53 protein-coding genes (1 of these 53 cut by a window edge) are annotated in these 57,016 nt (G+C 63.0%); 32 read left to right on the top strand and 21 right to left on the bottom strand.

What is annotated here, in order from left to right; genetic code table 11:
- From BLS48_RS09280 to BLS48_RS09260, 5 genes are all read right to left on the bottom strand, one after another.
- A protein-coding gene (locus BLS48_RS09280) for an ABC transporter permease (protein ID WP_091577025.1) crosses the window boundary here: on the bottom strand, nt 1-175 show its start. It extends 632 nt beyond the left edge of the window; the window shows 175 of its 807 coding nt (coding positions 1-175); the start codon lies at nt 173-175; the stop codon falls past the left edge of the window.
- Nucleotides 175-1,008, bottom strand: coding sequence for an ABC transporter permease (locus tag BLS48_RS09275; protein WP_091577024.1), 834 nt, complete (start codon nt 1,006-1,008; stop codon nt 175-177). Before BLS48_RS09275 ends, BLS48_RS09280 begins: the two co-directional genes overlap by 1 nt.
- A 25-nt stretch (nt 1,009-1,033) precedes the next feature.
- Nucleotides 1,034-2,149, bottom strand: coding sequence for an ABC transporter substrate-binding protein (locus BLS48_RS09270; protein ID WP_091577022.1), 1,116 nt, complete (start codon nt 2,147-2,149; stop codon nt 1,034-1,036).
- A gap of 69 nt (nt 2,150-2,218) precedes the next feature.
- Nucleotides 2,219-3,313 (bottom strand): ABC transporter ATP-binding protein, encoded by a 1,095-nt coding sequence (locus BLS48_RS09265; protein WP_091577021.1) that lies wholly within the window; start codon nt 3,311-3,313, stop codon nt 2,219-2,221.
- A 159-nt stretch (nt 3,314-3,472) separates the two neighbouring features.
- Nucleotides 3,473-4,369: a LysR substrate-binding domain-containing protein gene (locus BLS48_RS09260; RefSeq protein WP_091577019.1), complete on the bottom strand. Its 897-nt coding sequence runs from the start codon at nt 4,367-4,369 to the stop codon at nt 3,473-3,475.
- 75 nt (nt 4,370-4,444) lie between these two features.
- Here BLS48_RS09260 and BLS48_RS09255 point away from each other — a divergent pair, with 75 nt between their 5' ends.
- The 14 genes from BLS48_RS09255 to BLS48_RS09190 all read left to right on the top strand — a co-directional run bounded on the left by BLS48_RS09255 (nt 4,445) and on the right by BLS48_RS09190 (nt 19,327).
- Entirely contained in the window at nt 4,445-6,034 is a 1,590-nt protein-coding gene (locus BLS48_RS09255) for an amidohydrolase (RefSeq protein WP_167365011.1), read from the top strand.
- A 43-nt stretch (nt 6,035-6,077) separates the two neighbouring features.
- The gene (locus BLS48_RS09250; RefSeq protein ID WP_091577018.1) at nt 6,078-7,010 is read left to right on the top strand and encodes a dimethylarginine dimethylaminohydrolase family protein; all 933 of its coding nucleotides are present in this window, start codon (nt 6,078-6,080) and stop codon (nt 7,008-7,010) included.
- A gap of 159 nt (nt 7,011-7,169) precedes the next feature.
- Complete coding sequence (locus tag BLS48_RS09245; RefSeq protein ID WP_091577017.1) at nt 7,170-7,784, top strand: cupin domain-containing protein; 615 nt, start codon at nt 7,170-7,172, stop codon at nt 7,782-7,784.
- Between the two features lie 140 nt (nt 7,785-7,924).
- On the top strand, nt 7,925-8,866 hold the full coding sequence (locus BLS48_RS09240) for an ABC transporter substrate-binding protein (protein ID WP_091577015.1): 942 nt from the start codon (nt 7,925-7,927) through the stop codon (nt 8,864-8,866).
- 93 nt (nt 8,867-8,959) lie between these two features.
- A complete protein-coding gene (locus BLS48_RS09235) occupies nt 8,960-9,760 on the top strand; it encodes an ATP-binding cassette domain-containing protein (protein WP_425284667.1) in 801 nt (266 codons plus the stop codon).
- Nucleotides 9,757-10,776 carry an ABC transporter permease gene (locus tag BLS48_RS09230; protein WP_091577013.1) on the top strand — a complete coding sequence of 340 codons (1,020 nt, stop codon included), beginning with the start codon at nt 9,757-9,759 and terminating at the stop codon, nt 10,774-10,776. The genes BLS48_RS09235 and BLS48_RS09230 overlap by 4 nt, the downstream gene beginning before the upstream one ends.
- 1 nt (nt 10,777) lies before the next feature.
- Nucleotides 10,778-11,866, top strand: a complete 1,089-nt coding sequence (locus tag BLS48_RS09225) for a phosphotriesterase family protein (RefSeq protein ID WP_091577012.1) — start codon at nt 10,778-10,780, stop codon at nt 11,864-11,866.
- A 32-nt stretch (nt 11,867-11,898) separates the two neighbouring features.
- Entirely contained in the window at nt 11,899-12,669 is a 771-nt protein-coding gene (locus tag BLS48_RS09220; RefSeq protein WP_091577010.1) for a glutamine amidotransferase, read from the top strand.
- 2 nt (nt 12,670-12,671) lie between these two features.
- A complete protein-coding gene (locus BLS48_RS09215) occupies nt 12,672-13,583 on the top strand; it encodes a ribokinase (RefSeq protein ID WP_091577008.1) in 912 nt (303 codons plus the stop codon).
- The gene (locus BLS48_RS09210) at nt 13,580-14,428 is read left to right on the top strand and encodes a BtpA/SgcQ family protein (RefSeq protein WP_091577007.1); all 849 of its coding nucleotides are present in this window, start codon (nt 13,580-13,582) and stop codon (nt 14,426-14,428) included. The genes BLS48_RS09215 and BLS48_RS09210 overlap by 4 nt, the downstream gene beginning before the upstream one ends.
- Nucleotides 14,425-15,669 (top strand): Zn-dependent hydrolase, encoded by a 1,245-nt coding sequence (locus BLS48_RS09205; protein ID WP_091577005.1) that lies wholly within the window; start codon nt 14,425-14,427, stop codon nt 15,667-15,669. Before BLS48_RS09210 ends, BLS48_RS09205 begins: the two co-directional genes overlap by 4 nt.
- Nucleotides 15,670-15,917: 248 nt before the next feature.
- Nucleotides 15,918-18,071, top strand: coding sequence for a transglycosylase domain-containing protein (locus BLS48_RS09200; protein ID WP_091577003.1), 2,154 nt, complete (start codon nt 15,918-15,920; stop codon nt 18,069-18,071).
- 109 nt (nt 18,072-18,180) lie between these two features.
- Nucleotides 18,181-18,765 (top strand): DUF1214 domain-containing protein, encoded by a 585-nt coding sequence (locus BLS48_RS09195; protein WP_091577547.1) that lies wholly within the window; start codon nt 18,181-18,183, stop codon nt 18,763-18,765.
- On the top strand, nt 18,758-19,327 hold the full coding sequence (locus BLS48_RS09190) for a DUF1254 domain-containing protein (RefSeq protein WP_091577002.1): 570 nt from the start codon (nt 18,758-18,760) through the stop codon (nt 19,325-19,327). The genes BLS48_RS09195 and BLS48_RS09190 overlap by 8 nt, the downstream gene beginning before the upstream one ends.
- A 97-nt stretch (nt 19,328-19,424) precedes the next feature.
- On the opposite strand, the gene BLS48_RS09185 is transcribed toward BLS48_RS09190, so the two are convergent.
- Nucleotides 19,425-19,613 carry a hypothetical protein gene (locus BLS48_RS09185; RefSeq protein ID WP_091577000.1) on the bottom strand — a complete coding sequence of 63 codons (189 nt, stop codon included), beginning with the start codon at nt 19,611-19,613 and terminating at the stop codon, nt 19,425-19,427.
- Between the two features lie 189 nt (nt 19,614-19,802).
- Here BLS48_RS09185 and BLS48_RS09180 point away from each other — a divergent pair, with 189 nt between their 5' ends.
- Nucleotides 19,803-20,834, top strand: coding sequence for a DUF2336 domain-containing protein (locus BLS48_RS09180; protein ID WP_091576998.1), 1,032 nt, complete (start codon nt 19,803-19,805; stop codon nt 20,832-20,834).
- Here BLS48_RS09180 and BLS48_RS09175 read toward each other — a convergent pair.
- The 3 genes from BLS48_RS09175 to BLS48_RS09165 form a co-directional block, all read right to left on the bottom strand.
- Complete coding sequence (locus tag BLS48_RS09175) at nt 20,812-21,159, bottom strand: DUF1491 family protein (RefSeq protein WP_091576997.1); 348 nt, start codon at nt 21,157-21,159, stop codon at nt 20,812-20,814. The genes BLS48_RS09180 and BLS48_RS09175 overlap by 23 nt on opposite strands.
- Before the next feature lie 71 nt (nt 21,160-21,230).
- A complete protein-coding gene (locus BLS48_RS09170) occupies nt 21,231-22,037 on the bottom strand; it encodes a peptidoglycan-binding domain-containing protein (protein WP_091576995.1) in 807 nt (268 codons plus the stop codon).
- Nucleotides 22,012-23,745 (bottom strand): PAS domain-containing sensor histidine kinase, encoded by a 1,734-nt coding sequence (locus BLS48_RS09165; RefSeq protein WP_091577546.1) that lies wholly within the window; start codon nt 23,743-23,745, stop codon nt 22,012-22,014. The genes BLS48_RS09170 and BLS48_RS09165 overlap by 26 nt, the downstream gene beginning before the upstream one ends.
- Before the next feature lie 533 nt (nt 23,746-24,278).
- Here BLS48_RS09165 and BLS48_RS09160 point away from each other — a divergent pair.
- Together BLS48_RS09160 and BLS48_RS09155 are read left to right on the top strand one after the other, a co-directional pair.
- Nucleotides 24,279-24,632, top strand: coding sequence for a DUF5330 domain-containing protein (locus tag BLS48_RS09160; protein ID WP_091576993.1), 354 nt, complete (start codon nt 24,279-24,281; stop codon nt 24,630-24,632).
- A 100-nt stretch (nt 24,633-24,732) separates the two neighbouring features.
- A complete protein-coding gene (locus BLS48_RS09155) occupies nt 24,733-25,161 on the top strand; it encodes a SufE family protein (protein ID WP_091576992.1) in 429 nt (142 codons plus the stop codon).
- A gap of 104 nt (nt 25,162-25,265) precedes the next feature.
- Here the strand turns inward: BLS48_RS09155 and BLS48_RS09150 are convergent, their stop codons facing one another.
- The gene (locus BLS48_RS09150) at nt 25,266-25,691 is read right to left on the bottom strand and encodes a Ros/MucR family transcriptional regulator (RefSeq protein WP_091576990.1); all 426 of its coding nucleotides are present in this window, start codon (nt 25,689-25,691) and stop codon (nt 25,266-25,268) included.
- A gap of 430 nt (nt 25,692-26,121) precedes the next feature.
- Nucleotides 26,122-26,490 carry an SH3 domain-containing protein gene (locus BLS48_RS09145; protein WP_091577544.1) on the bottom strand — a complete coding sequence of 123 codons (369 nt, stop codon included), beginning with the start codon at nt 26,488-26,490 and terminating at the stop codon, nt 26,122-26,124.
- A gap of 116 nt (nt 26,491-26,606) precedes the next feature.
- Between BLS48_RS09145 and BLS48_RS09140 the strand changes: the two genes are divergently transcribed.
- Nucleotides 26,607-28,733 (top strand): S9 family peptidase, encoded by a 2,127-nt coding sequence (locus BLS48_RS09140; protein WP_091576989.1) that lies wholly within the window; start codon nt 26,607-26,609, stop codon nt 28,731-28,733.
- Between the two features lie 94 nt (nt 28,734-28,827).
- Nucleotides 28,828-29,217 carry an SET domain-containing protein gene (locus BLS48_RS09135; protein WP_091576987.1) on the top strand — a complete coding sequence of 130 codons (390 nt, stop codon included), beginning with the start codon at nt 28,828-28,830 and terminating at the stop codon, nt 29,215-29,217.
- 7 nt (nt 29,218-29,224) lie between these two features.
- Here BLS48_RS09135 and BLS48_RS09130 read toward each other — a convergent pair whose 3' ends face one another.
- From BLS48_RS09130 to BLS48_RS09115, 4 genes are all read right to left on the bottom strand, one after another.
- Complete coding sequence (locus BLS48_RS09130; protein WP_091576986.1) at nt 29,225-30,175, bottom strand: cytochrome c; 951 nt, start codon at nt 30,173-30,175, stop codon at nt 29,225-29,227.
- Nucleotides 30,176-30,184: 9 nt separating this feature from the next.
- The gene (locus BLS48_RS09125; RefSeq protein WP_091576984.1) at nt 30,185-30,622 is read right to left on the bottom strand and encodes a c-type cytochrome; all 438 of its coding nucleotides are present in this window, start codon (nt 30,620-30,622) and stop codon (nt 30,185-30,187) included.
- 158 nt (nt 30,623-30,780) lie between these two features.
- Nucleotides 30,781-31,383: a superoxide dismutase gene (locus BLS48_RS09120; RefSeq protein WP_091576982.1), complete on the bottom strand. Its 603-nt coding sequence runs from the start codon at nt 31,381-31,383 to the stop codon at nt 30,781-30,783.
- A 175-nt stretch (nt 31,384-31,558) separates the two neighbouring features.
- Nucleotides 31,559-32,437: a branched-chain amino acid aminotransferase gene (locus BLS48_RS09115; RefSeq protein ID WP_091576981.1), complete on the bottom strand. Its 879-nt coding sequence runs from the start codon at nt 32,435-32,437 to the stop codon at nt 31,559-31,561.
- Between the two features lie 156 nt (nt 32,438-32,593).
- Here BLS48_RS09115 and BLS48_RS09110 point away from each other — a divergent pair, with 156 nt between their 5' ends.
- The 4 genes from BLS48_RS09110 (at nt 32,594) to BLS48_RS09095 (ending at nt 36,789) form a co-directional block, all read left to right on the top strand.
- Nucleotides 32,594-33,256 (top strand): haloacid dehalogenase type II, encoded by a 663-nt coding sequence (locus tag BLS48_RS09110; RefSeq protein WP_091576979.1) that lies wholly within the window; start codon nt 32,594-32,596, stop codon nt 33,254-33,256.
- A gap of 174 nt (nt 33,257-33,430) precedes the next feature.
- Nucleotides 33,431-34,255, top strand: a complete 825-nt coding sequence (locus BLS48_RS09105; protein WP_091576978.1) for a L,D-transpeptidase — start codon at nt 33,431-33,433, stop codon at nt 34,253-34,255.
- A gap of 246 nt (nt 34,256-34,501) precedes the next feature.
- Nucleotides 34,502-35,584: an alpha/beta fold hydrolase gene (locus BLS48_RS09100; protein ID WP_091576976.1), complete on the top strand. Its 1,083-nt coding sequence runs from the start codon at nt 34,502-34,504 to the stop codon at nt 35,582-35,584.
- A gap of 155 nt (nt 35,585-35,739) precedes the next feature.
- Nucleotides 35,740-36,789 carry a class I SAM-dependent methyltransferase gene (locus BLS48_RS09095; RefSeq protein ID WP_091576974.1) on the top strand — a complete coding sequence of 350 codons (1,050 nt, stop codon included), beginning with the start codon at nt 35,740-35,742 and terminating at the stop codon, nt 36,787-36,789.
- A 188-nt stretch (nt 36,790-36,977) separates the two neighbouring features.
- On the opposite strand, the gene BLS48_RS09090 is transcribed toward BLS48_RS09095, so the two are convergent.
- Nucleotides 36,978-38,525, bottom strand: a complete 1,548-nt coding sequence (locus BLS48_RS09090; RefSeq protein ID WP_091576973.1) for a helicase HerA-like C-terminal domain-containing protein — start codon at nt 38,523-38,525, stop codon at nt 36,978-36,980.
- Between the two features lie 321 nt (nt 38,526-38,846).
- Here BLS48_RS09090 and BLS48_RS09085 point away from each other — a divergent pair, with 321 nt between their 5' ends.
- The 3 genes from BLS48_RS09085 (at nt 38,847) to BLS48_RS09075 (ending at nt 42,697) form a co-directional block, all read left to right on the top strand.
- Nucleotides 38,847-40,289 (top strand): methylmalonyl-CoA mutase subunit beta, encoded by a 1,443-nt coding sequence (locus BLS48_RS09085; protein WP_091576971.1) that lies wholly within the window; start codon nt 38,847-38,849, stop codon nt 40,287-40,289.
- Nucleotides 40,286-42,406, top strand: a complete 2,121-nt coding sequence (gene scpA, locus BLS48_RS09080) for a methylmalonyl-CoA mutase (protein WP_091576970.1) — start codon at nt 40,286-40,288, stop codon at nt 42,404-42,406. The genes BLS48_RS09085 and scpA overlap by 4 nt, the downstream gene beginning before the upstream one ends.
- 66 nt (nt 42,407-42,472) lie before the next feature.
- Entirely contained in the window at nt 42,473-42,697 is a 225-nt protein-coding gene (locus tag BLS48_RS09075) for an AbrB/MazE/SpoVT family DNA-binding domain-containing protein (protein ID WP_091576968.1), read from the top strand.
- Between the two features lie 16 nt (nt 42,698-42,713).
- Here BLS48_RS09075 and greA read toward each other — a convergent pair whose 3' ends face one another.
- Nucleotides 42,714-43,187, bottom strand: coding sequence for a transcription elongation factor GreA (greA, locus tag BLS48_RS09070; RefSeq protein ID WP_091576966.1), 474 nt, complete (start codon nt 43,185-43,187; stop codon nt 42,714-42,716).
- Nucleotides 43,188-43,308: 121 nt separating this feature from the next.
- Between greA and BLS48_RS09065 the strand changes: the two genes are divergently transcribed.
- Entirely contained in the window at nt 43,309-44,685 is a 1,377-nt protein-coding gene (locus BLS48_RS09065; protein ID WP_091576965.1) for a TIGR03808 family TAT-translocated repetitive protein, read from the top strand.
- Between the two features lie 12 nt (nt 44,686-44,697).
- Here BLS48_RS09065 and BLS48_RS09060 read toward each other — a convergent pair whose 3' ends face one another.
- Together BLS48_RS09060 and BLS48_RS09055 are read right to left on the bottom strand one after the other, a co-directional pair.
- Nucleotides 44,698-45,702 carry an asparaginase gene (locus tag BLS48_RS09060; protein WP_091576963.1) on the bottom strand — a complete coding sequence of 335 codons (1,005 nt, stop codon included), beginning with the start codon at nt 45,700-45,702 and terminating at the stop codon, nt 44,698-44,700.
- A 25-nt stretch (nt 45,703-45,727) separates the two neighbouring features.
- Nucleotides 45,728-46,894 (bottom strand): acetyl-CoA acetyltransferase, encoded by a 1,167-nt coding sequence (locus tag BLS48_RS09055; RefSeq protein ID WP_091577543.1) that lies wholly within the window; start codon nt 46,892-46,894, stop codon nt 45,728-45,730.
- A 199-nt stretch (nt 46,895-47,093) separates the two neighbouring features.
- On the opposite strand from BLS48_RS09055, the gene betI reads away from it, so the two are divergent.
- The 5 genes from betI to betB are packed head-to-tail and all read left to right on the top strand — an operon-like array spanning nt 47,094 to nt 53,372.
- Nucleotides 47,094-47,684, top strand: a complete 591-nt coding sequence (betI, locus tag BLS48_RS09050; RefSeq protein ID WP_091576961.1) for a choline-binding transcriptional repressor BetI — start codon at nt 47,094-47,096, stop codon at nt 47,682-47,684.
- The gene (betC, locus tag BLS48_RS09045; RefSeq protein WP_167365009.1) at nt 47,681-49,210 is read left to right on the top strand and encodes a choline-sulfatase; all 1,530 of its coding nucleotides are present in this window, start codon (nt 47,681-47,683) and stop codon (nt 49,208-49,210) included. Before betI ends, betC begins: the two co-directional genes overlap by 4 nt.
- Nucleotides 49,210-50,211, top strand: coding sequence for a threonine/serine dehydratase family protein (locus tag BLS48_RS09040; protein WP_091576958.1), 1,002 nt, complete (start codon nt 49,210-49,212; stop codon nt 50,209-50,211). The genes betC and BLS48_RS09040 overlap by 1 nt, the downstream gene beginning before the upstream one ends.
- The gene (gene betA, locus BLS48_RS09035) at nt 50,204-51,856 is read left to right on the top strand and encodes a choline dehydrogenase (RefSeq protein WP_091576956.1); all 1,653 of its coding nucleotides are present in this window, start codon (nt 50,204-50,206) and stop codon (nt 51,854-51,856) included. Before BLS48_RS09040 ends, betA begins: the two co-directional genes overlap by 8 nt.
- A gap of 52 nt (nt 51,857-51,908) precedes the next feature.
- A complete protein-coding gene (gene betB, locus BLS48_RS09030) occupies nt 51,909-53,372 on the top strand; it encodes a betaine-aldehyde dehydrogenase (protein WP_091576955.1) in 1,464 nt (487 codons plus the stop codon).
- A 6-nt stretch (nt 53,373-53,378) separates the two neighbouring features.
- Here betB and BLS48_RS09025 read toward each other — a convergent pair whose 3' ends face one another.
- Nucleotides 53,379-55,619, bottom strand: coding sequence for a mannose-1-phosphate guanylyltransferase/mannose-6-phosphate isomerase (locus tag BLS48_RS09025; protein ID WP_091577541.1), 2,241 nt, complete (start codon nt 55,617-55,619; stop codon nt 53,379-53,381).
- Between the two features lie 20 nt (nt 55,620-55,639).
- Nucleotides 55,640-57,016 (bottom strand): phosphomannomutase/phosphoglucomutase (locus tag BLS48_RS09020; protein ID WP_143019403.1); only part of this gene is annotated, 1,377 nt, incomplete at its 5' end.

Raw genomic sequence — 57,016 nt, 5'->3', positions numbered from 1 at the left:
GCGGATCCTCGATCAGTGCCCGGTAATGCCGCAGCGATAGTTCTCCCGATGGCATCGCCAGCATGCGGCTCGGCGTCAGCGACACCGGGATGACGGCGAGCAGCGGCATCAGCAGAAATAATGCCACCAAGGCGGCGATGACCAACGAGGCGGGACCGGGGCGATAGGTCGGCATCAGATCAACTGCTTCGGTCTGACAAAGCGGAACATGATCGCCATCAGCGCGCCGACGAACAGCACCAGCACGACGCTGATCGCCGCGCCCAGACCCCAGTCCGGGCTCTGGAAAATCCTGAGATAGATCAGCTCGGCGATCATCACGCTGCGGCCGCCGCCGAGGATCGCCGGCGTGACGAAGAAGCCAAGCGAGAAGACGAACACGATCATCGCGGAGCCGATGATGCCCGATCGCGTCATCGGCACGAACACCGACCAGAAAGTGCGCATGCGGCTGGAGCCGAGGCCGCGCGCGGCCAGAAGCACACGGTCGTCGAGGCTGCGCATGGCCGATGCCAGCGGGAAGACGGCGAACGGAATGAGGAAATGCGTCATGCCGACGATGACGCCGAATTCGTTGCGCACCAGCGCCAGCGGTTCCGAGATGAAGCCGATCGCTTGCAGCCATGTGTTGATCAGGCCGCGATTGGACAACAGCGCCACCCAGCCGAAGGCGCGGGTCAGCACCGAAATCCAGAACGGCACCAGGATGCAAAATTCGGCGACAAGCCTCTGCGCCGGGGTTCCGCGCACCCAGACGACGGTTATGGCGTAGGCGGCTGCCACAGAAACCAGTGTGACGATGGCAGCGATGCGTAGGGTGCGGATGAACACCGACTGCACCAGCTCATCGGTCAGTAACGCGTTGTACTGGCCAAGCCCCGGCGTCGGCAGCGTAAAGCTCCATTTGACGACGCCGAGGAAAGGCCAGGCATAGGCCAGCACAAGAAACAGGAGCAGCGGCGCCATCAACAGCGCCGCGCCCATCCTGTCGGAGAGATATGCTCTCATTTGGACCCGATTATCCCGGCCTTGGTCAGGCGGAGATGATCTTGGTGTACTCGTCGAGCGCGGCCCCGTAGTTCTTGGCGTACCAGTCCATGTCGAGCGCGATCTGCTTCTTCATGTTCTCGGGGTCAACCGGGTTGATGCGCTTCTTGTCGGCGGGGATCAGCGCATCGGCGGCCGGGTTGGCCGGGCCCTGGCCGAGCTTGTCGAACATGACGAGCTGCTTTTGCGGATCCTGGGCGCTGGCGATGAACTTCATCGCCGCGTCCTTGCCGCCCGGGTTGCCCTTGAGCACGGCGAGCGCGCCGGGCGAGATCAGGCCTTGGTCCCAGATGAACTTGATCTTGCCGCCCGAGTCCTGCTCGATCAGCGAGGCGCGGGTCGACCAGACGATGGCCATCGAAGCCTCGCCGTTGAGCAGAACGCTCTGGCTCTCTGCGCCGCCGCCCCAATAGGCGACGACGTTTTCCTTGAAGGCGGCGATCTTGTCATGCGCGCGCTTGAGATCGAGCGGATAGAGCGAAGCCGGCGCGATGCCGTCGGCCAGAAGAGCAGCTTCCCAGCTCGACACACCCCATTTGTAGAGCGAGCGCTTGCCGGGGAATTTCTTCACGTCGAAGAAATCGGCCATGCCGGTCGGTGCGTCTTTGCCGTATTTCTCGGAATCATAGGCGATGACGTAGGAGAAGAAATAGGTCGAGGCGGCATAGTCCCAGCCGAAGCCCGGCCGCATCTTCGTCTTGTCGACGATCTTGTAGTCGATCGGCTCGAGCATGCCTTGCGCGCCCAGCGTGATGGCCGAGAACGGATCGACGTCGACGAGGTCCCAGGTCGGCGCGCCGCTCTTGAACTGCGCGGCGATGGCGCCCTCGGTCGGGCCCGAACCGTCCATCTTGACGACGATGCCGGTGTCCTTGGTGAAGGCCTGGCCATAGGCGGCGTCATAGGCGGTGATGGCGTCGCCGCCCCAGTTGACCAGCACCAGTTCCTTCGCCGCGGCAACGGCTCCGGTCGAGCGTAGCAGCAGCGGCGTGCCGGCGAGCACCAGTGCCGCCAGTTGCGCGAATTGCCGGCGCGAGATCTCGCCGCGACCTGCCCTGGCGGACAGGCTCTCGATGGCTTGTTTCTTGGTGTCGTGTGTCATGTCAGTTCCCCTTTTTTGTCATTGATCGTACCGGAAAGCGGTGGCGCGAATGTCTCGCCACACCGTTCGTCATCGTCCTCCATCCGGAAGGAGGAAACCTTTTTCCGCTGGCCAGGTCAGCCAGACGGAATTGCCCTTGCTGAGCGCGGCGGCGGCAACCTCGTTCGGCACCGACACCGTGACCTTGGCGCCATGGCGCGTCGTCAGGTCGAGGCGTGTTGCCGCGCCAAGATAGGTCGAGTTGGTGGCTGTCGCGGCAATCCCGTTCTCGCCCGCTGCCGCCTCGCTGGCGATCGACATGTATTCGGGTCGGATAGCCAGGATGGCGTTGCTGCCGATGCCGTTGGCGCTGCCGCGCAGGCTGACGGTGCGGTCTTCGCACAGACCGGTGGCGCCGTCGTCGGCGCTGCGTATCCCCTTGAGCGGCAGCATGTTGATCTCGCCGAGGAACTCGGCGACGAACCGGTTGGCCGGCCGATCATAGACCTCGTCGGGGGCGCCGACTTGCAGCAATTCGCCATGATTGAAGATTGCGACGCGCGACGACAGTGCCAAGGCCTCGCTCTGGTCGTGGGTGACGAAGACGAAGGTGGTGCCGGTCTCCTGATGCAGCCGCTTCATCTCAGCCTGCATCTGGCCGCGCAAACCCTTGTCGAGCGCCGAAAACGGCTCGTCGAGCAACAGCACGCCCGGTTCGAACACCAGCGCGCGGGCGAGTGCGACGCGTTGCTGCTGGCCACCTGAAAGTTGCGCCGGAAGTTTCTTCTCGTGGCCGTTCAGCCCGACGCGCTCGATCATCTCGCCGACACGGCGCTTGATGTCGGCCGCGGATTTCTTGCGTACCTTGAGCGGAAAGGCGATGTTGGCTTCGACGCTCATATGCGGGAACAGCGCATAACCCTGGAACACCATGCCGGCTGCACGCTGTTCGGCCGGACGCTCGGTGATGTCTATGCCATCGCTGAACAGGCGGCCGTCGCTCGGCTGCACGAAGCCGGCGAGGATCATCAGGAAGGTGGTCTTGCCCGAGCCGGAGGGCCCGAGCAGGGTTAGAAACTCGCCGCGGCCGATATCGAGCGACAGATTGTCCAGCGCTCGGAACGAGCCGAAGCTCTTGCCGATCCCGATTGCCTTTATCTCTGCGGCCCGGCCGGGTTGCTGCATCCTGCCTCTTCCTCAGTCCTGAGTGAAATCGTAGGCAGGGTGGAGGCTCACCGCAACCGAATAGTTTTCGCCTCATCGGCAAATTTGATTCACGTCTGGCGGTTTTTTGGGTGCACCGTTGGAGTGGCTGATTTCCCTTTCGCTGGCGAGATCGGCAGCTCAATACGTCGCTAGCCTGTTCTCCAACAGCTTTGCCCTTAGCCAGTCGCTGAAGGCATTGAGCACGGGATGGCTGGCCTTGGCATGCTCGAAGACCAGGAAATAGGAGCGTGGCGAGGGGACCGAAGTTTCAAACGGCTTGACCAGCCGACCCTCGCTCAGCGCCCGGCGACCGGTCAGCTCGTCGCCCATGGCAATACCCTGTCCGGCGACCGCCGCCGAAAAGACGAGGTTCATGTCGGAAAAGAAGATGCCGCCTTCGGTATCGGGATTCTCCACCTTTGACAGCGCCAGCCAGCGCGCCCAGTCCTCGGTGTCGCCGAGATGGAGCAGATTGGCGCGCAACACGTCGGCGGGTTTGGAAAATCCACCCACCTTATTGAGCAGTGTCGGGCTGCAGAGCGGCGTGAAGGAGACTTCGCAGAGCAGCTCCACCGCCCTGTTCGGCCAGTTGCCAACGCCAAAGGCGATGAAGGCGTCGGCTTCCGGATTGCTGACATCGTCGAGGCGGCGAGGCGTCAAGATCGAGAGCGCCACGTCCCGATACATTTGCTGGAACTCACCGATATGGCTGCACAGGAACATCGAGGCGAAGCCCGGTGGGCAGGAAATGGCGAAGGAACCACCGACGCCGGCACCGCTATTTTGCGCTCCCGCGTCGCCGAGCACGGTAAGCGCCTTCCTGACGTCGGCTGCGTAGCGCTGGCCGCGCGGCGTCAGCGCCACCCCTTTTCCAATGCGCTGCAGGAGATCGAAGCCGAGATCGCGCTCCAACAGCCGCAACTGGTGGCTCACCGCGCTGCGGGTGAGGTGCAGTTCGTCGGCGGCGCGCCAGACACTGCCATGGCGGGCGAAACTGTCGAGGGCGCGCAGCGCCTGCGTCGAAGGAATTCTCAAGAGGTGAACCGAATTTGCACGAACCGGGAAAACATATCACTTTTTGGCGAAGCGCTTCACTGCTTTCTTTGAGAGATGGACAAACCGGTGACGACATCGGCGCAAGCGACCGCACTTGCCTGCCTCGACGGCATCCAGCCGCTGCTGTCGGCGTGGACGCGCACCATTTTCGATTTCGGCGAGACTGCATGGCGCGAGTATCAATCCGCTGCCTGGTATGTGGAGCGATTGAAGCGCGAGGGCTTTGCCGTCGAGGAAGGCTCCGGCGGCATGCCGACCGCGTTCTGCGCCCACTGGACGAATGGCGCCGGGCCGACCATCGGCATGTATGCCGAATATGACGCGGTGCCCGGCAACTGCCAGGACGCGGTGACCGTGAAGCAGCCTCGGCCCGGCCTTGGTTTTGAAGCGGGCGGCCACACCGATCCGCATTCGGGATTGGGCATGGCGAGCCTCGGCGGCCTGCTCGCCACAAAGGCGGCGATGCAGCGGCATGGCATTGCAGGCACCCTGCGCTTCACCGGCGAGCCGGCCGAGAAGGTGCGCGGCTCAAAGCCGATCCATGCCGCCAAGGGTTATTATGACGGCCTTGCCGGCATGATCTCCTTCCACCCGTTCTACATGCTGCCGCTCTGCAACACGGCGCGCTGGGACACGCATTGCGGTGCGGCCTACGCGATGATCTACCGCTTCATCTGCGACGAGCCCGAGAATTGGGCAAGCGCGGCAGGCGACGGCGCACCGATCCCGCAGGCGCATTCGGCGGTCAGGGCGCCCGGTGCCAACGACGCGCTTATGATGATGTACATGGCCTCCAAGGCGCTGCGCGATTCCATGCTGCCGCACCAGGGCGGCTGGTCGATCAGCGAGGCGATCCTGACCGCTGGGCAGGCAACCGCCGACAATCTGCCGGCGGGTCTGGCCGAGATCCAGTACATGATCCGCGTGCCGACACTCGCCATGGCCGAACAGGTCACCGCCGTCCTCGACCGCAATGCGCAGGCGGCTGCCAGCATGAGTGGCTGCCGCACCGAGCGGCATTGGGTGTCGAAGTCGCGGCCCGGGCTCGCCAACCACGCCATGGCCGAGATCGCCTATGGAGCGCTTTCAACGGTCGGGCCGCCGCATTGGGACGAAGCCGCCATGGCGATCGCCCGCGAAATCCAGGTCAATGCCGGCGGCACGGCGACCGAAAACCCGTTCATCGACGAGCTGGAGCGGCTGATCGAACCAAAGGAAGCGGAAGCGATCCTGCGCCGCGACCTGCCGCCGTCGCAGGTCAATTCGACCTCCGACGACTATACCGATATGAGCTGGCATACACCGACGGCGCGTTTCTATGTTGCGCGCCCGGCGCTGCGTTCGGCAAGTGGCGTCCCCTACCCGGCCTGGGTGATGAATGCACTGGGCGGCATTTCGGCAACGATCGATCCGATGGTCCTTTGCGCCGCGAAGACGGTCGCGCTGGCGGCACTTCGCCTGCTCGAGGACAAGACCGCCCGCGATGCGGCAATGGACGAGTTCGTCACCCGCACAGGCGGCGGTGTCGGCGGCGCGAACTGGATCGCGCCGCTCTGCGACTACGAGCCGCCGATCAACTTCCGCTGGCCGGAATATGTCACCACCGCGCGCGGGCGCGACTGGTGGATCCCCAGCAATCAATGATCAAGCAATCAATCACCCCAAGCCGCGCCATCAGGAGAAACCCATGACCGTTCATGACCGCATTGTCGCAGAACCGTTTTCGCTGCAGCGCCGCAACCCGGCCGGCGGCACCAAGCCGCTGACCGCCTGGGGCTTTGCCAACGAGACCGATGTCTTGACCGACGTGCTGCTCGGCTCGCCCAATTTCCTGCGTCATCTGTCGACCAGTTCGCTTTCGCGCAAGCATCTGCGCGAGGCGCCCTGCAACGTCCAGATCGCGCAGGCGCAGCACAAGGATCTGGTCGCCGCCTACGAGCATTTCGGCGTCAACATCCATTGGCATGAGCCGACGCCGGAATTGCCGATGCAGGTCTACTCGCGCGATTCCAGCGTCATGACGCCGTATGGCGCCATCATCACCGCGATGGCCAACTGGTGGCGGCGCGGCGAGAATTACGCGGCGATCCGCACCTATGAGAAGCTAGGCATCCCGATCTACGACATGGTCACGGCCGGCACCTTCGAGGGCGGCGACTTCAACGTCATCGAGGACGGCGTCGTGCTGATCGGCTGCGGCGGCGCCCGCACCCAGGAAGAAGGCGCCCGCCAGGTGCAGGCCTGGTTCGACAAGGAGGGCTGGGAAACCCGCATCGCCTTTATCGACGAATATTACGTCCATATCGACCTGATGGTGGTGCCAATCGCCGAAAAGCTGACCGCCGTCTGCCTCGCCTGCACGGAGCCCGGCATCGTCGACTGGCTGAAGGGCAAAGGCCATGAGATCATCGATGTGCCGTTCCAGGACACGATGGCGCTCGGCTGCAACTTCATGTCGCTCGGCAAGGACCGGGTGATCGCGCCGACCTCCAGCCAGTCGCTGATCGGTCAGCTCAAGGCGCGCGGTTTCGAGGTCGCGGCCGTCGACATGAGCGAAATCTCCAAGACCGGCGGCGGCATCCACTGCATGGCGCAGGCGCTGAAGCGCGAACCGGCGTGAGGGGCTGCCGCTCTCGCGAGTGTTGAAAAGGCGGGCGCGGCGCCCCGAACTGGGTCCGTGGTTCCGATCCGACGCGTTGTCCGATTTTCATGAGGATGGACAACGCCCAGGATCGGTTTTACGAGTCAGCCCAGCCAGCGGAGATGTTCGCGCCCACCAATGAACAAGATCGATACCCACAACAGCAAGGGCGACGAGCGCTCGACCGCCACGAGCCTCTTGCGGCTCGGCACAAGGTTGAAGCTCTCCCGGCAGACGCGAGGCCTGACCCTGAAGGCGCTCGCCGCCGCTGCCAACTGCTCTGAAAGCCTGCTTTCCAAGGTCGAGAACGGCAAGGTCTCGCCTTCGCTTCCGATGCTTCATCGGCTTGTCGAGGTGCTCGGAACCAATATCGGCTGGATGTTCGAGGAGGCCGATGGCGAGGAAGGCATCGTCTTTCGGGCTGGAGCGCGGCCGCTGATCGCGCTCGATCCGCTGCGGCGCGGCGAAGGCATTTCGCTCGAGCGTGTCATCCCTTATTCGCCGGGCCATCTCCTGCAGTGCAATATCCACCATATCGAGGCGGGCGGTGAAAGCGCTGGTCCGATCCGGCATGCGGGCGAGGAGGTCGGCTATCTCCTGGAAGGCGCCATCGAACTGATGGTGGGTGAGAAGACGTTTCGTCTGTCCGCTGGCGATTCCTTCGTTTTCAACTCCGAACTGCCGCACTGGTACCGCAATGTCGGCGACGAACGCGCCAGCATTTTCTGGGTGAATACGCCGGCAACATTCTGATCTGGCCAGCCCCCGTTTCCTCTCGTTGACGCGAATTCAAGTCACTTGACAAGAAATCAAGTATCTTGAATTATACCCTTGCGCTCAGCGCCAGGTGAGCCCGATCAAGGGCCTTTTCCGCAAAACCAAGGGGAACCGGAATGCGTCTTACCAAGATCCTTTCAGGCTGCGCCGCAGCCATCGCCATGACCCTCGCGCTCGGCTCTGCCTCCGCCATGGCCGAGACCTACGCGCTCGTCACCATCAACCAGCAGGCTCTGTTCTTCAACCAGATCAATGACGGTGCGACGGCCGCGGCAAAGGCTGCCGGCGTCGACCTCGTCATCTTCAACGCCAACAACGTGCCGAGCGCGCAGAACGACGCGATCGAGAACTACATCACCCAGAAGGTCGACGGCATCATACTCGTCGCCATCGATGTCAACGGTGTGAAGCCGGCGATCACGGCGGCCAAGGCCGCCGGCATTCCGGTCATCGCCATCGATGCGCAGATCCCCAATGGCGACAACGTCGCTTTCGTCGGTGTCGACAACACCAAGGCCGGCGAGGATATCGGCAAGTTCTACGCCGAATACGTCAAGACCAAGATGAACGGAACCGCCAAGATCGGCGTCGTCGGCGCACTCAATTCTTTCATCCAGAACCAGCGCCTCGACGGCTTCAAGAAGGCCGTTACCGACAGCGGCCAGAAGGTCACTTTCCTCGATACGGTCGATGGCCAGAACGTGCAGGACGTCGCCCTGTCCGCCTCCGAAAACCTGATGACCGCCAATGCCGACATGACGACGCTTTACGCGACCGGCGAGCCGGCTCTGCTCGGCGCGGTTTCCGCCGTCACCAGCCAGGGCCGCACTGGCGACGTCAAGGTGTTCGGCTGGGACCTGACCAAATCGGCGGTGCAAGGTCTCGAGGAAGGCTGGGTGATCGCCGTCGTCCAGCAGGATCCGGCCGGTGAAGGCAAGGCCGCCATCGAAGCCTTCGGCAAGCTCAAGAAGGGCGAGAAGATCGATCCGATCATCAATGTTCCGATCACCATCGTGACCAAGGAAAATGTCGGCCAGTTCAAGGACATGTTCAAGTAATATCCTCCCCAGACCGCCGGGCCGCGCATTGACCTGATGGTCGCCTGCGCGGCCCGGCGACCGATTGAACAAGTCGCCTAGAGAACTGGAACCATGATGAGCGATGGCGAGACCTACCGCGTCAGGATGACCGGTATTTCCAAACGATACGGCCCTATCCAGACGTTGGACGATGTTTCGCTGAACCTGAAGCCCGGCGAGGTGCTTGGCCTGGTCGGCGACAATGGCGCCGGCAAATCCACCCTGAGCAAGGTTCTATCCGGTGCGGTCATTCCGGATTCCGGGACCATCGAGATCGACGGCAAGGCCGTTTCCTTTTCGTCGCCGGCGGATGCCCGCGCCGCACGGGTGGAGATGGTCTACCAGGACCTTTCGCTCTGCGACACGGTGGATGTGGCGGGCAATCTCTTCCTCGGCCGCGAACCACGCCGCCACGTTCTTGGCGTCCCCTTTCTCGACAACAAGCGCATGCATGACGAGACGCGTAATATGCTCGACCGGCTCGGCATCGTAATCGCCGACACCAGGCTCAAGGTCGAAAACCTATCCGGCGGACAGCGCCAGTCCATCGCCATCGGCCGCGCCGCCTCCTTCGATCCGTCGGTGCTGATCATGGACGAACCGACGGCGGCGCTTGCGGTGGCGGAAGTCGAGGCGGTCCTCGAGCTTATCCGCGCCGTCAGCGCTCGTGGCGTCAGCGTCATCCTCATCACGCACCGGCTGCAGGACCTGTTCCTGGTCTGCGACCGCATCCAGGTCATGTACGAAGGCCGCAACGTGGCCGAACGCAGGATCGGCGACACCAGCATCGAGGAGGTCGTCAACCTGATCGTCGGCCGAAAATTCAACGCGCGTTCGGCGCGCGCCAGCCGCGATGAGGGGGTACAGCCATGAACGTCACCTCACCGTCGGCCGATATGGGCGCATCGTCGTCCAGACGCGCCCGCAAGGGCAGTTGGAAGGATGTGGCGATAGCCAATGGCAGCGTTGTCTCCATTGCGCTGTTCTTCATTGTCGTCTGCGTGGTCTTCTCACTGATCACCGGCTCCTTCCTGACAACACCCAATCTGCTCAACATCGTGCGCCAGTCGGCGCCGCTGCTGATCGTCGCGGCAGCCATGACCTTCGTCATCACCACCGGCGGCATCGATCTCTCGGTCGGCTCCGTGCTGGCGCTCACGGCGACACTGTCGGCCGTCCTGCTGCAGGCTGGCCTGCCGTGGCCGCTGGTCGTCATCGCCATGCTGGCGCTCGGGGCCGCGATCGGCGCATTGCAGGGCTTCTTCATCGCCTATGAGCGCATACCGGCCTTCATCGTCACGCTTGCCGGTCTTTCCGTCATCCGCGGCGTGGCGCTGCTGATCACCGGCGGCTATTCGATCCCGGTGGAACCGACGAGCTTCTTCGTCAACATCGGCAGGGCCTGGTTCCTCGGTGTGCCGGTACCGGCGCTGCTCGCCCTTGCCGTCCTGATCGTCGCCTATCTCGCTTTCAACCAGACGCCGTTCGGCCGTTATGTGACCGGCATCGGTGCCAATGCCGAGGCCGTGCGCCGCGCCGGTGTCGATACGCGCTTCATGACGCTCTTCGTCTATATCCTGTCGGGCATGGCGGCTGCGTCGGCCGGCATCATTCTCGCGGCCCGGCTCGGTTCCGGCTCATCCAATGCCGGCCAGGGCTTCGAACTCGATGTCATCGCCGCCGTGGTGCTTGGCGGCACCAGCCTGTTCGGCGGCCGCGGCACGATCATCGGCACCGTGCTCGGCGCGTTGACCGTCGCGGTCATCGGCAACGGCCTGATCCTTGCGCATATGTCGCCCTTCCTGACGCCGATCGTCACTGGCACAATCATCCTCGTTGCCATCTGGCTGAATTTCCGCCTGTTCAAGGGCGCAGCGCGGAGCCGCTGACATGGATCATCTGTTCGACGACAAGCCAAGGGAACGGTCGCCGATCGGTGTTCGCTCCGGCACCGTGATGACCGTTACCGGCCCGGTCGCGATCGCCGACATGGGCGTGACGCTGATGCACGAGCATATCCTGCTCGACGGCTCGACATCGTGGAAATGCCCCTGTCATCCCGACGAGAAGAAGATCGCCGAGCAGCCGGTCAGCATGGAGATCATCGGCGAGCTGCGGATGAACCCCTACATGAACCGCGACAACGTCTCGCTCGACGACAGCGACCTGGCGCTTTCGGAACTGGCGAAATACCGCGCGCTCGGCGGCCATACCGTGGTCGATGCGACCAATATCGGCATCGGCCGCGATCCGGTGAAGCTGGCGCGCATCGCCCGCGCGTCGGGACTGCGGATCGTCATGGGCACAGGCTTCTACCTGCAGCACACCCACCCCGAATGGTTGAAGGCGATGGACGTCGACGACGTCACCGAATTCCTGGTCAACGATGTCGGCGGCGGGACGACGCAGCCCGAAATCATGGCCGGAATCATCGGCGAAGTCGGCGTCAGCAAGGATTTCACCGACGAGGAGCGCAAGTCGCTGCGGGCTTCGGCGCGCGCGGCCAAAATCACCGGCGTGCCGCTGACCATCCATCTGCCCGGCTGGGAACGGCTGGCGCATGACGTGCTTGACGTGGTGGAGGCGGAAGGCGCCGATCTCCGCCATACGGTGCTTTGCCATATGAACCCGAGCCACAACGATCTGGCTTACCAGAGAAGCCTTGCCGAGCGCGGCGCCTTCCTGGAATACGACATGATCGGCATGGATTTCTACTATGCCGACCAGGACGCGCAATCGCCTTCCGACGAGCAGAATGCGCAGGCGATCCGCTCGCTGATCGACATGGGGCTGGTCGACCGGATTCTGCTGTCGCAGGACGTCTTCTTGAAGATCATGCTGACGCGCTTCGGCGGCTTCGGCTACGGCTTCGTCCTCAAGCATTTCGTGCCGCGGCTGAAGCGCCATGGTGTCGAGCAGTCGGCAATCGACCGCATGCTCATCGACAACCCAAAGACCGTGTTCGCCGAGGGCCTCTGAGCCGCGGCTTCAAAAGCAACAAGGGAGTTTACATGTCCAGGAAGAAGGTTCTTCTCGCAGGCGAGTCCTGGGTCTCGACCGCGACCCACATCAAGGGCTTCGACCAGTTTCCGACCGTGACCTATCACACCGGGGCCGATGAACTGCTGGCCGCGCTGAAGGACAGTCCGTTCGACGTCACTTTCATGCCGGCGCATGAGGCGCAGCGCAATTTCCCCCAGACCATGGAGACGCTTTCGGCCTATGATGCCGTCGTGCTTTCCGATCTCGGCGCCAACACGCTGCTGCTTCACCCCGACACCTGGGTCCACTCCAAACCGACGCCGAACCGGCTGCGCCTGTTGCGCGACTATGTCGGCAATGGCGGCGGCCTGTTGATGTTCGGCGGCTATTACAGCTTCCAGGGCATCAATGGCGGCGCGCGCTATCACAAGACGCCGGTCGAGGACGTCCTGCCGGTCACGTGCCTGCCGGTGGACGACCGCGTCGAGGTTCCGGAAGGCTATGCGCCGGTCGTTGTCGGTCCGCAGAACCATCCAATCCTCAAGGGCTTGGGCAAGGATTGGCCGATCCTGCTCGGCTTCAACGAAGTCACGGTCAAGGACGGTGCGGAAGTTCTCGCTACCGTATCATCCGACTACCGTTCGCTGCCTCTGCTAGTGACTGGCAAATATGGCAAGGGCCGTACCGTCGCATGGACCTCGGATGTCGGCCCGCACTGGCTGCCGCCCGGCTTCATCGCCTGGAATGGCTACAAGACACTGTTCGAACAGATGCTGGGCTGGGCAACGGCCAGGGATTAGCCATGCGCGTCCATGTCGTCGGCAATGTCTGCGTTGATACGACGTTTCGGCTGGACCGGTTTCCGCAACCAGGCGAAACGCTGAACGCATCGGAACATGCCGACGGACTTGGCGGCAAGGGTGCGAACCAGGCGGTCGCCGCGGGGCGCACCGGAGCCGATGTCCGCTTCCATGCCGCGATCGGCAACGATGCCGCCGGAGCATGGATAAGGGAGCAGTTGAGCCGCGACCTCGACACCAGCCATCTGACGATGCTGCCGTTGCCCAGCGACCGATCGACGGTCATGGTCGATGCGCGGGGCGAGAACCTCATCGTCACCGGCGCCAGTTGCGCCGCCGCCTTCGATCCGTTGGCAGACGGTGGTTTTGTCCGATCGGTCGAACACGGCGACATCGTGGTGATGCAGGGCAATCTGGATCCGGATGTAACGACAGCCTGCCTGCGGGCGGCGCGCGGCGCGGGAGCCATGACGATCTTCAATCCGAGCCCCCTCGCCGCTGGCTACGCACCGATTTTGAGCGACGTCAGCGTCGCTATTGTCAATGCGGGCGAAGCGAAGCAACTGACCGGAGCCAGTGATCCTGCCGCGGCAGCCCACGAACTAATCCGTCAAGGCGCAGACACCGCTATCGTGACGCTGGGCGCGCTTGGCTGCCTCGTCGCCGATGGCGAAGGACGGATCGACCGGATCGCGGCGCCCAGGGTGGCTGTGATAGACACCAGCGGCGCCGGCGATGTCTTTTGCGGCTGCCTCGCCGGCTGCCTTGCGGCCGGCATCGACCTCGCCACGGCGGCGCGGATCGCGGTACGCGCCGCAGCCATCTCGGTTGGACGCGCCGGCACTCTCGAATCCTGCCCCGATAGGCAGGAGATGAAAACGCTCATGGAAACGACGGAAGCGGAAACCGCATGACAAAATCCCCCAAATCCATCGGCTCCAAACAGGTCGCAAACGACGCGCTGCAGTCGATCTTCGGCAGAAGCAAGGTGGTGATCGGCGTCGTCCACCTGGCACCCCTGCCGGGCGCGCCCCGTTACGATGGCGAGGCGGTCGAGGCCATCTACCAGCGCGGCCTCGACGACGCCAAAGCCTATCTCAGTGGCGGTTGCGACGGCGTGATCGTCGAAAACCACGGCGACGTGCCCTTTGCCAAACCGGATGACATCGGCCCCGAGACCTCCGCCTACATGTCGGTCGTCTCCGATCGCATTCGCAGGGAATTCGGCCGGCCGATCGGCATCAACGTACTCGCCAATGCTTCCATCCCCGCACTGTCGATCGCCAGCGCCTCCGGCGCATCCTTCGTGCGCGTCAATCAATGGGCCAACGCCTATGTCGCCAATGAGGGTTTTATCGAGGGAGAGGCAGCTCGCGCCATGCGCTTCCGCGCAAAACTTCGGGCCAACGGCATCCGCATCTTCGCCGATGCCCATGTCAAGCATGGTGCCCACGCGATCGTCGGCGACCGGCCGATCGAGGAACAGGTCAAGGATCTGGTGTTCTTCGATGCCGATGCGGTGATCGCCACAGGCCAGCGCACCGGCCACGCCGCCGACCTCGGCTATATCAGGATGATCAAGGACGCCGCCGGACTTCCGACGCTTGTCGGCAGCGGTGTAACGCCCGATAATGCCAACGACATCCTCGACATTGTCGACGGCGTCATCGTTGCCAGCTCCCTGAAATATGACGGCGTCTGGTGGAACGAGGTCGATCCGCAACGGGTGAAGGCCTTCATACGCGGCCTCAATCGGTGACTTTGGTGCCGGAGATCAATGGCGAGCGGCTGCTTGGACGGCTCGACGCGTTCGCCCGGATCGGCGCGACGCCCGCCGGGGGTGTCAACCGGCAGGCGTTCAGCGTCGAGGATCGCAGCGCCCGGCGCCTGCTGGCGGAACTGGCGCTAGAGCGCGGCTTCGCGATCTTTCAGGACGGCATCGCGAACCTCTTCATCCGCCGCGAGGGCTCGGATGCCACGCTGCCCCCGCTTCTGATCGGCAGCCACCTCGACAGCCAGCCAACGGGCGGGCGCTTCGACGGCGCGCTTGGCACGCTTTCCGCCTTCGAGGCGCTTGAGGCGCTGGAGGATGCGAAGGCTGAAACCAAAGCACCGATCGAGGTCGTTGCCTGGGCTAATGAAGAGGGCAGCCGCTTCGCACCGGGCGTCATGGGTTCCATGGCATTCACCGGCGCCGACACCGCCGCATGGAAATCGATTGTCGGCAGCGACGGTGCGTCCCTGGCAACGGAGCTCGAGGCGACGATCGCCGCCTTGCCGGAGGCGAGGCTTCGTTCGACCGGCATGCCGATATCAGGCTACATCGAGCTGCATATAGAACAGGGACCCTCGCTCGAAAAGGAGCGGATGCCGATCGGTGTCGTGACTGCCGTTCAGGGCACGCGCTGGCTGGAAGTTTCCATCGAGGGCACTGCCGGCCACGCCGGTACGACCGGCCTTGCCTACCGCAGGGATCCGATGGTCGCCGCGATTGCCGCGATACACAGGCTGCAGACGACGATCATGCCGCTCGACACCAGCGCACGACTGACGGTCGGGCGGATCGCCGCTCAGCCGGGATCGATCAACGCCATACCGCAATCCGTGAGCTTCACGGTAGACCTGCGGCATCCACAGCCGGAGCGGCTCGATGCCATCGAGGCCGAAGTGCGCGAAGTCTGCGCGGCGGAGGCAGAGGCTCAGCATTGCACGGCAACGATCAAGCGATCGTTCGACATGCCGGGGGCGGCATTCTCTCCCGATATGGTCAAAATCATCGAGGACGCCGTCAGTTCCCTGCGGCTGCCGCACAAGCAGATGATATCGGGCGCCTTCCATGACGCGCTTTTCATCGCCCGCGTGGCGCCTGCCGCGATGATCTTCGTGCCGTGCCGTGACGGGCTTAGCCACAACGAGGCGGAATATGTGGAGCCTGCCAATGCAGTCACCGGGGCGCGGGTTCTGCTGCAGGCCGCCATTGCGGCGGCCTCGCCGCGATGATCATTTAAGGCACAGGCTCTGCCAGGCTGAGCGCGCCGTCCTCGATCCAGCCAGCTCAAGGCGCATTGTTGTGGCGGGCGGTCGCCATTCATGCCTCCCCCTGCCCTGCCCGCCAACAAACCGTGCAGCTGTGTCCTCGCCGCCCTTGTGGGTGTCCGCAAAATGGATGAATAGTCGTGACGGCACGCCGCCGTGAAATTGCCGACTTGCGGTTTTCAGGTGGCGCGCCTTGCTCGCCGGGTTTTTGAATGGCCAGTCCTGAACCGCGCAAGAGAAGAGGTCCGATCGCCGCTTGGCTGCTGGCGCTCGACGCATGGATTGATTCCTCGCTCTACGAGATAGGTTTCAAGGCGCGCCAGTTCTGGGAAGCCGCGACGATCTTCTCGCGGCGCTTCCGCGTCACCGGCTGGCGTCGCGGCATCATCGAACTGTTGAGCGAAGGCTTTACGCTGGGCGCCGGCGGCATTGTGGTCATGCTGGCGCTGGCCATCCCGGCTTTCCAGGACACGGCCGGCGACTGGCGCGCCCAGGGCGACTTCGCCGTCACCTTCCTCGACCGCTACGGTAACGAAATCGGCCAGCGCGGCATCATCCAGCGCGATTCGGTGCCGGTCGACGAGATGCCCGATCACGTCATCAAGGCAGTGCTCGCCACCGAGGATCGCCGCTTCTTCGATCACTACGGCATCGATGTTCTGGGTCTTTCGCGTGCGATATTCGAGAATGTGCGGGCCAACTCGGTCGTCCAGGGCGGCTCGAGCATCACCCAGCAGCTGGCCAAGAACCTGTTCCTCACCAATGAGCGCACGTTCGAGCGCAAGATCAAGGAAGCGTTCCTGTCGCTGTGGCTCGAGGCCAATCTGTCGAAAAAGGAAATCCTGCAGCTCTATCTCGACCGCGCCTATATGGGCGGCGGCACGTTCGGCATCGAGGCGGCCGCCGATTTCTATTTCGGCAAGAGCGTCAAGGATCTGAACCTCGCCGAGGCCGCGATGCTGGCCGGTCTGTTCAAGGCGCCGACCAAATATGCTCCCCACATCAATCTGCCGGCGGCACGTGCGCGCGCCAATGTGGTGTTGTCCAATCTTGTCGATTCCGGCTTCATGACCGAAGGCCAGGTGCTGCAGGCAAGACTGCATCCGGCCGATGTGGTTGATCGCGGCGAGCAGAAGAGCCCCGACTACTTCCTCGACTGGGCGTTCGACGAGGTCAAGAAGATCGCGAAACCGGGGCAGCATTCGCTCGTTGCCCACACCACCTTCGATGCCAACATCCAGAAGGCGGCGGAAGAATCGGTGGAGTTCCACCTGCGCCAGTTCGGCAAGGAGTACAACGTCACCGAGGGCGCGGTCGTCGTCATCGAGACCAACGGCGCCGTCAGGGCGATCGTCGGCGGCCGCGACTATGGCACCAGCCAGTTCAACCGCGCCACCAAGGCGTTGCGCCAGACCGGCTCGTCGTTCAAACCCTATGTCTATGCAACCGCGATGGAACACGGCTTCACGCCCAACTCCATCATTTCCGGCGGCCCGATCAGCTGGGGCAACTGGTCGCCCCACAATTACAGTGGCGAATCGGCGGGCAACATCACCCTGATCATGGCGATGGCCAAATCGATCAATACCGTGCCGGTGCGGCTGGCCAAAGACCATCTCGGTATCGCGCCGATCAAGGCGATGGCCGAGGCGATGGGCGTTGAGTCGCCGCTCGAAGCACACAAGACGATGGTGCTCGGCACCTCCGGCATGACCGTGATGGACCAGGCGACGGGCTACAGCGTGTTCGCCCAGAACGGTTTCGTCGGCTCCCGGCACGGCATCACGCAGCTCGTCACCCGCACCGGCGACGTGGTCTACGACTTCGCCAAGGACGCGCCGCCGCCGCACCGGGTGCTGTCCGAGCAGGCGCTCAAATCGATGAATACCATGCTCGCCGCGGTGCCGGTGATGGGCACCGCGCGGCGGGCTCAAATCCCCAACATCGTCGTCGCCGGCAAGACCGGCACGACCCAGTCCTACCGCGACGCCTGGTTTGTCGGCTTCACCGGCAACTACACGGCGGCCGTATGGCTGGGTAATGACGATTTCACGCCGACCAAGAACATGACCGGCGGCTCGCTGCCGGCGATGGTGTGGCAGCGCCTGATGGTCTACGCGCACCAAAACATAGACCTCAAGCCGATCCCAGGCATCGACAAACCCTTCGTCGACGAGGAGGTCGCTGCCAAGGCCGAGGAAGCGCAGAAGAAGAGCGACGAGCAGGCGGCGGCCGATGCGGCCGCGGAACGGCCAGCGGTGCTCTCCAGCCGGACCACGCAGACATTGAGGGACATGACCAGGCTGTTCCAGTCGGCACCCACCCTTGCTGCACCGACATCGCCGGAGACGCTGTCGGCGCTGTAATATTGCCCGGCGGGCCTGGGCGGATATGGGCAAATCCATCGGGCCGCTTGCCACAAGGCCCCGCGCCGCGATATCCCCGGGCGGCAACTTTTCGTGTCCCTGGCCCTTCATGCTCAAGAATGCTTTGCTGACGCTGCTTTCGCTTGCCATAGCCATCGGCGGCGGTGGCGGCAGCGTCTGGTATGCGCTCAAAATCCAGGATGGCGTCGGCGCAATCAGGATCGGCCAATGGACGGCCTTTCCCGACATCGGCACGCCGTCCGCCGACCCCTATTCGAAGGCTCGCGTGGCGCGCGAAGGCGTGCTTGCGCTCGGCCGCGCCGAAGGGCTGTCCTTCGTCGCGGAGCGCGACGCGAGCGGCGGCGAACTCAAGCGCGAATGCACCTACACGATCGAGGGCGGATTTCCGACGGCGCGATTCTGGACGCTTTATGCCGCCGACCAATCGCTCGGCGTGGTCGAAACCGGCAAACCGCGGCTTGCGGCGCTGCAATCCTATGGGGTGCTGCGCCAACCCGACAATTCGGTGATCATTTCCGCCAGCCATCACCCGATGCCGGGCAACTGGCTGCTGACCGACGGTTTTGGCAGAATGTATTTCGTGCTGACATTCTATGACACGCCGATCGCCAGCAGCACCGGCCTGTCGGATGTTTCGCTGCCGCGTATCGTGAAAGTCGGCTGCGATGCGTAGTTTCTATGCCGCGATGCGCAGGCTTCTGCATGCCGTCCTGCTCGGCCTCGTCGGCGCCGGCATCGTGCACATCATCGTGCTGCTGCTGGTGCCTGAATTCTCCGAACGCGACGCCTGGTCGCGGCTGTCCATGGCCTCGGACCTCTACAAGATGACGCGGCTCGATGCCGAAGCCGGCGGCGCGCCGGTGGTGAAATCCGTCGACCCGCTGTTTTATGCCACGGCTTGCCGGTTCGACCTGGGCGAAGGGATGGTGCGGATCAAGGCGCCGGGACACGTCCCGTTCTGGTCGGTGTCCGTCTATGACCGCAGCGGCCACAACATCTATTCCTTCAACGACCACACGGCGACCGGCGGCGTGCTGGATGCCGTCGTGCTGACGCCGGCGCAGATGATCGACGTGCGCAAGGACCTTCCCGAGGACCTGCAGGGAGCGATTTTCGTCGAAGCGCCGATCGAGGAAGGCATCTTCGTCATCCGCGCTTTCGTGCCGGACGACAGCTGGAAGCCGATCGTGTCGCGCTTTTTCGAGCAGAGTTCCTGCGAATTGCAGGACTTCTAGTGCGTGTCGCCCAAAGGTGGCCCCGGTTTTGGGACCTCACATGCGCGAAACAAACATCAAAAACGCGGCGCCCAAATCCGTTCGAACACGACGCGCTTCAATGATGCGGGACCGGCTTCGTCCGCGGCGGGCCCGGCTTGTCGGGATCGACCGGCCGCACTTCGCCGGCATGAGACCGCTCGTAGCGGATGCCGGGAAAGATGATCACCGCCGCCGGCATTTCGGCGGTTTGCTTTATGCGATTGCTTGGTGCCGTTCGCGGCACGAAAGACAGTACCATGCCCATGATTCGCGCATTCCTCTCGGTTTCCCCGGAGCACAACGCAACGCCTCCAAATGTCATTAAGGAGGGCAGAGGGTTAACGGAGCGCTAACGGATCATCGCTAACTTGATCTTTGTTCTTGGCAATCGCTCGACCGACATGGTCCCGGTCGAGCATGGCTAGGTCTGTGTCGAGTATCGGGCGTATCCTTCGTGTCATCTTCGGACTTCAGGCAAATCGCGGTACGAACGGAATCGGGAAAGGCCGAAAGGCTGTTTCGCGCCGCGGTGTCGGCGTTCTGCTCGCTCACCCGCCCGTCACGCCGTGAGATCGGCCAGCTCGAGGACCTGACGCTACCGCTGTTCGACAATGTATCCGTCGAATCACGCCGTTATGTCGCAGCCGCCCTTTCCGAATGCGAATATGCCCCCGCCGCGTTGGTGCGTCGTCTCTGCGAGGAACCGGTCGACATTGCCGCCCCCCTGCTCATTCGCTCGCGCGCTGTCAGCGACATCGATCTCATCGCGCTGATCGGGCGGCATGGCCTGCCCCACGCGCGCGCCATTGCGCGCCGCAAGGATCTGAACCCGACCATTGCCGATCTGATCAGGGTGCTTGAACGGCCAACCCTGGTGCGGGTGCGGGATCCGGACGCGAACGCCACGAACCAGATCACGCCGGCGATCCCGGAGGCCGCCTCCGGCAACGTCACGAGAGAACAGTTGCCCGGCATTGCCGCCGAAAATGCACGGCGCAGGCTGCGGTCCATGATGCGCATTGGCGACGAGGCGGCGGCGCAAAAGGCCGGTGCTTTCACGGGCACGGACACTTATAAGAAATTGCGCGAAACAGCGCTGACGGGAAACGCCGCATTCTTCCAGACCGCGCTCGCCGACGCGCTCGACATCGATTTCTCGACCGCGCGATCGCTTACCGCCAACCAGAACTACGCGTCGCTGCTCGCGGCACTGCGCTCGCTCGATCTCAGCGAGGACCGGGCATTTCTGATCACGGTTGCCGTCTATCCCAGCCAGTTCCCGCATCCGCAAGCGATCCGCACCTTCCTCGACCGCTACCGCCTGCTGCATCGCGATGCGGCCGTCGACAAGGTACGGCTCTGGAAGGCCGAAACCCTTTCGAAACTGGTGCGCGAGGCCGCGCCCGCAAACAACGATACCCGCAAGGCATCGAACAATGACGATGAGGCGGCCTTGTCCGGCCTCAGGGCGTCTTTACGGAAATAAGCTCCTCGACGGGAACGGCACCGGCCTCGATCTCGACCACCCAGATATCGGGATCGAACTTCTTTTCCCTTTCCAATCTCGCGTCGAACACGACGGCATCATCGCCGGTGCCGAGAAGGCTGAAGAAGCGGTCGTCGGGCTTTGCCGAATCGTAACTCGTCTGCGGTGCCGGCCCGAACAGGGCAATGTCTCCCGACCTGCCGCGCGCCAGGACGAAAACAGCGCCGGCTTCGGTTGCGCCGCGTTTGACCACGGCGGCAAATCCGCCGGCGCCGAAAACTCGGCGCAACAGGGCCGAGACCCACAGATCCGATGTGACGCGCATGAGATAACTCCGGAAGGCGTGCGGGCTATCTATCGGTATTTCCGGCGCTCGGCGAGCCGTCGTTTCAGCCGTCAGTTGGTCAGGCCGATCTCGCGCATCTTGACGTAGACGATCTCATCGGGCTCGCCGGTCTGCGGCAGCCCGAACAGTGACTGGAATTCCTTGATCGCCGCCTTGGTGCGGGCGCCAACGACGCCGTCCAGTTGCATGTCGTCATTGCCGAATGCCTTGAGCCCGGCCTGGATCTTGACGATGCGGGGATCGGGTCCCTGCGTCGAGGCATTCGTCTGGGCCGCATTCGCCTGACCCGTCTGCCCGGTATTTGTCTGCAAGGACACCGGAACGGCGGCCGGCGTATCCGGGCGTGGTTGCGGTCTCGGCACGACGGAAGCGGTTTTCGGCGTCGCGCCCAGTTGATCCAGCAGCAGCGCGTCGATCTCGCCGGACGCGTCGAGCCCGACCTTCTGCTGATAGGCCTGGATGGCCTTGCGCGTGTTGGGTCCTGAAATGCCGTCGACCGTGCCGGAATAGAAATCGAGATCCTTCAGTATGCCCTGCACCTGCCCGACCACCGGATCAGCCTTGACCGGTGCCGGCGAAGCACCTGGCCGCACGATGTTGAATGTCGTCTCCGGTTCGTCGGCCGCCGCATGCGGAAAACCCTCGATGCTGCGCGTCGCGAAGAATGCGCCGGCGTGCGGGAAAGGCTGGTACCACAACGCGTTCGCGGAAACGTAGAACAGCGTCACCAGGAATGCCGTCGAGCCGCCCACCAAGACAGGATTGCGCGAAATCATGCCACCGACCGCGACCGCGCCATCCTGAAAGGCGCTGCTGCGACGCTTGACCGCCTTAGGCTGTTTTGCGGAGCGAGCCATTTCTGTCCTCTTTCCCCATGGCCAACGGCATCGTCAGCACTCCGGCCTTCTCCGCCAGGCGCCCCTTCGGTCCGTTCACCGGCAGGCTGATGGTCACCGTGGTGCCTTCGCCCGGCATGCTCTCGATGGTCATCGTGCCGTCGTGTAGCGCCACCAGGCCCTTCACCAACGAAAGGCCGAGACCCGTCCCCTCGAAACGGCGGGTATAGTCGTTCTGGATCTGCATGAACGGCTTGCCGAGATTGGCGAAATCCTCTTCAGCGATGCCGATGCCGGTGTCCCTGACCCAGAAATGCAGGCGCGAACCGATCCGCTTGGCGCCAATGACGACATCGCCGCCCTCCGGCGTGAACTTGATCGCATTGGAGACGAGATTGATGAGCATCTGCTGCACGGCACGCCGATCAGCATTGATGTCGCCCGCATCCGGCGCGATCTGCGCTTGCAGATCGATGTTTTTGGCCTGCGCCTGCAGCCGCATCATGGACTGGCACATGTCGACCGCTTCCGAGAACCGGAACGGCTCGGGCTCGGTCGCGTAGACGCCCGATTCAATCCTGGACACGTCGAGTATCGAGGTCACGACAGCAAGCAGGTGCTGGCCCGAATCCCTCACCAGGCCGACATATTCCTTCTGGCGCGGATCCTTGAAGGCACCGAACATCTCGTGCAGCAGCATATCCGAGAAGCCGATGATGGCATTCAACGGCGTGCGCAATTCATGGCTCACCACTGCCAGGAAACGTCCCTTCGCCACCTCGGCGGACGCGGCCGCCTCATTGGCCGCCGCGAAATCCTCACGCAGCCGGGCGATCTCGTCATTCTCGCGCAGCACAAGCGTGAAGACGTCGACCTTCTCTTCGCCCCGCACCAGTTCAAGCGAGAACGGCCGATAGTTGTCGGCCGCCTGGCCGTTGCCATTCTGAGGCAGCCTGATGCGCAATTCGAGCCGGCGCGACAACGCGCCGTCGCGCATATCGGCCAATGCGCTGAGATAGGAGACGCGATCCGACAGGTGGATGCGGTCGAAGAGGCCGTTTCCGGACAACAGTTCAGGCGGCAGCTTCAAGAGCGTACGCGCCTTCGCGGAAGCGTCCAGCACCTCGCCATGGCGGGCGACGCGCAGGACCACCGCATTGATGATGTCTTCGAGCCGGTCAGCCGTGTCCGCGACATCCGCCGCGCCGGCCGTGTCGCGAAGTGCCGAAATGCGCGGAACCAGCGTGAGCGCCCAGGCCAATGGCAGCAGCCAGTGCCATGGGGCGATCTGCGCCCCTGCGAACGGGAACACGGCAACGGCCAGAGGTTGAGCCAGAATGGCGACCGCTGCCGACACGGCTCCCCACAGCGCCGCGCGCCGCGAGGCACCGATCCACCAGGCTTCGAACGGCAGCGCCACGACAAGCATGGCGACAGGAGAGCTCAGTCCGCCGGCGGCGGCGATCAGGCTGCCAAGGGCAAGGCCCGCTATCGCCAGGGCGACCTGAGCCGCCACAGCCATCTTGCCGGTCGCCGCCACCAGCAAGGCGATGAACCAGCATAGACCAAAGGCTGCAAAGATGGCGGCTACGGTCACTGCGGCGCCCATGCCCGAAGTGACCAGCGTGACCGCGGCGCCCGCGGCAAAGAAAGGAGCAGCCAGCATGACGCCGATGAAGCGGCGCTGGCGCTCGCGGTCGCTCTGTCCAACGATGGACGGATGAACCATACGTTCGCAGCCAGCGGCCATCGCGCCAGGCAATTCAACGTATCTGGCCTTTATTGAACTCAACTCAATGCACTCGCACTCGTCGTGGACAGCTCTGCTTTGCAGATTGTTCTGGTTGGTTCTGAAATTCGCATCCAGCGTTTAAGGAATGGATAAGGCAGGGCCGACCAAGGCCCGGCCTGCGGCAAATATCGGGATGCCGACGGCTGAAAGCCCGGGCAAATGCAGCCATAGTAAACGGAGGGTTATTCAGTGACGCGACCTGTCCGTCGATGAAAGCTCGCGCCGGCGCCCTGCCATTTTGCGGAAAACCATTGTAAAACAGATGGATAGATGGTTTCTATTAGGTAAAGAAGATCATTCGGATCTGAATCAAATCGATTGCAAAACGGTTCGTTTCGAATTTGCCTAAAATTTGAGGAAAATTCTCGCTTTGCCTGCAAGCCGTCCTTTGCGGCTGTGTGCCAATATCCCGCCTACAAAAGAGGTCATGCCATATGGATGCATGATCCGGTCACGACGAGAGGCAAGGCATGTTCTTCCTGATAAGAATGGCTTTCTGGTTTTCGCTGGTGTTGCTGGCGCTGCCACTGAGTGTCGGTTCCGACGAGTCGGGTCACGAAAGCGTTGGGCCGATCCAGGCCTTGTTCGCGGCACGCGAGGCAGTTGGCGACATCGCCGGGATTTGCGAGCGCAAGCCCGATGTCTGTGAAACCGGCAAGTCGGCGATGCACACCATCACCGCCCGCGCCAAGGAAACAGCCAAGATCGCGGCCGCGATGCTGGACGACAAATCCGCCGCGGGTCCTGACACGTCGACGACGACCGGCAGCGTGCCGGAAGAAATCGTCTTGCCCGACACAGTCAACTTGCGGGCGCAGAATTGAGCCGTCTCGACGGCGCACCGCGGGTTGTCTGCCCTCTCGTCGCCCGCGGTGTCCTTGTTTTTTCCGTGACGCGGCACTGTTGCGTGACTATATCCGGGTGATGACGACCACGATCCAGACGATCCGCGACGACTTCTCGTTCCTTGAGGACTGGGAAGACCGATACCGCTATGTGATCGAATTGGGCGAGGCGCTGCCGCCATTTCCGGACGAGGAGCGCAACGCCGCCAACAAGGTGCCTGGCTGCGTCAGCCAGGTCTGGCTGACCACCGAACAGGGGCCGGGAACCGATCCCGTCATCACCTTCACCGGCGATTCGGACGCCCATATCGTGCGTGGGCTGGTGGCGATCATGCTGGCGCTGTTTTCCGGAAGGACCGCCAGCGAGATAGAGAAAACCGACGCGGAGGCCACATTGAGGGAGCTCGGTCTCGACGAACACCTTTCGCCGCAGCGCGCCAATGGTCTTCGCTCGATGGTCAAGCGCATCAAGCGCGACGCCGAGGCAGCGCTCAAGCAGGCCGCCTGACCATCCGCCGAGTTCGGCCTCTTCACCCCGTCTTGCCGACCGCCTTGAAAATCAAACGGCGCCCAAAGGCGCCGTTGGGATCGATCCGATCTGGCAAGCAGCGATTAGCGCGCCTTGCGCTTGCGGCCGAGACCCATCTTCTTGGCAAGCTGGGACCGGGCTGCGGCGTAATTGGGAGCAACCATCGGATAGGTCGGATCGAGATTCCACTTTTCGCGATACTGATCGGGCGTCAGGTCATAGTGGGTCATCAAATGGCGCTTCAGCGACTTGAACTTCTTGCCGTCTTCGAGGCAAACGATGTAGTCGTCATGAACCGAGCGCTTCGGGTTGACAGCCGGCTTTTGCTTGTCCGCGGGCGGCTGTTCGGCGGTTCCGCCCACGCGCCCAAGCGCGGCATGGACATCGGCGATCAGGTTCGGCAATTCGCCGACCGGCACCGGATTGTTGCTGACATAGGCGGCCACCACATCGGCGGTCAACTCGATCAGCGCATCGCTGTTTCTGGAAGGTGTTTCGACAATATCCATGGTCTTCAGGCCCCAACAGGTGTTACTTCGGTCCGCGCCCTTTTTTTAGCAGACAGGGCATAGCACGAATTTCGTGCAGGTAGAATTTCTGCGATTCGTGTCGCGGGCACATCAATGAGCCCGCGGACCAAGTAAGTCAATTCTCCCGTTGCGCTATATTGCACGATGTAGATCAATTGTTCGCGGATCAGCTTCAATCTTTCGTGCGCCATGTAATTTCTCGATATTTCCCCCGCCAAACGAGCAACGGCTGACGTTAGGTCAGCTATGCGTTACATTCGCGATAACTCACTAAGCAAGTTTCAATGCTTGATTTTGCTTGGTCATCGCACGGGCAACCTTGGTTGCTCGCATCTCTCGACAAAACCACAGGTTGCCGCATGTCTGCCGCGGGCAAGCAATCAGGCGACATGCCTGCGGTGCCAGTCAATCAATAGGGGGCGATGTACTTGCCATAGGCCCAGCCGGTCACGAAGTCGCCGTTCTTGGCCGGATCATGCCAAACTTCGCACCAGCGATAGCGAACCTTCTGTTCCTGCTGCCACGCCGGTTGATTGGCGATGTCGAGCAGATTTACCCCACCGGTGCATCGTCCAGTCATCTGCAGAACGGTCCCGTTCGGGTATGCCGCCTGTTTCTGGGATGTCCCCGAGGGATATTTGCGCACATTGAGCGTGTCGCCGAACGGCACATTGGCCACTTGCCAAGCCGCGAATACGGTCGCATGAGACTGGCCGACAGAAGCCAGAGCCAGCGAAGCAACGGCGAGAGCCTCAGCAATCCGAGAACAAATCGTCATCATCTCTCCTCCCGGCCCATCTCCCGGAGCCGACACAACCGATAGGCTGCGGCTCTTGAACCCGCGCTGATCGACGTGTTCATTCGCCATTCAAGATACTTCCAAAGCGAGACGCAATGACCAAGACTTCCGCATTTCCGATCGTCAGCCCGCCAGTACCCGAGAAACGGCCAGTGTCCGACACCCACCACGGCATCACGCGAACCGATGACTATGCCTGGCTGCGCGCCGACAACTGGCAGGAGATGTTCAGGGATCCGTCATTGCTCGATGCCGGGATTCGCGCGGAACTCGAGGCCGAGAACGCCTACCAGTCGAAGCTGATGGCCGACACGGTCGAACTGCAAAAGCAGCTTTTCAAGGAAATGAAGGGCCGCATCAAGGAAGACGATTCTTCCGTACCGATGAAGGATGGCCCCTATGCCTACGGTTCATCCTTCAAGCTCGGCGGTGAGCAGCCGCGTTATTTCCGAATGCCGCGCGATGGCGGTGTCGAGCAGATCCTGCTCGACGGCGACGCCGAGGCCGAAGGCAAGGCCTATTTCCGTCTCGGTGGCGTCGATCATTCGGCCGACCATCGCAAACTGCTATGGGCATTCGACGACAAGGGGTCCGAATTCTACACGCTGCGTGTGCGCGACCTTGCCGCCGGCAAGGAGCTTGCGGACCAGATCCCCGACACCGGCGGCTCCGGTGTCTGGAATGCCGGCAATAACGGCTTCTTCTACACCCGCCTCGATCCCAATCATCGCCCGTCCAAGGTGCTGTTCCATGCGCTTGGAGACAGCCCCGACCGCGACCGGCTGATCTACGAGGAGACCGACCCCGGCTTCTTCATGAATGTCGGCGGCACGCGTTCCAACGAATGGATCATGATCGGCATCAACGATCACGAGACTTCGGAATATCGTCTGTTGAGCGCCAGCGATCCGTTTGCCGAACCCAAGCTGGTCTCGCCACGCGAGATTGGGCTTCAGTACGATTTGGAAGAAGGCGGCGACATCTTCTTCATCCTGACCAATGCCGACGGCGCCAAGGATTTCAAGATCATGTCGGCGCCGGCGAGCGATCCGGTTCGCGCCAACTGGCAGGAGCTGGTGCCGCACGAGCCGGGCCGGCTGATCCTGTCGGTGATCGGCTTTAAGGACCACATGGTGCGGCTCGAACGCAAGGAGGGCCTGCCGCGCATCGTCGTGCATGACCGCAACAGCGGCGAGGAGCATCATCTGTCTCTCGACGAGGAGGCCTTCTCGCTCGGCCTGTCAGGCTCCTATGAGTACGACACCGAGATCATGCGCTTTTCCTACTCGTCGATGACGACGCCGGCGCAGGTGTTCGACTACAACATGCGCACCCGCGAGCGGGTGCTGCTGAAGACCCAGGAAGTGCCCTCAGGCCACGACCCGGATCTCTACGTCACGAGGCGGCTGATGGCGCCTGCCGCCGATGGCGAACTGGTGCCTATCTCGCTTTTGCACCACCGCGACACGCCGCTGGATGGATCCGCCCCTTGCCTGCTCTATGGCTACGGTTCCTATGGCATCACCGTGCCGGCCGCGTTCAACACCAACTGGTTCTCGCTGGTCGACCGTGGTTTTGTCTTTGCCATCGCTCACGTCCGCGGCGGCAAGGACAAGGGCTATGGCTGGTACGACGACGGCAAGCGGGAGAACAAGATGAACACGTTCACCGATTTTATCGCCGTCGCGCGCCATCTGGTCCTGGAACGCTACACGTCCCACGACCGCATCATCGCACAAGGCGGTTCGGCCGGCGGCATGCTGATGGGCGCCATCGCCAACATGGCGCCGGAAAGCTTCGGCGGCATTATCGCCGAGGTGCCCTTCGTCGATGTGCTCACCACCATGCTTGACGCCAGCCTGCCGCTGACACCGCCGGAGTGGCCGGAATGGGGCAATCCGATCGCGTCAGCCGATGACTACCGGACAATCGCCGCCTATTCGCCCTATGACAATGTCGCAGCGCTCGACTATCCGCCGATCCTGGCGCTGGCCGGCCTCACCGACCCGCGTGTCACCTATTGGGAACCGGCCAAATGGGTGGCGCGGCTGCGCGAGCGCAAAAGCGGCAGCAATCCGGTGCTGTTCAAGATCAACATGGATTCCGGCCATGCCGGCGCATCCGGCCGGTTTTCCAGGCTCGAGGAAATCGCCTATACCTATGCCTTCGCGCTCAAGGTTGCAGGCAGGGCGCACCTTGTCGAACACAACCTTTTGAGCTGATTTTCCGCTCGCAATTGCGATAGTCGCGCGCTACCCAAGGCGCGGCTTTTTTCAAAGCCGCGCCGCCCAATCATCAATCTCGTAAGGGTCTGCCATGCTGCTCGTCGACGTCTATCTCGACAAATCGCCCATCCAGGGCATCGGTGTCTTTGCCAAGGCCCACATTCCCAGCGGCGCGCTGATCTGGAAGCTCGATCCCAAATATGACCGGCGTATCAAGGTCGAGACCTACGAGAACGAAACCGGGCCGGTCAAAGCCTATCTCGACCGCTATTCCTATCCCGACCGACGCGACCCGAACTACATCGTCTTCGAAGCCGACGACGCGCGTTACATGAACCACGACGACGATCCAAATTGCGATGTCTCCTCGCCCGAGGAGACCTATGCGTTGCGTGACATTGCGCCCGGCGAGGAATTGACCTGCGACTACAATCATTTCTTCGAAACCGGCTTCGATTTCCTCGGCGACCGCCACCCGTAATCGAAAATCAGTTCGCCGTCTTCCTGCGAGCCTGGTAGCCGTTGGGATGCGGCGGTATGGCCTTCAGATAAGCGGCGATCGCCGCGCGATCGTCCGGAGTCAGCTCGGCCATGTTCTTTTGTACATCGACCATGGCACCGCTCGCGGAATCGAACTCCGGCGTAAAGCCGGTTTCAAGATAGTTGGCTATGTCGGCTTCAGACCATTTTCCGATGCCGCCCTCGCCCGAGGTGATGTTCGACACGATACCGTTGCCTTCAGCCGCCGCCGCGCCAGCCAGCCATTCGCTCTTCTTGGTGCCGCCGGTGAAGGCGCGCGGCGTGTGGCATTCGCCGCAATGGCCCGGTCCCTCGACCAGATAGCGGCCAGCCATCACCGGAGCCGGCGTGCCCTCAGGGAAAGCGATCACCGGCTCCTTGCTCAAATAGAGCCGTTTCCACAAGCCGAGACCGCGACGGATGTTGAAGGGAAAACTCAACGAGTGACCTGGCGCTTTGCCGGCAACCGCCGGAAGCGTCTTCAGGAAGGCGTAGAGATCGGCAATGTCGGCGGGCCTCATACGTGCGTAGGACGGGTAGGGAAACGCCGGGTAGAAATGCTCGCCCGAAGGCGAGACGCCCTTCAGCATGGCATTGGCAAGGTCTTCCACCGACCAGGCGCCGATGCCATCCTTGGCGTCCTGCGAAATGTTGGGCGGCACGAAGGTGCCGAACGGCGTCTTGAGTTGGAGACCGCCGACCAGTTGAAGTCGGGCATCACTCTGGGAACCAGGCTTGGCATGACATGACGTACAGCCGCCGGCATTGAAAATGCGCTTGCCCCTGGCCGCATCGCCGGGGCCGAGCTGCGCCAGGGTTTCAGCGTCGAGCTTGACCGGCGCCGACAGCAGCCATCCGGCAACAGCACCGACGCCACCCAGGATAAGGGCGGCGCCGACGAGTTTCTTCAGCAAGGGCATTGCCCGCGATTAGCCTTTTTTGATCCTGTAGGTCTGATGGCAGGTGCCGCAATCGGAGCCGAGGGTGTCGAACTGCGCCTTCAAAGCGTCGACATCGGCAGGAGCGGCTGCGACCGCAGCCTTGACGTCAGCGAGATACTTGGCGTGAACCGCCTTGAAGCCGGCCATGTCTTCCCAGATCTTGGGAGCAGCCGTGGTATCGCCAGCGTCGCTGCCCGCCGGGAAAAGAGCGTCAATATCCAACTTCTCGGCATTCGCCTGAAGCGCCTGCAACGCCGTTAGCACCGCCGCTGCCTCGAAGGGCTCCTGGCCGTTGACCACTTTCGACAATCCGCCGGCAATCTTCCCACGTTCCTTCATCAGAGCCTGCCGATCGAGGATCGGGTCGGCAAAAGCCGCCGAACCGACGAGGCCGAGCATAGAGATGGCGATGACAAGCTTTCTCATTCATTTGGCTCCATGATGAAGGGGACGGAACGATAACGGCCAGGACGGCGTGAATATTCCCTATTGATTGCCGGATTTTGCCGGGCGCAATTCTGCATCGACCGCCCGACGCTGGAAAAAGAAAAGCCCCGGTGTGCCGGGGCTTTTCTGCAAATCGATCAGGCCTTGGCCTTTTCGTAAAGCTCGAGGACATGGTCCCAGTTGATCAGGCTGTCGACGAACGCTTCGAGATATTTCGGGCGGGCGTTGCGATAGTCGATGTAGTAGGAATGTTCCCAGACATCGACGCCGAGGATCGGCGTCGCGCCATGAACGAGCGGGTTTTCGCCATTCGGCGTCTTCGAGATCGCCAGCTTGCCGTCCTTGACCGAAACCCAGGCCCAGCCTGAACCGAACTGCGTCGTGCCGGCGGCGATGAAGTCGGCCTTGAACTTGTCATAGCCGCCGAGATCGCTGTCGACCGCCTTCTGCAGGGCACCCGGCAATTTGTTGCCGCCGCCGCCCTTCTTCATCCACTTCCAGAAATGGATGTGGTTGTAGTGCTGGGCGGCATTGTTGAACAGGCCGGCATTCTTGCCGAACGACTGCTTGACCACCTCTTCGACCGAAAGATCGCCCATGCCAGCCTCAGCGGCCAGCTTGTTGCCGTTGTCGACATAGGCCTTGTGGTGCTTGTCATGGTGATATTCCAGCGTCTCTTTCGACATGTAAGGCTGCAAGGCCTCGTAGTCGTAAGGCAGAGCGGGCAATTCAAAAGCCATGGATGATACTCCCTCGTGGAAAAATCCGGTGTCGATACCGGATTAAGATAGGTCTGGATTGAGCTGGAACAACTCCGGAATGAAGCGCCAGTTCCCTTTCTAAGCGGGTTGCGGAAAACTGTCACACGGTTTTCCGCAACGAACCACGCAGCGACAAAAGGCCCAGCCGGACGCGTCAGCCAGTCGGCGTCGAATGCGCCCAATCCCAATAGAGCTCGCGCGCCTTCTTGGCCACCGGCCCGGGCTGCAGATTGCGATCCTCGATACGCGTGATCGGCACCACCTTGGAATGGTTTCCGGTCGAAAAAATCTCGTCCGCTTCGAGGAAATCGCGCACCGACAGCGTCTTTTCAGTCGTCTTGAACCCATACTCGCCAAGCAGTGTCATCGTCCGCGAGCGGGTGATGCCGGACAGGAAGGTGCCGTTCGGCGCCGGCGTGAAGACATGGCTGTCCTTGACCAGGAAGATGTTCGAGGTTCCGGTCTCGGCGACGTTGCCCAGCATGTCGAGCACCAACGCGTTGTCAAAACCACGCATCTTGGCTTCGAGAATGGCACGGCCGTTGTTGGGATAGAGGCAGCCGGCCTTGGCGTTGGTCGGCATGGTTTCGATGGTCGGGCGCCGGAACGGCGACACGGTCACCGAAAAGCCGGTGGGTGGGATCATCGGCGATTCATAGAGGCAAAGGCAAAACCGGGTCGACGCCGGATCGGCCGGCACGCCCATGTAGCCGCCATGCTCGGCCCAGTACATCGGCCTGATGTAGACGGCTGTCTTGCCATCAAACTTCTTCAACCCATCCCATGTCAGCCCGACGATCCTGTCGGCGGTCACGGACGGCTTGAGGCCAAGCGCAATCGCCGAAGAGTTCACCCTGGCGGCATGGAGCTCTAGATCCGGCGCCACGCCTTCGAACCAGCGGCCGCCGTCGAACACGCTGGTGCCAAGCCACATGGCGTGGCTGCGCGGCCCAAGAATGGCGACATTGCCCTCGTACCAATCACCATCGACGAAAGTCCATGTCGCGGATTGTGCCGCTGCCGCCAGTGTCATCGCGTTGTCCCGTCTCAATCGGTCTCGTGTGACAGCCATTGGAAGATGCTTTGGCGGGCGGCGTCAACCGGCATCGAGGAGTTTTGTTGAGGCCAGCGACAGGCGCAGCACAATCAAAGCTTGCACCTCGCCTCGCCTCGCCTCAAAACTGTTGCCATGCAATACGCCACCTATGTTTTCGACGCCTACGGCACTTTGTTCGACGTGCATGCGGCCGTTCGCCGTCATGCCGATCAGATCGGACCAGACGGCCAGTTGCTGTCCGAGATCTGGCGCGCCAAGCAGCTCGAATATTCCTGGGTGAGGACGCTGATGGGCGCCTATGCGGATTTCTGGCAATTGACCGAGCAGGCGCTCGATTTCGCCTTGCGCAAGGTCCCCTCGGCCGATCCCAGCCTCAAGGCAAAACTGCTGGACGCTTACTGGCGGCTGGATTGCTATCCCGAGGTGCCGGCCGTCCTCAAGGCGCTCAAGGCTTCTGGAGCGAGACTGGCGATCCTCTCCAACGGCTCGCCGGAAATGCTCGAGGCAGCGGTGAAGTCCGCCGCGCTCGACCAGGTCTTGGACGATGTCTATTCCGTCGATGCGGTGCGGCGGTTCAAGACCGATCCCTCGGTCTACGACATGGTCACCACCAGCCAGCGGCTCTACCCCGGCGCGGTTTCCTTCCAGTCCTCCAATCGCTGGGACATCGCAGGCGCCACCAAGTTCGGCTTCCGCACGGTATGGATCAACCGTTCCAACCAGCCCGAGGAATACCGGGATTTTCCACCGGCCCTGATCCTGCCAACCCTCGAAGCTCTGGTGTCCGGCAGCTAGGTCGCAAACCTGTGTCCCTGGCGCCACAGTGGCGGCGCAGTCACAGCTTCGCCTTTCTTTTTCCACCTTCAAGCCAGAATCGGAACCGCCTATCGCGCCGGGTGTTGTAAGGCACCCGCGCAGCAGCCGGCGTATTCACGCTTTGTTGCGATTTGAGACCTAAAGAAGGCAACCATGTCCACAACCGAAATCGAATCCTACCGCCTGAGCCGTCGCGGCTTCCTGAACGCCGCTGCATTGGGCGCCGCTTCGATCGCGGTTTCCGCATGCGCCACCACTGGACCGGGACCAGTCGAGCCGCCGCCGCCAACCTATGTAGAGCCACCTCTGCCCGATTATGCGACGATGTACGCGGCCGTCAGCGATGGCGGTTTCGACCTTCCGGCGATACCGTTCCAGAAGATCGATCCACAGTACCTGCGTCAGATCGTTCCCGATCCGACGGGACAGAAGCCAGGCACGCTTATCGTCGACACGACCGGCCACCACCTCTATCTCGTGCGCCCAGGCGGCCAGGCCATCCGCTATGGTGTGGGTCTCGGCCGCGCTGGCTTCGAATGGTCCGGCGACGCCGTGGTCCAGTGGAAGCAGAAATGGCCGAAGTGGACACCGCCGGATGAGATGATCGCTCGGCAGCCGGAACTAAAGCCTTACAGCGCCGACAATGGCGGCATGCCCGGCGGGCTCAAGAACCCTCTCGGCGCGCGCGCGCTCTATCTTTTCCAGGGCAACGTGGACACGCTCTATCGGCTGCATGGCTCGCCGGAATGGAACTCGATCGGCAAATCGGTCTCGTCAGGCTGCGTACGCCTTATAAACCAGGACATCATCGATCTCTATGATCGCGTGCCTTCCAAGACCCCGGTCATCGTTACCGCCGACATCGGTCAGCCCATGGTGGCGACGGGCAACCGCAAGGCCATCCCGATCGACGCCGGCGTGCCGGAAGGATCGGTGCTTCTCGGGCCGCTAAAAGAGATCACCAACTCGATCTTCTGATCTGGTTGAAGCAAGGGCGGCTTCTCGCCGCTCCTTCACCGGATTGTCTCTGAAACGGTATCGATCTTGCGTCAGACGCGCGCCTGCGCATCTGGTTTTGGCGCGCCATGCGGCTCGACTGCCACGACCCGTAGGGGGCCCCCAAATGGGCCTGCCATTGCGAGCCGGATCTAACGGACATCATGAGACCAACCGGCCTCGGAGACCGGTCTGTCGCGTGGCGCCCCACTGCGATATTCTTGGGCGATGAAACTCAGCCAGAATATCCGGTTCTGCACGTCCGAGGATGGTACCCGCATCGCTGTCGCATCATGCGGGGAGGGAAAGGTGATCGTGCGGGCGGCGCACTGGTTGAGCCATGTCGATTATGACCTCGAAAGTCCGGTTTGGCGGCCGTGGCTCCAGGCCCTTTCGGCCCGCAACCAGTTCGTGCGCTACGATCCACGCGGCTGCGGTTTATCGGATCGCCATGTCGCCGACCTCTCGATCGAAGCGTGGCACGCAGACCTGGACGCAGTGACGGCGACCATCGGGCAGCCAAGCTTCGTTCTGCTGGGTCTTTCGCAAGGCGGCGCTCTCAGCATCGCATATGCACTCCGGCATCCTGAGCGGGTGTCGCATCTGGTGCTCCTGAACGCCTATGGTCAGGGTGCGAGAGTTCGAGCGCGGACCGAGGCCGAACGGTTGGAAGCCGAAACACTTGTCAATTTTGTTCGCATTGGCTGGGGACGCGAAAATCCTGCGTTCTGTCGGTTCTTCACCAATCTTTTCATCCCGGACGGGACACCCGAACAGCATCGCTGGTGGGGCGATCTGGAGCGCGTGACGGCAAGCGCTGACGTAGCCGCCCGCCTGCTCTGGCAAATGCAGGGGATCGATGTACTGGACTTCGCGGCAAAACTCCGCGTGCCGACGTTGATCGCGCATAGCCGCGGGGACATGCGCGTGCCGTTCGATGAAGGCTGCAAGCTTGCTGCAGCGATCCCTGGAGCGCGCTTCCTACCGCTTGAAAGCAAGAATCATGTTCTCCTGCCGACCGAGCCAGCCTGGTCGGTGTTCCAGGACGAACTTGACGATTTCCTGGGGCACGGCCGGCCCAGGCAGCCGCGCGCGATCCGCGAGGCCGCTCTGACACCAGCCGAGGCGGCGCTTCTGGATCTGGTCAAAGAGGGGCTTGACAACCGTGCGATCGCGCAACGCCTTTGCAAAAGTGTGAAGACCGTGCGCAACCAATTGTCGATGATCTTCAGTAAGCTTGGCGTGCATAGCCGATCGCAGGCGATCGTGATGACGCTGTCCGACAGAGGGCGAGCGTCTCAGTCCGATTGAGATCGTCGCAGGCCACAAATGCGGGACATCTGTCCCTGGTTTTGGCTTGATTTTCTTGCCTGCGCGGGACCGTCGCATCATGCGCATTCCCACCGGGTGTCTCATCCTTGGATTGACGGGACTACAAGCCGTCCGAAGATCCGGAGGAACCCAACATGACACAACTCAATGAAACCACGCTCAATGAACTGGTAGGCCGCATCCTGGGCGACCTTGGCGGTGCAGTCAGCGTACCGTTGGTTCGAATCGGAGATGCGCTGGGCCTGTACAAGACGCTCAAGGAGATCGGGCCGGCGAAGGCCGACGAACTTGCCGATGCCGCAGGATGCGCGCGCCGCTACGTTCGCGAATGGCTGGCGGCGCAGACAGCATCTGGCTACGTGCACCATGAACATGGGCGGTTCTCGCTGACGCCCGAGCAGTCATTCGTATTTGCGGAACCCGACAGCCCGGTCAATCTGATTGGCGGGTTCGATACCGCGGCTGCCATGGTCGAGAACCAGCCAAAGGTGCAATCGGCTTTCAAGACCGGGCGTGGCGTTGCTTGGGGCGATCAAGCAGGTTGTCTGTTCTGTGCGGTGTCGCGCCTGTTCCGGCCGGGCTATGTCAATGCCCTGGTGAAAGAGTGGCTGCCGGCGCTTGACGGAGTCGTCGACAAATTGAAGGCGGGTGCGTCGGTGGCCGACGTCGGGTGTGGGCACGGGGTATCGACGGTCCTGATGGCGCAGGCATTTCCCGACTCCCGATTCATAGGTTACGACTTCCATCCGGCCTCGATTGCCGCCGCGACCGCGCACGCCCGGTCGCACGGGCTAACGAACCTGCATTTTGAGGTCGGCCGGGCGCAGGACTTTGGCGGGCGCGACTTCGATCTGGTCACTTGCTTCGACTGCTTGCACGATATGGGCGATCCAAAGGCCGCGGCGGCGCATATCCGCAATTCGCTGAAAGACGGTGGAACCTGGATGGTCGTGGAGCCCATGGCAGGAGACACTCTGGAGGAAAATATCAATCCGGTCGGACGGCTCTACTACTCGGCCTCGACCATGATCTGCGTTCCCACATCGCTGGCACAGGAAACGGGCCTCGCGCTTGGCGCACAAGCGGGGGAGAAGCAGCTGGCCGAGGTGATCCGGTCAGGCGGTTTCTCTCGTGTCCGGCGGGCTGCCCAGACCCCGCTCAACATGGTGCTCGAAGCGACCTGACGAAGAAAGGGCCGGTTCGGGTCCCTGTCTCGAACCGGCCAGGATTTTTGATGCGAAACCAGCTGTCCCAATACTTCAACGGCAGCTATTGGCGCAGAGCGCCTTGCGCAGCCGCCTATCCGGCCGGCGGCACCGCCTCAAGTCACGGCATTTCGCCAAAACGGATGCCCCTGCCTCGGATCCGATGCTCACCGCCCCCTGGAGAGGCTGCCCAGTATCCCGCGCACGATGGCGCGTCCGACCGATGAGCCAACCGAGCGCACCACCGACTTGATCGCGGCCTCTGCCACGGTCTGGCGGTTGGACGGCCTTGGCGCCGGCGCGCGCCTGCCGCCCGATTGAGGCGTCGAATCGTCGTTGCCGAAGCCGGGAATGGTCCAGCGCGAGCCGCCGCTGCCGGCCTGCTGCGCCTGTTCTTCGGCGTCCTGCGCCTCCTTGGCTTTTTTCTGCAGCATCTCGAAAGCCGATTCGCGATCGACGACCTGGTCGTACTGGCCGGCGACCGGGCTTTCCTGGATCAGCTTGCGACGCTCGTCGGGCGTGATCGGGCCAAGCCGGGATGACGGCGGACGAATCAGCGTCCGCTGCACCATGGACGGAACGCCCTTGGCTTCCAGTGTGGAGACCAGCGCCTCGCCGGTGGCGAGCTGGGTGATGGCGGTCATGCAGTCGAAATCGGGATTTGGCCGGAACGTCTCGGCCGCCGTCCTCACCGCCTGCTGCTCACGCGGCGTATAGGCGCGCAGCGCGTGCTGCACGCGATTGCCGAGCTGGGCCAGAACCTTTTCAGGGATATCCAAGGGGTTTTGCGTGACGAAATAGACGCCGACGCCTTTCGAACGGATCAGGCGGACCACCTGTTCGACGCGATCGACCAGCACTTTGGGCGCTTCGTCGAACAGAAGATGCGCCTCGTCGAAGAAGAACACCAGCTTCGGCTTGTCGGGGTCGCCGACTTCCGGCAGCACTTCGAACAGTTCCGACATCAGCCACAGAAGGAATGTCGCGTAGAGCCGCGGATTCATCATCAGCTTGTCGGCGGCAAGCACGCTGATGGCACCACGCCCGTCGCGCGTGGTGCGCATGATGTCGGAGATCCGCAGGGCCGGCTCGCCGAAGAAGTGCGCGGCCCCCTGCTGCTCGAGGACCAACAGCGTGCGCTGGATGGCCCCCACTGAAGGCTTCGTCACATTGCCGTAGCGCGAACCGATCTCGTCGGCGCGCTCGGCTATGTTGGCCAAGAGCGCCTGCAGATCCTTCATGTCGAGCAGCAGCATGCCTTCCTCGTCCGCCAGGCGGAAGGCGATGTTCATGATGCCTTCCTGCGCCTCGGTCAGGTTCATCAGGCGCGACAAAAGCAGCGGCCCCATTTCCGAGACGGTGGCGCGAATCGGATGGCCCTGCTCCCCGAACAGGTCCCAGAAGATCACCGGAAATTCCTGAAAGTCATAGGGGTCTAGTTTGATCTGTTCGGCGCGCTTGACGAGGAAATCCTGTGCCGTGCCCATCATGGCGATGCCGGACAGGTCGCCCTTGATATCGGCGCAGAAAACCGGCACGCCGGCGTTGGAAAAACCTTCAGCCAGGATCTGCAAGGTAACGGTCTTGCCAGTACCTGTAGCGCCGGTCACCAGGCCGTGGCGATTCCCGTACTGCAGCAACAGCTGCTCGGCACGCTGGTAGCTGTCGTCCGGCTTGCGGCTGGCGCCGATGAAAATGCTGGTGTCGTCAGCCATATGTCCGGTCTCCGCAAAGTGAGGTCTTTAAAGCCAGTGGCCTTGCCGCAGGTATAGTGAGGCCGTTGCGCAGCGACAATGCCATTCGTCTAAGCTGGGGCCATTCGTTCAAACCGGGGCCAATCGTCGAAATCGGGTTTTTTGGAGCTTGCGGATTTTGCCGGCGTTTGGCAATCGTTCATGGTTCGTGCCCGCAGGTCGACCTATATCCGATGGATCGAATTCAGCCCCCAGGAAGGGCATTGGATTGCGATATAGGACTGGGAGCCCTAGACTGAATTGCTCCAGGTTGGTGCGGCCGCATAAAAGCGAGGAAGACGGATGGGCGCCGGAGCCGTAATCCAAAATGTTGAACCCGCAAACGCCGAGCGCCAGCGATGGCTGGCCCTGGCGGAAAAGGCGCTTGCCGGCGCTTCCTTCGAGGAAAAACTGGTCTCGCATACAGACGACAACATCCGCATCGAACCGCTCTACGACCGCAGCATGGCGGCCGAACCGATGGTGCGCACAAACCCCACCTCGCCCTGGATCGTCAGCCAGCGGGTCGACGATCCCGACATCGACCGCGCCAAGGCCCAGGTGCTGGAGGATGTGGCGCAGGGGGCCACTGGATTGTCGCTTGTCTTCGAAGGCGCCCCGAATGCATTCGGTTATGGCCTGCCGAGGACAGCGCAGGCTCTGGAGACGGTGCTGGACGGCGTACCGCTCAACCGCGTGCAGGTCCGCATCGACGCCCATCCCTGGAGCCGCGCCGTGGCCGACTGGCTGGTGGCGTTCCTCAGCAAACGCCGGTCCGATCCGACAAAGCTCAACCTCTCCTTCGGCATCGATCCGGCGGCTATTTTTGCCGGAACCGGCCGGTTGCGCATGTCGATCGAGGCCCTGCAGGCATCGATGCCGCAATCGCTGGCGCATTTCTTCTCGATGGGCGTTCCGGGCGTGCTTCTGGAGGCGGACGGGCGCGTGTTCCACAATGCCGGCGCGACGGAAGGACAAGAACTCGGCATCATGCTCGCTTCCGCGGTGTCCTATCTCAGAATGTTCGAGAAGGCGCGGCAGCCGCTTGTCTATGCCGCGCCCCATATCGGTTTCGCGCTGAGCGTCGACCAGGACCAGTTCCTGTCCATCGCCAAGGTCCGGGCCCTGCGCAGGCTTTGGGCGCGTGCACAGGAGGCGTGCTCGATCCCGAATTCCACGGCCAATGTCCATGCCGAGACATCGTTTCGCATGATGACGGCGATGGATTGCGAGACCAACATCCTGCGTACCGCCATTGCCGCCTTCGCCGCGGCGGCGGGCGGCGCGGATTCGATTTCCATCCTGCCGCACACGATCGTGCACGGCCTGCCGGCGGGCTTTGCCCGCCGCGTCGCCCGCAACGCGCAACTGATCATGGCCCATGAAAGCCATATCGATCATGTCGCCGATCCTGCCTGTGGTTCCGGCGCGGTCGAAGCGCTGACCGAGGAGCTGTGCGAGGTAGCCTGGGCGGAATTGCAGAAGATCGAGGCCGAGGGCGGCGTGTTGTCCAGCCTCCAGGACGGACATATCCAGGCACGCGTTCACGCCTCGGCGACGCGGCGCAACGCAGCCTACAAGGCAGGCGCACGGGCTATCATCGGCACCACACTCTATCCCCTGAAAAGCGATCGTCCGGTCGAGACGCTGGCGGCGGAACGGCGACCTGCCTTCACCGAAGGCGTTGCCGTCTGCGAGCCCCTGTTTCCCGTCCGCATCGACCAGTCGATCGGAGCCGTCTCTTGATCCCGGATTTCGGCCAGATCGGCTGGGTGCCGCCACGCCGCGTTCCCGTCGAGGTCAAGGGCCAGCGGACGACGCCGGAAGGTCTGGTCGTCAAGCATCTGTACAACCAGGGTGACCTCAAGGGCTTGTCGCACCTCGACACCTATCCGGGCCTGCCGCCCTTTGTGCGGGGCCCTTACCCGACCATGTATGTCCAGCAACCCTGGACGATCCGGCAATATGCCGGCTTCTCGACGGCGGAGGAGTCCAACGCCTTTTACCGGCGCAACCTTGCCGCCGGCCAGAAGGGCCTGTCGGTCGCCTTCGATCTCGCCACGCATCGCGGGTATGACAGCGACCATCCGCGCGTCGCCGGCGATGTCGGCATGGCGGGTGTCGCCATCGATTCCATCCTCGACATGCGGCAACTCTTCGACGAGATTCCGCTCGGCGACATGACGGTGTCGATGACGATGAACGGCGCGGTGCTGCCGATCATGGCGCTCTACATCGTGGCGGCGGAAGAACAGGGCGTTGCGCAGAAGGATCTCGCGGGGACGATACAGAACGACATTCTGAAGGAGTTCATGGTCCGCAACACCTACATCTACCCGCCGAAACCCTCGATGCGCATCGTTTCCGACATCTTCTCCTACACGTCGAAGAACATGCCGAAGTTCAATTCGATCTCGATCTCGGGCTATCACATGCAGGAAGCCGGTGCGACGGCCGACCTCGAGCTCGCCTATACGATCGCCGACGGCATCGAGTATGCCCGCGCCGGCGTTGCGGCGGGCCTCGATATCGACCGCTTCGCGCCGCGCCTGTCCTTCTTCTGGGCGATCGGTATGAACTTCTTCATGGAAGTGGCCAAGCTGAGGGCGGCGCGCCTGTTGTGGGCGACGTTGATGGCGAAGAACTTTTCGCCGAAGGACGAACGCTCGCTGTCGCTGCGCACTCATTGCCAGACCTCAGGCTGGTCGCTGACGGCGCAGGACCCCTACAACAACATCATCCGCACCATGATCGAGGCGATGGCGGCGACGCAGGGCCACACGCAGTCGCTGCACACCAATTCCTTCGACGAGGCGATGGCACTACCTACCGACCACTCGGCCCGCATCGCCCGCAACACGCAGCTCATCTTGCAGAAGGAATCCGGCACCACGCGCATCATCGATCCCTGGGGCGGCTCTGCCTATCTCGAACGGCTCACGCATGACCTCGCGGCGCGCGCACTTGCCCATATCGAGGAGGTCGAGGCGCTCGGCGGCATGGCCGCCGCGACGGAAAGGGGCATACCGAAGCTGCGCATCGAAGAGGCCGCGGCGCGCACGCAGGCGCGCATCGATTCCGGCGAACAGATGCTGGTCGGCGTCAACGCCCATCGTCCAGGGACCGACATCGAGGTCGACGTGCTGAAGATCGACAATGCCGAAGTCAGGGCCCGGCAACTGTCGAAGCTGCAAAGGCTGAAAGGCACGCGCGATGTCGCCGCCGTCGAAAGCGCGCTCGATGCGCTGACCCGTGCCGCACAGGGCAATGAAAACCTGCTGGAGTTCGCCATCCGCGCCGCGCGCGCCAATGCCACCGTCGGCGAGATCTCGTTCGCGTTGGAGAAAGCCTTTGGCCGCCACGTTGCGACGGTCCAGACCATTTCCGGCGTCTACCGCAAGGCGCTCGGCGACAATCCCGTGGTCGACCGGCTGCAGGACAAGCTTGAGGCCTTCGAGAAGAAATTCGGCGGCAAGCCGCGCATTCTCGTTGCCAAGATGGGACAGGACGGCCACGACCGTGGGCAGAAGGTCATCGCCACGGCTTTCGCCGATCTCGGTTTCGACGTCACTGTCGGCGCGATGTTCCAGACGCCGGAGGAAATCGCGAAACTGGCGATCGAACATGATGTCCATATCGTCGGCGCTTCGTCGCTGGCGGCGGGACATCTGACATTGATCCCCGAGTTGCGCGACGCGCTGAAAAAGCTCGGACGAAGTGATATGCTGATCGTGGCCGGCGGCGTCATCCCGCCACAGGATTACGACGCCGTCCTGAAGGCCGGCGCGGCGGAAATCTTCCCGCCGGGCACTGTCATTCCGGAGGCGGCTGATCGGCTGATGGATCGGCTGTTGGCGGGCTAAGCGAACATTGCTGTATTGCCGGAAAAGGTTGTGCCAAACTGACAGACGCAACCAAGGGTAACGACCGTGAAGACTATCATCCACAAGCTCGAAGACGGATCAGGCGCCGTGATCTTGCCACGGGGAATGCTCAACAGCTTGAACCTGCAAGTGGGCGATCAACTCCAGATTATCGAAACCGATGACGGCGTCATTCTAAGACCGGTGGGTGACGACGTCGAGCGGCGGATGCGCGCTGCTCGTGATGTCATGGACAAGTATGAGGTCACATTGCAAAGGCTGGCCAAATAGACGACGCCAGCTGGCGTCAGCCATCCGAGAGCTTGACGATTTCCCATTCCTTGCCGTTGACCGTAACGACCTCGCCGACCTTCTTGCCAAACAGCGCCACGGCCATCGGCGAGACGTGGGAAATCGTGCCCTTGGCCGGATCGGCCTCGTCCTCGCCAACGATTTTCCAGTGCACCTTCTTCCCGTCATCGCCTTCCAGCGTGACACCCATGCCGAAGCGAACAAGGTCGCTGCCCGGCTCTGGCACGGACAGTTCGGCGCTTTCGCGCCGGGCGGTCCAATAGCGCAGGTCGCGCGACACCACCGCGATGCGTTCGCGGTCGGCTTTCCGTTCGGCTTTCGCCAGTATGTCGCGCAAGTCGGCCAAATTTTCCTCGATCATCGCCAAGCCATGCTCCGTCACCAGATTGCGGTGCTGGCTGATCGGCCGCTCGCCAACGCCGGCGATGGCGTTTTCGCTGTCTTCCTCGCGAGTAAAAGCTCTGCTCATTCGTTGAACTTAGGCGCGGAGAGGCTGCTCGACAAGCCATTGTCGTTACTGCCCGAAAGAAGAGACAAAACGTCTGGCACGATTCCTGCGGTGTGGGGGTTGAACACCAGGACCTGTGCCGATGTTGAACAGACGAAAGCTGCTGACCGGAACGGCTGGTTTCGCCGTATTCGGCCTCTCGCTCGGCAGAGCAGCGGCCGCGGGCCTGACCGGCATCGAGAAAGCGTCCATGCGCGGTTCGATCAATGCCACCGAACTTGGCGTGCGGCCGGGCACCTTTGACGATCAGAGCAAGGCCTTTGCCAAACTGCTGCGCGACGCGAACGACCGCGATATGCCGGTGTTCCTGCCGCCAGGCACTTATGTCGTCTCCAACCTCTCGCTGCCCAGCCGCGTGCGTCTTTCCGGCGTGCCGGGCGCTACGCGGATCGTCTATGGCGGCGACGGGCACCTCTTCATGGCCGAACAGGCCGATCATATCGAACTCGGCGGGCTGGTCTTCGATGGCACGAACCGCTCGATGGGCGACTACGCGCAGGGGCTGCTCGATTTGCGCCGGGTCGCTCACCTCGTCGTCGACAACTGCCAGGTCACCGGCAGCGGCAAGAACGGACTGGCGCTGGAGCGCGCGACGGGCCGGGTAGAACGCTCGGACATATCGGGCGCTGCCGATGCCGGCATCTATTCGGTCGAGGCCGGCGGACTGGCGATCACAGGCAACACCGTCTCCGACTGCGCCAATGGCGGCATCCTCGTGCACCGCTGGCAGGCGGCGGAAGACGGGACCATGGTCACCGGCAACCGCATCGAACGCATCCAGGCGCGCAGCGGCGGAACCGGCCAGAACGGCAATGGCATCAACGCGTTCCGGGCTGGCAATGTCGTCATTTCCGGCAACATCGTCTCGGATTGCGCGTTCTCGGCGATCAGGGCCAACAGCGCCAGCAATCTGCAGATATCAGGCAACACCTGCTCGCGTTCGGGCGAGACCGCGGTCTATTCCGAATTCTCCTTCGAAGGCGCCGTCATCAGCAACAACATCGTCGACGGCGCCGCCAACGGCATCTCGGTCGTCAACTTCAACGAAGGCGGCCGCCTGGGGGTCTGTTCGGGCAACATCGTGCGCAATCTGTCGACCAGTGGCCCCTACCCCGCCGACCCGCCCGGGTTTGGCGTCGGCATCAGCGTCGAGGCTGACACGACCGTGTCCAACAATGTCATCGAGAACGCGCCGCTCTATGGCATGCAGCTCGGCTGGGGGCCGTTCCTGCGCAATGTCGTCGCCACAGGGAACGTCATCCGCAAGGCTGGAACGGGCATTGTCGTGTCCGTCGTCGAGGGCGCCGGCACTGCGGTCATTTCCGACAACGTCATCGACGGCGCGCTGAATGGCGCCGTTGTCGGCCAGCGCTGGGCCGACCCGGCGACGGGCGATCTGACCTTATCCGACGATACCGGTTATGCGCACCTAACCGTGGAGCGCAATCACGTCAGCTAAGTGCTCATTGCCTCAGGCCAAGGCGGCGGTCGGCCGAAGCGCGCCGACCTTGGCGGCGATCCGGCTTTCGATGGGCGCGTTTGCCAATTCGAGCAACTTCGCCGCCAAGGGCTCGTCCGCGTGGAGCAGCTTAGCAAGGACGGCGGCAGCCATGGCCTCGCCGGCGCGGCCGGCGCCGTCATCGCATTTGATCGCGATGCCGAGGCCAAGTTCGGGTATGGCGCTACAGTGGACACCTTCGGCGCCGCCTTTCGCGAAAATCCGGCCCGGAGCGGCTTCCATCAAAGCGACGTCGGCGCGGCCGGTGCCGGCGACGAAGAACGGTTCTGCCATGCAGGCCGAAAACAGACGCTTGGCGGCCTTGGCCCGCTCGGGCCCAAAACCGTTTGTCGTGGCCATGCGGGCAAAGCCGAGCGCGAAACTCCTCAGCGGCACCGCATAGGTCGGGATCGAGCAGCCATCGGTCGCCCGTTCGTCAGCGCCATGGACAGCGCCGGTAACGGCCTGCATCGCGTCACGGACCATCTCCTGCAAGGCATGGCCCGCCTTGACGTAGCCGCGGTGCGCAATGCCCGTGTGGACGCAGGTGCAAAGGAAGCCGGAATGCTTGCCGGAGCAGTTGTTGTGCAGCGCGTTCGGCGTTCCGCCGGCGCGGGCGAGGGAAATCTCCGCATCATGATTGGAGGGCCAATGTGCGCCGCATTCGAGCGCCGACCCGTCCAGGCCGGCCCTGGCCAGCATGGATCGCGCCAGTTCGACATGCGCCGGTTCCCCCGAATGGGACGCACATGCGAGTGCCAGTTCGCGGTTGCCGAAGCCATAGGCATCGGCCGCCCCGCTTTCGACCAGCGGCAGCGCCTGAATGGCCTTGACCGCCGAGCGCGGAAACACCGGCTTCGATGTGTCGCCGATCTCCCAGACTGGCTTGCCGTCGGCGTCGAAGACCGCGACTGCACCGCGATGAGCACTCTCGACGATCGCGCCGCGCAGAACCTCGACCAGAACCGGATTTGTCATGAACCCTCCCGTAGATGCGGGCGGTTTATCTGATCCGGTCGAGAATGGAAACGTAGTTGGCGACCGCGGCACCACCCATGTTGAAGATGCCGCCAAGTTTTGCGCCGGGCACCTGGATGCCACCCGCCTCGCCGACCAGCTGCATGGCGGTCAGGACATGCATGGAGACACCAGTGGCGCCGATCGGATGGCCCTTGGCTTTCAGCCCGCCGGAGGGGTTGACCGGCAGGCGGCCGTCCTTGGCTGTCGTGCCGTCCAGCGCCAGCTTGGCGCCCTCGCCCGGCTTGGCCAGACCCATGGCTTCATATTCGATCAGCTCGGCGATGGTGAAGCAGTCATGCGTTTCGACGAAGGAGAGATCGTCGAGCGTCACGCCGGCGTTCTTCAGCGCCTGGTTCCAGGCGTGCTCGCAGCCCTCGAAGGCGAGGATGTCGCGCTTCGACATCGGCAGGAAATCCTGCACATGCTCGTTGGCACGGAAGGCGACGGCACGGCGCATCCTCAATGCCGTCCCTGTGTCGGCAAGGATAAGGGCGGCGGCGCCGTCGGAGACCAGCGAGCAGTCGGTGCGCTTGAGCGGACCGGCAACGAACGGGTTCTTCTCGCTCTCCTGGCGGCAGAACTCATAGCCGAAATCCTTGCGCATCTGCGCATAGGGATTGTCGACGCCGTTCTTGTGGTTCTTGGCGGCGATCATCGCCAGCGCGTCGGACTGGTCGCCATAGCGCTGGAAATAGGCCTGCGCGATCTTACCGAAGACGCCGGCGAAACCGGCCGGCGTGTCGCCGTCCTCGGGCAGGTAGGAAGCCTTGAGCAGGTTCTTGCCGATCTCGGGACCGGGCGTCGTCGTCATCTGCTCGGCGCCGACCACCAGCACGATACGGGCGGCGTTGGCATCGATGGCGCGAATGCCCTGCCTGACCGCCGCCGAACCGGTGGCGCAAGCGTTCTCGACGCGCGTCGCCGGCTTGAAGCGCAGCCGGTCGTCAGCCTGGAGGACCAGGCTGGCGGTGAAATCCTGCGCCGAAAAGCCGGCATTGAAGTGGCCAAGCACGATCTCGTCGACTTCGTCCGGACCGATGCCGGCATGGTCGAGGGCGTCCGTTGCCACCTTGACGATCAGGCCCTCCAGCGTCTCGCCTTCGAGCTTGCCGAAGCGCGAATGCGCCCAGCCAACGATGCATGCGGTCATGGCGGTCTCCATCCTTGGCGCCAGCCTAGCATGTGGCTCACGGCGCACTTCGCGTTTATTGTTCAAATGTAAACAATCTTGCCCGCTTCGGGAAGAGCCGGAACCAGACAATCGCTTGGTACAGGCCGAGCCACCACCAATTTTTTTGTTGATTGACCCGTCAATAAAAAATAATCCTGCTTCAAAGGACCACAGCAAAATGCCGAAAGTCGGAATGGAACCCCTGCGCCGCAAGGCGCTCATCGACGCGACGATCTCGGCGATCGGCGAGCGCGGTTCGCTCGACGTGACCATGTCCGAGATCGCCGGGCGCGCCGGCGTTTCATCGGCCCTTGCGCATCACTATTTCGGCGCCAAGGACGAATTGCTGCTGGCGACGATGCGACACATCCTGGCCGAGTTGACCGCCGACACGTTGCGCGCCCTTGGTTCGGCCAGCACCTCGCGCGAACGTGTCTCGGCCGTGGTGGCCGTCAATTTCTCCGACATCCAGTTCCAGCCGGAAACCATCGCTGCTTGGCTCGCGTTCTATGTCGAGGCGCAGAAGTCTTCATCGCTGCGACGGCTGCTCAGGGTCTACGCGCGGCGGCTTCATTCGAACCTGATGAGCGGCCTGATCGGCATCTTGCCGCGAGCCGATGCCGACCGCGTCGCCGAAGCGACAGCGGCAATGATCGACGGGCTCTATATCAGGCGCGCGCTGAAGGACGGCGTGCCCGACGCCGCGACCGCGATCGCGCTGGTCGAGGACTATCTCGAAACCAAACTCGGCGAGCGGCACAAACAGTGACAACGATGCGACCCAATTTCCTGATCGTCATGGTCGATCAGCTCAACGGGACTTTTTTTCCCGATGGGCCGGCCGCGTTTCTTCACGCTCCAAATCTGAAAGCGCTGGCCGCGCGTTCGGCGCGCTTCAAGAACAATTACACGGCGTCGCCACTGTGCGCACCGGGCCGCGCCTCGTTCATGAGCGGCCAACTGCCGTCGCGCACCGAGGTCTATGACAACGCCGCCGAGTTCGCCTCGTCGATCCCGACCTTTGCCCATCATCTGCGCGCCGCCGGCTATCACACCTGCCTGTCGGGCAAGATGCATTTTGTCGGACCGGACCAGTTGCACGGCTTCGAGGAACGGCTGACCACCGACATCTATCCCGCCGATTTCGGCTGGACGCCCGACTATCGCAAGCCCGGCGAACGCATCGACTGGTGGTATCACAATCTGGGCTCGGTGACCGGCGCCGGCGTCGCCGAGATCAGCAACCAGATGGAGTATGACGACGAGGTCGCCTTCCACGCGGTGCAAAAACTCTATGATTTCGCCCGCGTCTCGGACGACGCCTCGCACCGGCCCTGGTGCCTGACCGTTTCCTTCACCCATCCGCACGACCCCTATGTGGCGCGGCGGCAGTACTGGGATCTCTACGAGGACTGCCCTGCGCTCGAGCCCGAAGTGGGCTTCATCCCCTATGACAGGCAGGACCCGCATTCGCAGCGGCTCTATCGAGCCAGCGACTATGACAGCTTCGACATCACGGCCGAACAGATCCGTCGTTCGCGGCGCGGCTACTTCGCCAACATCTCCTATCTCGACGACAAGGTCGGTGAATTGCTGTCGGTGCTGGAACGCACCCGCATGCTCGACGACACCATCATCCTGTTCTGCTCGGATCACGGCGACATGCTCGGCGAGCGTGGCCTGTGGTTCAAGATGTGCTTCTTCGAGGGTTCGGCGCGGGTGCCGCTGATGATCACCGGCAAGGGCGTGCCGGCCGGCCTGGTCGAGGCGCCGGTCTCCAATCTCGACGTGACGCCAACGCTGTGCGATCTCGCCGGCATCGACATGAGCGCGATTGCGCCCTGGACCGACGGCCAGTCGCTGCTGCCCCTGCTCGATGGCAAGCAGCGCACCGCGCCGGTGCTGATGGAATATGCGGCCGAAGGCTCCAACGCACCCCTGGTGGCGATCCGCGACGGCCGTTACAAATTCGTCCATTGCGAAATCGATCCGCCACAACTCTATGACGTCGATGCCGACCCGCATGAGTTGAGCAATCTCGCCACCGATCCGGCGCATGCCGATCTGGTGACGGCTTTCATGACAAAGGTCCGGGCGCGCTGGGACATGGCTGGCTTCGACGCCGCCGTGCGCGCCAGCCAGGCCCGCCGCTGGGTGGTCTATCCGGCGTTGCGCAACGGCACGCACTACCCCTGGGAGTTCCAGCCACTGCAGAAGGCCTCGGAACGCTACATGCGCAATCATATGGATCTCAACGTGCTCGAAGAGCAGAAGCGGTTTCCGCGAGGCGAATGATGACCGACCTTCTCGTCCCCTCCCTAGACCATCTCAAGCAGGCCTATGCCGTCACTTCCCGGGCGACGCAGATCACGCCGCTACTGGAATCGGCAGCCTTGGCCAGGGAGACCGGCGCGGCCCGCGTCTTCATCAAGCCGGAATCGCTGCAATGGGCTGGCTCGTTCAAGGTTCGTGGCGCCTACTGGCGCCTGAAGCAGCTTTCATCTGACGAAGCAAAGAAGGGCGTCGTTGCCTATTCCTCCGGCAATTTCGCGCAAGGGCTGGCGGCTGCCGGCCAGGCGCTTGGCATTCCCGTTACCATCGTCATGCCGATCGACGCACCGGCCGCCAAGCGCGACGCCACCGCAGGTTATGGCGCCCGCGTCGTGCTCACCGACCACGGCGAGCGCGCGCGTGAGGAAGTCGCCGCCGCCAAGGCACGCGAGATCGCGGAGACCGAAGGTCTGGCCTTGCTGCATCCGTTCGACGATCCCGAGATCGTCGCCGGCCAGGGGGGCGCCGGCCTCGAAGCGCTCGACCAGCTTGAAGCCAAGAACGCCAAGGCGGACCTTTTGTTTTGCTCGGTCGGGGGTGGCGGGCTGATCGGCGGCGTTTCGCTCGCCTTCCACTATTTGTCGCCCGCCACTGAAATTATCGGCGTCGAGCCGGAAGGTTTCAATGGCATGGGCTCCTCGCTGGCGCACGGCAGCATCGAGACGATGCCGATCGGCCCGAAGTCGATCTGCGACGGGCTGATGTCGCGACGGCCAGGCGACGCACCGTTCGCCGCGGTCAAGACCGCGGGTGTTCGCGGCATCACCGTCGACGATCAATCGGTGCGGCGCGCCATGCGGATCGCCTTCGAGCGGATGAAGCTGGTGCTCGAACCGTCGGGTGCCGCGTCGCTGGCGGCACTGCTCGGCGGCAAGGTGGATGTGAAGGGCAAGACCGTCCTTGTAGTGGCAACCGGCGGCAACGTTTCGCTCGCCGATTTTATGGCGCATATGAACCATGCTTGAAGCGGACTTTGTCATTATCGGCTCTGGCTCGGCCGGCTCGGCCATGGCCTACCGCCTGTCGGAAGACGGCAAGCATTCGGTGATCGTCGTCGAATTCGGCGGCTCCGATATCGGGCCGCTGATCCAGATGCCGTCGGCGCTGTCGATCCCGCTCAACATGAGCCTCTACGACTGGGGCTTTGCCAGTGAACCGGAGCCGCATCTCGGCGGCCGTGTGCTGGCGACGCCGCGCGGCAAGGTGATCGGCGGCTCATCCTCGATCAACGGCATGGTCTATGTGCGCGGCCACGCCCGTGACTTCGACCATTGGGCCGAAGAGGGTGCGACCGGTTGGGGCTTTGCCGATGTGCTCCCCTATTTCAAGCGCATGGAAGATTCGGACGGCGGCGAGGATGGCTGGCGCGGTCACGGTGGCCCGCTGCATGTGCAGCGTGGTTCGCGGCGCAATCCGCTCTACGGCGCCTTCGTCGAGGCCGGCCGCCAGGCCGGGTTCGAACTGACCGATGACTACAATGGCTCCAAGCAGGAAGGCTTCGGGCCGATGGAGCAGACCATCCGTGGCGGCCGCCGCTGGTCGGCGGCGAGCGCCTATCTGAAGCCGGCGCTCGGGCGCAAAAACGTGAGTTTGGTCAAGGGCTTTGCCCGTCGGGTGATCATCGAGAATCAACGCGCCATCGGCGTCGAGATCGAAGCTCACAAACAGATTCAAGTCGTTAAGGCGCGACGTGAGGTGATCGTCGCGGCGTCGTCGATCAACTCGCCCAAGATCCTGATGCTGTCCGGCATCGGACCGGCCGAGCATTTGCGCGAAAACGGCATTGCCGTGGTGGCCGACCGGCCCGGCGTCGGCCGCAACCTGCAGGACCATATGGAGCTCTACATCCAGCAGGAATCGACCCAGCCGATCACGCTGAACTCGGTGCTGAACCCGTTCTCGAAAGCACTCATCGGTGCGCAGTGGCTGTTCTTCAAGTCCGGGCTCGGCGCCACCAACCATTTCGAGGCGGCCGCCTTCGTGCGCTCGCGTGCCGGCGTCGACTACCCCGACATTCAGTACCACTTCATTCCGGCCGCGGTCCGCTATGACGGCAAGGCGGCGGCCAAGTCGCATGGCTTCCAGGCGCATGTCGGGCCTATGCGCTCGAAGTCGCGCGGCTCGGTGACGCTGCGCTCGCCGGACCCGAAATCGAAGCCGGTGATCCGCTTCAACTACATGTCGCATCCGGACGACTGGACGGAGTTCCGCCACTGCATCCGCCTAACCCGCGAGATCTTTGGTCAGAAGGCATTCGACGCCTATCGCGGCCAGGAAATCTCGCCGGGTTCACACGTGCAGTCGGACGACGACCTCGACGTCTTCATTCGCGACCATGCCGAGAGCGCCTACCATCCTTGCGGCACCTGCAAGATGGGCCGCGCCGACGATATGATGAGCGTCGTCGATCCGGAGTGCCGGGTCATCGGTGTCCATGGATTGCGGGTCGCGGACTCCTCGATCTTCCCGCGCGTCACCAACGGCAACCTCAATGCGCCGTCGATCATGACCGGCGAAAAGGCATCCGACCACATTCTCGGCCGCGCGCCGCTGGCGCCCTCCAACCAGGAACCATGGATCAATCCGCGCTGGCAGGCGTCAGACAGATAGAGCATGATCCGGCGTACGTTCCGCCCAAGCGAAGACGATTTGGAGACCTCCCATGCGCGCCCAGCCAACGGCATCGCACTACGTCAACGGACGCTACATCGAAGACGAAGGCGGCGCGCCACTGCCGGTCATCTATCCGGCAACCGGCGAGACCATCGCCATGCTGCGCTCGGCGACGCCAAACGTGCTGGAACTCGCCATCGAAGCCGCGCGGGCTGCACAACCGGCCTGGGCGCGGCTGAAGCCGGTCGAACGCGGGCGTATCCTGCGCCGCGCCGCCGACATATTGCGCGCCCGCAATGCCGACCTTGCGCGGATCGAAACGCTCGACACCGGCAAGGCGATCCAGGAGACGCTGGTGGCGGACGCGCCGTCGGCAGCAGACTGCCTTGAGTATTTCGGCGGCGCGGTCGCCGCCTACAATGGCGAGGCTGTCGATCTGGGCGGGCCCTTCGCCTACACCCGACGCGAAGCGCTCGGCGTCTGCGTCGGCATCGGCGCCTGGAACTACCCGATCCAGATCGCCGGCTGGAAATCAGCCCCGGCACTCGCCATGGGCAACGCCATGGTGTTCAAGCCATCGGAAAACACACCGCTTTCAGCGCTGGCGCTGGCCGAGATCTACAGCGAGGCCGGCCTGCCCGATGGGCTGTTCAACGTCGTGCAAGGCTATGGCGATGTCGGCGCCGGGCTTGTCGGACATGATGTCGTCGCCAAGGTTTCGGTGACCGGCTCGGTGCCGACCGGCCGCAAGGTGCTGTCGCTTGCCGGCTCGAAGATGAAGCACGCGACGATGGAACTCGGCGGCAAGTCGCCGCTGATCGTCTTCGACGACGCCGACCTCGAGAACGCCATTGGCGGCGCCATGCTCGGCAATTTCTATTCAACCGGCCAGATCTGCTCCAACGGTACGCGCGTCTTCGTGCAGAGCGGCATTCACGCCCGCTTCGTGGAACGCCTTATCGAGCGGACGAAGAAAATCCGTATCGGTGATCCGCTCGACCCCGAAACCCAGATGGGGCCGCTGGTGTCGAAGGCGCAGCACGACAAGGTCGTCGGCTATATCGGGATCGGAAAGCAGGATGGCGCGACGCTCGCTTGCGGCGGCAACGTGCCTTCGCTGCAGGGTTTCCAGGGCGGCTTCTTCGTCGAACCGACGGTGTTCACCGGCGTCACCGACACGATGCGCATCGCTCGGGAGGAGATTTTCGGGCCGGTGATGAGCGTGCTGAAATTCGACGGCGAGGACGAGGTGATCGACCGCGCCAACGACACCGAGTTCGGCCTTGCCGCAGGTGTGTTCACGCGCGACCTGTCGCGCGCCCATCGCATCATCGCCGAGTTGCAGGCCGGCACCTGCTGGATCAACGCCTACAATCTGACGCCGGTGGAAATTCCGTTCGGCGGCTTCAAACAGTCGGGCATCGGGCGCGAGAATTCGCTTGCCGCGCTGGCGCTCTATTCGCAACTGAAGTCGATCTATGTCGAGACTGGGGATGTGGCGGCGCCTTACTGAGCCGGTCTACCCCACCTTCTCCGCCGTCCCATCCAGATACTGGGTCAGCGCGCAGACCAGGTGATAGAAGATGCTGGCCGGAACTTCCGTCGCCAGCGAGCGGCCGCGTTCGTCGATGCGATCGATCCACAGGCCGAGCGGCGCCGGGTCGATGTGCCAGCGGAACAGGCGGCCGACGCGGGCTTCGATCTCGGGCTTGAGGTCGGGGCCGCCTGAAGCGTCGAGCGCAATCGCCGCCTTGACCGCTTCGGCCTGCGGCCAGCTGCGTGATATCAGGTCGAGCGGCAGGCCCTGCCTAGAGACGGCACCATAGGCAAGGCCGGTGGCGCGGTTGAGGCCATTGGCGATGGCCGACGCATAGAGTTTCCTGGCGAAGCCGCTCAGTTCGGCCTGGCCGCTGCGCCCGGCGAAATCGACCAGCAGCGAGGCCCATTCGAAATGGTGGCCGGGCTCGGTCCAGTTGCCCTTCTCGCCGGCAGCCGGTTTCCATTCAGCATCGAAATACTCGCCGAGCGTCCAGCTTTCCGGGTCGAAGAAATGGCTGCGGAAGAGGTCGATGATGCGTGCCGCACGGCGCAGATGGGCGCGGGCGCCGGTCGCCTGATACCAGGCAAGAAAAGCCTCGAGCAGATGCATGTGCGGGTTGGAGCGCCGCTCGCCTTCGCCGTCGGACGTTTCCAGGAAGCCGGTCATGCGATGATCCTCGAGATGCGCATCGAGAAAGGCGAAGGTCTCCTCGCCAAGCCGCAAGGCATCCGGATGGCCTGACATATGCGCATGCGCCAGCGCCAACAGCACGCAGGAGTGATCGTAGGCATCCTCGGTCGCGTCGGCGACCGAACCGTCGACATTCAGCATGCGCACCCAGCCGCCATTGTCGGTGCGGCCCTGCCTGGACATGAACTCGATGCCATGGCTGATCAGCCGATCGGCCGGACCATCCCAGCCGCGCGCCCTGGCGACGGCGAAGGCATAGACCTGCCTCGCCTGTGTGCGCATGCGCTTCGGCTTCATCAGCGGCGAGGCATCGAAACCCAATGCCTCATGGAAACCACCATGGCGTTCGTCGACGCCCGATGTCGACCACAGCGGCAAAGTCTCCTGGAATAGCCAGTGATGCACGCGCCGCCGCCAAGCGCCGCTTTCGATGACGCGGTCATGCGCGGGCGTGAACCGGGTTTCCAGCCGGCCCGACTTTTCAAGCTGCTCGACGATCTTCTTGACGTGTTGGCTGTGGCTGACCGGTGCGACGAAAGTGGCGTCGGCGGTGGAGACGATGGCGACGTCCTTCATGCCGATCGCCGACAGCAAGCGGCCATCGCTACGGATGTAGGAGTTTTCGCAATCGATGGCGACGACATCGCCGACAATGACATTGCCCTGGTCATCGGCGGGGCCGACATCGAGCAGCGACTGCCAGGAGCCGAGATCGTTCCAGCGGAAGCCGGCCGGCACCATGGCGATGCCTTTTGCCTGCTCCATGATGGCGTAGTCGATCGAGTTCGACGGGATGGCGGCGTAGAGTTCCAGCGGCATGTAGAGGCCGGAGAGATCCGACGTCGCCGCCTTGTAGGCGGCCTCGGTGGCCTGCCAGATGTCGGGCTGGAAAGCCGCGAAGGCGTCGCGCATGGCGCCAGCCCGAAACAGGAAAATACCGGTGTTCCAATAGAAATTTCCGGCCTGGAGATAGCTCTGCGCGGTGGCAAGGTCCGGCTTTTCGACAAAGCGCGACACGTCGAAGGTGCCGCCGCTTTCGGCTGCGACCTCGATATAGCCATAGCCGGTCTCGGGCTGTGTCGGCTTGATGCCGAACACCACCAGCCGGCCGGCGCGCGCCGCCTCGGCACCTGCCTCGACGCTCTGCCAGAATTGGCGCGCGGTGGCGATCTCATGGTCCGACGGCACCACCAGCACCAGGCTGTCGCCGAATTCGGACAAAGTGCGCAGCGTCGCCAGCGCGACGGCGCCGGCGGTGTTGCGGCCGATCGGTTCGAACAGCGGACCACCACCGGCGAGATCGAGGCCGGCAAGGTCGGCATGGACGCGATCGGCATGGCGCTCCGAGGCGATCAGGAAGATCGGCGTTTCGCCTTCCGGCCTTGCCGCCAGCCGACGCAGTGTCTTGGCCAGCATCGAGCCATCGCCGGAAAAATCATGGAACTGCTTGGGATTATCCTCGCGCGACAGCGGCCAAAGCCGCGAGCCGACGCCGCCGCTCATGACAAAACTGACGATCCGCTCGGTCATGATTCCCGCATCTTCCACTGTCAGAAAGTCTGGTTGTAGGCGCCGACTTCCGGGCTGCGGCGCAGCACGGCGTCGACGGCATCGAACATCTGCCGGCGACGCTCTGATGAAACCGGGCTTTCGACGACCACGACGAGTTCCGGCTTGTTCGACGAGGCGCGCACCAGCCCCCAGGTGCCATCCTCGGCGACGACACGCACGCCGTTGACGGTGATGAGGTCTGATATTTTCTGGCCGGCGAAACTGGCGCCATCCCGCTTCATGGCCTGAAAATCGGAAACCACCCGCTCGACCACGCCATACTTCACATCGTCCGCGCAATGCGGCGACATCGTCGGCGTACCGAAGGTCAGCGGCAGCGCGCGGTAGAGGTCGGCCATCGAGCTGCCCGGGTTGCGATCCAGCATCTGGCAGATGGCGATGGCGGTGACCAACCCGTCGTCATAGCCGCGCCCGATCGGCGGGTTGAAGAAGAAATGGCCGGACTTCTCGAAACCGGCGACGGCGCCGAGCTCGGCGACGCGGCGCTTGATGTAGGAGTGGCCGGTCTTCCAATAGTCGGTGACGGCGCCATTGGCACGCAGCACGCTGTCGGTGTTGAACAGCCCGGTCGACTTGACGTCGACGACGAAGGTCGAGCCCGGAAGCTGGCTGGAGATGTCGCGTGCGAGCATGACGCCGACCTTGTCGGCGAAGATCTCGTTGCCCTCATTGTCGACGACACCGCAGCGGTCGCCGTCGCCATCGAAACCAAGGCCGACATCGGCCCCGGTCTCCAGCACCTTGTCCCTGATGGCATGCAGCATCTGCATGTCCTCGGGGTTGGGGTTGTAGCGGGGAAAGGTGTGGTCGAGTTCGACATCGAGCGGGACCACTTCGCAGCCGATGCGCTCCAGTGCCTCCGGCGCAAAGGCGCCAGCGGTGCCGTTGCCGCAGGCGGCGACCACCTTCAGCTTTCGCGCGATGCGCTTGTCCCGGGTCAGATCGTCGAGATAGGTCGCGCGAAAATCGCGGACGAAATCATAGGAGCCACCACCGGCAAGGTCGAAATCGCCTGACAGCACGATCGCCTTCAGCGCGCTCATCTCCTCGGGGCCGAAGGTCAGCGGCCGCGCCGCGCCCATCTTGACACCGGTCCAGCCATTCTCGTTGTGCGAGGCCGTGACCATGGCGACCGAAGGCGTGTCGAGGGCGAACTGGGCGAAGTAGGCCATCGGCGACAAAGCCAGGCCGACATCCCTCACCCGCGCGCCGGCGGCCATCAGCCCGCAGACCAGCGCCAGCTTGATCGAAAGCGAATAGGAGCGGAAATCATGCCCGGTGACGATATCGGGCCCGGCGCCGAGACGGCGAATCAGCGTGCCGAGCCCCATGCCGAGCGCCTGGACGCCGATCAG

Origin of the sequence: Mesorhizobium qingshengii, from assembly GCF_900103325.1 — a bacterium.
Lineage (GTDB): Bacteria > Pseudomonadota > Alphaproteobacteria > Rhizobiales > Rhizobiaceae > Mesorhizobium > Mesorhizobium qingshengii.
The sequence above is the reverse complement of the archived record's forward strand: the minus strand, read 5'-3'. Positions and strand labels throughout refer to the sequence as shown.

Excerpts from the sequence above, each read along its gene's own strand:
- BLS48_RS09200 (WP_091577003.1), top strand. The coding sequence starts at position 15,918 with ATGGCCAGTCCTGAACCGCGCAAGAGAAGAGGTCCGATCGCCGCTTGG.
- BLS48_RS09130 (WP_091576986.1), bottom strand. The coding sequence starts at position 30,175 with ATGCCCTTGCTGAAGAAACTCGTCGGCGCCGCCCTTATCCTGGGTGGC.
- BLS48_RS09165 (WP_091577546.1), bottom strand. The coding sequence starts at position 23,745 with ATGGTTCATCCGTCCATCGTTGGACAGAGCGACCGCGAGCGCCAGCGC.
- BLS48_RS09185 (WP_091577000.1), bottom strand. The coding sequence starts at position 19,613 with ATGGGCATGGTACTGTCTTTCGTGCCGCGAACGGCACCAAGCAATCGC.
- BLS48_RS09025 (WP_091577541.1), bottom strand. The coding sequence starts at position 55,619 with ATGACCGAGCGGATCGTCAGTTTTGTCATGAGCGGCGGCGTCGGCTCG.
- BLS48_RS09100 (WP_091576976.1), top strand. The coding sequence starts at position 34,502 with ATGAAACTCAGCCAGAATATCCGGTTCTGCACGTCCGAGGATGGTACC.
- BLS48_RS09150 (WP_091576990.1), bottom strand. The coding sequence starts at position 25,691 with ATGGATATTGTCGAAACACCTTCCAGAAACAGCGATGCGCTGATCGAG.
- betA (WP_091576956.1), top strand. The coding sequence starts at position 50,204 with ATGCTTGAAGCGGACTTTGTCATTATCGGCTCTGGCTCGGCCGGCTCG.
- BLS48_RS09170 (WP_091576995.1), bottom strand. The coding sequence starts at position 22,037 with ATGGCTCGCTCCGCAAAACAGCCTAAGGCGGTCAAGCGTCGCAGCAGC.
- BLS48_RS09115 (WP_091576981.1), bottom strand. The coding sequence starts at position 32,437 with ATGACACTGGCGGCAGCGGCACAATCCGCGACATGGACTTTCGTCGAT.
- BLS48_RS09190 (WP_091577002.1), top strand. The coding sequence starts at position 18,758 with ATGCGTAGTTTCTATGCCGCGATGCGCAGGCTTCTGCATGCCGTCCTG.
- BLS48_RS09230 (WP_091577013.1), top strand. The coding sequence starts at position 9,757 with ATGAACGTCACCTCACCGTCGGCCGATATGGGCGCATCGTCGTCCAGA.
- BLS48_RS09155 (WP_091576992.1), top strand. The coding sequence starts at position 24,733 with ATGACGACCACGATCCAGACGATCCGCGACGACTTCTCGTTCCTTGAG.
- BLS48_RS09120 (WP_091576982.1), bottom strand. The coding sequence starts at position 31,383 with ATGGCTTTTGAATTGCCCGCTCTGCCTTACGACTACGAGGCCTTGCAG.
- BLS48_RS09210 (WP_091577007.1), top strand. The coding sequence starts at position 13,580 with ATGACAAAATCCCCCAAATCCATCGGCTCCAAACAGGTCGCAAACGAC.
- BLS48_RS09265 (WP_091577021.1), bottom strand. The coding sequence starts at position 3,313 with ATGCAGCAACCCGGCCGGGCCGCAGAGATAAAGGCAATCGGGATCGGC.
- BLS48_RS09240 (WP_091577015.1), top strand. The coding sequence starts at position 7,925 with ATGCGTCTTACCAAGATCCTTTCAGGCTGCGCCGCAGCCATCGCCATG.
- BLS48_RS09270 (WP_091577022.1), bottom strand. The coding sequence starts at position 2,149 with ATGACACACGACACCAAGAAACAAGCCATCGAGAGCCTGTCCGCCAGG.
- betB (WP_091576955.1), top strand. The coding sequence starts at position 51,909 with ATGCGCGCCCAGCCAACGGCATCGCACTACGTCAACGGACGCTACATC.
- BLS48_RS09235 (WP_425284667.1), top strand. The coding sequence starts at position 8,960 with ATGATGAGCGATGGCGAGACCTACCGCGTCAGGATGACCGGTATTTCC.
- BLS48_RS09225 (WP_091577012.1), top strand. The coding sequence starts at position 10,778 with ATGGATCATCTGTTCGACGACAAGCCAAGGGAACGGTCGCCGATCGGT.
- BLS48_RS09125 (WP_091576984.1), bottom strand. The coding sequence starts at position 30,622 with ATGAGAAAGCTTGTCATCGCCATCTCTATGCTCGGCCTCGTCGGTTCG.
- BLS48_RS09220 (WP_091577010.1), top strand. The coding sequence starts at position 11,899 with ATGTCCAGGAAGAAGGTTCTTCTCGCAGGCGAGTCCTGGGTCTCGACC.
- BLS48_RS09215 (WP_091577008.1), top strand. The coding sequence starts at position 12,672 with ATGCGCGTCCATGTCGTCGGCAATGTCTGCGTTGATACGACGTTTCGG.
- betI (WP_091576961.1), top strand. The coding sequence starts at position 47,094 with ATGCCGAAAGTCGGAATGGAACCCCTGCGCCGCAAGGCGCTCATCGAC.
- BLS48_RS09175 (WP_091576997.1), bottom strand. The coding sequence starts at position 21,159 with ATGCGCGTCACATCGGATCTGTGGGTCTCGGCCCTGTTGCGCCGAGTT.
- BLS48_RS09065 (WP_091576965.1), top strand. The coding sequence starts at position 43,309 with ATGTTGAACAGACGAAAGCTGCTGACCGGAACGGCTGGTTTCGCCGTA.
- BLS48_RS09145 (WP_091577544.1), bottom strand. The coding sequence starts at position 26,490 with ATGACGATTTGTTCTCGGATTGCTGAGGCTCTCGCCGTTGCTTCGCTG.
- BLS48_RS09160 (WP_091576993.1), top strand. The coding sequence starts at position 24,279 with ATGTTCTTCCTGATAAGAATGGCTTTCTGGTTTTCGCTGGTGTTGCTG.
- BLS48_RS09105 (WP_091576978.1), top strand. The coding sequence starts at position 33,431 with ATGTCCACAACCGAAATCGAATCCTACCGCCTGAGCCGTCGCGGCTTC.
- BLS48_RS09250 (WP_091577018.1), top strand. The coding sequence starts at position 6,078 with ATGACCGTTCATGACCGCATTGTCGCAGAACCGTTTTCGCTGCAGCGC.
- BLS48_RS09060 (WP_091576963.1), bottom strand. The coding sequence starts at position 45,702 with ATGACAAATCCGGTTCTGGTCGAGGTTCTGCGCGGCGCGATCGTCGAG.
- BLS48_RS09245 (WP_091577017.1), top strand. The coding sequence starts at position 7,170 with ATGAACAAGATCGATACCCACAACAGCAAGGGCGACGAGCGCTCGACC.
- BLS48_RS09095 (WP_091576974.1), top strand. The coding sequence starts at position 35,740 with ATGACACAACTCAATGAAACCACGCTCAATGAACTGGTAGGCCGCATC.
- greA (WP_091576966.1), bottom strand. The coding sequence starts at position 43,187 with ATGAGCAGAGCTTTTACTCGCGAGGAAGACAGCGAAAACGCCATCGCC.
- BLS48_RS09085 (WP_091576971.1), top strand. The coding sequence starts at position 38,847 with ATGGGCGCCGGAGCCGTAATCCAAAATGTTGAACCCGCAAACGCCGAG.
- BLS48_RS09040 (WP_091576958.1), top strand. The coding sequence starts at position 49,210 with ATGACCGACCTTCTCGTCCCCTCCCTAGACCATCTCAAGCAGGCCTAT.
- BLS48_RS09140 (WP_091576989.1), top strand. The coding sequence starts at position 26,607 with ATGACCAAGACTTCCGCATTTCCGATCGTCAGCCCGCCAGTACCCGAG.
- BLS48_RS09195 (WP_091577547.1), top strand. The coding sequence starts at position 18,181 with ATGCTCAAGAATGCTTTGCTGACGCTGCTTTCGCTTGCCATAGCCATC.
- BLS48_RS09275 (WP_091577024.1), bottom strand. The coding sequence starts at position 1,008 with ATGAGAGCATATCTCTCCGACAGGATGGGCGCGGCGCTGTTGATGGCG.
- BLS48_RS09055 (WP_091577543.1), bottom strand. The coding sequence starts at position 46,894 with ATGACCGCATGCATCGTTGGCTGGGCGCATTCGCGCTTCGGCAAGCTC.
- BLS48_RS09090 (WP_091576973.1), bottom strand. The coding sequence starts at position 38,525 with ATGGCTGACGACACCAGCATTTTCATCGGCGCCAGCCGCAAGCCGGAC.
- BLS48_RS09110 (WP_091576979.1), top strand. The coding sequence starts at position 32,594 with ATGCAATACGCCACCTATGTTTTCGACGCCTACGGCACTTTGTTCGAC.
- BLS48_RS09135 (WP_091576987.1), top strand. The coding sequence starts at position 28,828 with ATGCTGCTCGTCGACGTCTATCTCGACAAATCGCCCATCCAGGGCATC.
- BLS48_RS09255 (WP_167365011.1), top strand. The coding sequence starts at position 4,445 with ATGGACAAACCGGTGACGACATCGGCGCAAGCGACCGCACTTGCCTGC.